Below are 57,671 nucleotides of genomic sequence, written 5' to 3'. Positions count from 1 at the left end.
ACAGTTCCATTTGCTGTAATTTTTGAATTGCCTGTAGTTGTCATGTTTTTAACGAGTATTGGACTATTGACGGCGGAATTTCTAATGAAAATAAGAAGGTACGCTTACGTAGCATTGATTATCATTGCATCATGTATATCACCGCCTGATTTTTTATCACATAGTTTAGTAGCGGTACCGCTTATTTGTATTTATGAAATTAGTATCGTTTTATCAAAGATTGTTAGTAAGCGAAAAAAGAAAAGAGATGAAGAAATACAGTCGAAAAGTGCCTCGTTATAAAGGCACTTTTTTTATTTAGTTGTTATACTATAGCTATAAACGTATACAATATAAAGAAGAAAAAAATTATAGAATCTCCAAAATTTAGACAAACTTTGCGCTTTACTAAGTTTATACTAAAATCAGTAAGCGATATACGGATAACGAGATTCCTGTCTTATCGGATATGTAGGACGGAGGATGGATTAGGTGGAGATGAATAGAGTATAAATCTTCTAACCAAAAGGACTACAGGGATTGACTAAGAGTACTTTTGTATTCATAGAAGTCTCCACTTTAAACAACGTGTTACAGCGTAAAGTTGAGGAAGTTCAAAAATCCAATGAAAAAGAGGATTGATATTGTGATTACGAAAAGTTTTTATTTCACTCATTCAACAGGGGATTGTATTAAAATATTCGAAATCCCTGTCCTACAGGCACAGCATCCATTATCGTTTCTAATTCAGTCTCGTCTTCAATTATTTATTGCAAAAATTCAAAAACAAAAGCACCCAAGATTTTCGTATTCTTTCCGTGAATATTTGCAAAATTGTTTGAAGTGGAATGATTATTTAAATGTATATAAAACAAATACCCTTGAAAAAAATGCATGATACGGAGTATGGACAGGGTTAGTAAACTCTGTCTTTTTCATTTTAGGTATAAAAATATAATTAATTTGGTGAAATTTGTTCGAAATTGTTGAAAGCACAGGGAATGCTAGTATAATAACAAGGAGAGCGTATTGGAAAGGGAAGAATATAATATGCAAAAAATTAAAATTGTAACAGATTCAACTGCAGATTTATCACAAGAGGTAATTGATAAGTATGGCATTCATGTGCTACCACTATCAATCTCTGTAAATGGACAAACATATTTAGATCGTGTTGATTTACAACCTGATGAATTTATTGAAGAAATGATCAAATCAGAGGAATTACCAAAAACATCACAACCGGCAATGGGTACATTTGTAGAAATGTATGACAAGTTAGGTGAAGATGGAAGTGAAGTACTTTCCATTCATATGACAAGTGGAATGAGTGGTACTGTGGCAACTGCCAATAGTGCTGCATCAATGACCGATACAAAAGTAACAGTTGTTGATTCTCAATTTATTACACATGCTTTAGCATATCAAGTAATAGAAGCTGCGAAAATGGCAAATGAAGGACGCTCACTAGAAGAAATTTTAAAACGTGTAGATGAAGTGAGAAAGAATACTCGTTTATATGTAGTAGTAGATACATTAGAAAACTTAGTGAAGGGTGGGCGTATCGGTAAAGGAAAAGCGTTTATCGGTTCATTGCTTAATATAAAACCAATTGCTAGCCTTGAAGATGGTGTTTATAGCCCTGTAACGAAAGTGCGTAGCCAAGGTCAAATTGTAAAAACATTAGCTAAGTTATTTGAGGAAGATACAGCTGGAAAAGTTGTAAAAGCTGTAGCAATTCCACATGCAAAAGCAATTCCTTTAGCTGAAAATGTAAAAGCGGCTGTTGAAAAAGTAAGTGGATTTGCTCAATCAGAAATTTTCTTTACAACGCCTATTATTAGTACTCATACAGGCCCGGGTGCAATCGGATTTATGTATTTAGCAGAGTAATAAAAAAGCTACTTGAAATATATTTTCAAGTAGCTTTTTTATGTGAATAGAAAGTAAGAAATAAGAAGCGTTATACAGGCACTGCCGCTAATGATATAGCGAGTCTGTAAATATTCATTCATAGAAAACACCCACTGATTAAAGTTTCACTTTATGATTTTCTATAGTATATGTTAGATATAGAAAATAAGTAGTTACGTTATACGTGTAATGTTTCAATTTTTTCATTTACTTGCTTACCGTTTGTTGCACTAGTATAAGTAAAAGTTTGGCCTACAAAGAGTACATGCAGTTGTTCCCACGGTAACATACGTAAATTCCAATTATTTCGAAGCCTTATTACTGCCTCGCGAGGTGTTTCATCAGCGAGGGCAAAAGCTCCGTAATGCATCGGTATAAAGTGTGTAGCGTTTAAATCTAAATAAGCTTGCACTGCCTCTTCAGGTGAAACATGAGATACTTTCATAAACCATTCTGGTTCATAAGCGCCAATTGGCATAAGGGCAATATCAATTGAAAAGCGTTTGCCAATTTCTTTGAAACCTTGGAAGTAACCACTGTCACCACAAAAATAAATGGTTTCTTTCGTTGTTTCATTATTAATAATCCATCCACCCCAGTGAGATGTATTCATATCAAATAATGATCTTCTCGTCCAGTGCTGAGCAGGTACGAAGTGAAAGGAAACATCATTAATGATTGTATTTTCCCACCAATTATATTCTTCTACATGAGTAAATTTTTTGCGAGTAAATAATTTTTTCAGTCCAATAGGTACAAGGTATAAAATATCATCATTTAGCTGGCGAAGCGTTGAAAAATCTAAATGATCATAATGACCGTGCGAAATGAGGACAATATCAATTTTAGGTAGTTCTTGTATTGAAAGACCAGGTTCAGTAAGTCTTGGAACTAATTTTAATTTAGTAGCCCATACTGGATCTGTTAATATATTTAGCCCATTCGTTTGAATAAGAAATGAGGAATGACCAATCCAAGTTACAGTCGTCTTTTCAAAGTTGTTTTGTAGGAATTTACTTTGTTTAACAGGTGATTGTTCTACTAAAAAAGAAAAATCCTTTTTATTTTGTTTTCGTTCTTTTCGCCAACGTATAAAGGAACGAATTGATTTTTTTGTGCTCACATTATCCATGTTTTCATAACGTTTTGTCATGAACATCACCTCATTTAAAATCGTTGTAATTGTATTGTACCGAAATGTTGTTAAGGAATACAGTGTTTAACATGGATGAATGTTTAAGGAATTGTTAAAAAATAGGGGGATGCGTTTACAAAAGTAACAATAAAATTAGTTTTGCACCTTTTATTTAGAGAAATAATAGTAAAAAAATATATTTTGTCTAGTAATTCGCTTGAAATTAAGAAGTAACATACATAAATTCGTACGATTTCGTGAACAAATGTAGTAAACAATTTTCTCGTAGTGTTAACTTTTGTTATGATAAACATAACCTATTTAAATTTAGGATAGAGAAAAGAGGTTTATAAATGAAGCGTTATCAAAAAGTAATTGGTCTTATGGTTGTATTTTGTCTCTTTGTACTTGCTGGATGTAGTGGATCAGGTTCAAAGCTTCGTAAACCATTGAATTGGGATTTAGAAACTTTCCAATTTACAAATCAAGATGGAAAGTCATTTGGTACAAAAGATTTAAAAGGGAAAGTTTGGGTTGCAGATTTTATGTTCACAAATTGCCAAACAGTTTGTCCGCCAATGACTGCTAATATGGCAAAACTGCAAAAGATGGCAAAAGAAGAGAAATTAGACGTTCAGTTTGTTTCGTTTAGTGTAGATCCAGACCTTGATAAGCCTGAGAATCTGAAGGCTTTCATTCAAAAGTTTACAGAGGATACTAGTAACTGGAATTTATTAACGGGTTATTCGTTAGAAGATATTACAAAGTTTTCAAAAGATAATTTCCAATCACTTGTAGATAAACCGGAAAATGGTCAAGTTATGCATGGTACATCATTTTATTTAATTGATCAAAACGGAAAAGTAATGAAAAAGTATAGTGGTATTAGTAATACACCGTACGAAGACATTATACGTGATATGAAGCGATTAGCGGATTAAAAAGAAGGGTGCACAGCACCCTTCTTTTTTTACATTAGTCGATGGATAAAATGTCATGTTGTTGCGGAAGTTTTGGTGCCCGAATTTCTAACACGCCGTTTTGATACGAAGCTTTCGCTGCTTTTTTATTAATTGAGTACGGTAATTTAATCAATCTTGATGCTTCTGAAATGGAACGTTCTCGGCGATAATAGTTATGAGATGTTTCTTCATCTGCTTCTTCTAGTATCTCTTCTTTTACAGAGACCTTTAAGTATTCAGTTTGTATTTCAATTTGAATTTGTTCTTTTTGGATACCCGGCAGTTCAGCTGTAACTACAAGCTCTTCACCAACTTCATATAAATCTACAGGGAATGTTAATAAACGGTTTCCTTTTTGGAAAAAATGATTTAAATCAGCGATTACATTGCGAAGTGGTGTTTGCTCGAAGAAATCATCAATTTGTTTTAAATAATTGCGAACCGGTGGGCGAGAAGAGTCTTTTTTTTCTTCACTCATGGAATTCCCTCCTAGAAATCAATTTGCAATATCATATGACAAAAGCGGAGAAAGGTGATTGCCTAGTTTTCATGTTTTCATAAAAAATTGTTAAAAATGTGAAATGGAGTGATTTTTTTATAGTTTTTGGTCGCCATATTCAATTGATTATGCTAGTATAAATAGGGTTGATATAGTAGTATATAGACAGAATGAAAACTGAAAGAGGGTAAGAAGTATGTGTGGTTTTGTAGGATGTTTATGTGAAAACCCTAGAGAGTTTTCAGAAACAGAAAAACATCAATTTGAAAATATGAACACGATGATTTTCCACCGCGGTCCAGATGACGAAGGATATTTTCGTGATGAACATGTACAATTTGGCTTCCGCCGTTTAAGCATCATTGACTTAGAGGCAGGACATCAGCCGCTAACTTATGAAAATGATCGATATGTAATTATTTTTAATGGTGAAATTTACAACTATGTAGAATTACGTGAAATGTTACTTGAAAAAGGTGCAACGTTTGCAACACAATCTGATACAGAAGTTATCATTGCATTGTATGCACATATGAAAGAAAAATGTGTAGACTATCTTCGTGGTATGTTTGCATTTATGATTTGGGATCGTGAAGAGAAGAAACTTTTCGGTGCACGTGACCACTTCGGTATAAAACCTTTATACATCGCACAACAAGGTGATACTACATTCTTCGCATCTGAGAAGAAAAGTATTATGCATGTGATGGAAGATAAAGGCGTTAATCCAACGTCACTACAGCATTACTTTACGTACCAATATGGTCCAGAGCCAGAAACATTAACAATTGATGTTAATAAAATCGAGCCTGGTCATTATTTCGTAAAAGAAGTCGGTAAAGAGATGGAAATCCATCGCTACTGGAAACCTTATTTCAATGCTTCAAGTGCAACGAAAGAGGAGCATATCCAAGCAATTCGTGATGTGTTATATGATTCAGTAAAAGTGCATATGCGCAGTGATGTACCAGTAGGTTCATTCTTATCTGGTGGTATCGATTCATCTATTATCGCTTCTATCGCAAGAGAAATGAATCCAAACCTATTAACATTCTCTATTGGTTTTGAGCAACGTGGTTTCAGTGAAGTTGATGTTGCCAAAGAAACTGCTGAGAAATTAGGCGTTAAAAACCATAACGTATTCATTTCAGCGAAAGAGTTTATGGATGAGTTCCCAAAAATCATTTGGCATATGGATGATCCTTTAGCAGATCCAGCAGCTGTACCATTGTACTTCGTGGCAAAAGAAGCACGTAAGCATGTAACAGTTGTTCTTTCAGGTGAAGGTGCAGACGAGCTATTTGGTGGTTATAACATTTATCGTGAGCCAAACTCACTAAAAATGTTCTCTTACATTCCTAGCCCAGGTAAGAGCGTTCTAAAAGCATTAAGTGGTGCTCTTAAAGAAGGATTTAAAGGAAAAAGCTTCTTAGAGCGTGGATGTACGCCAATTGAAGAGCGTTACTATGGAAACGCGAAAATCTTCCGTGAAGAAGAGAAAGCTGAATTAATGAAGTATTACGATGAAAGTGTTAACTATATGGATATCACGAAACCATTGTATAACGAAATTAAAGATTATGATGATGTAAGTAAAATGCAGTACATTGACATGTTCACATGGTTACGCGGTGACATTTTATTAAAAGCTGATAAAATGACAATGGCAAACTCATTAGAACTTCGTGTACCGTTCTTAGATAAAGAAGTATTTGATGTTGCATCTAAAATTCCAACTGAATTAAAGATTGCTAACGGAACTACGAAAGCTATTTTACGTGAAGCAGCACGCGGAATTGTTCCAGATCACGTATTAGATCGTAAAAAACTTGGATTCCCAGTACCAATTCGTCACTGGTTAAAAGACGAAATGCATGATTGGGCTATCAATATTATAAACGAGAGTAAAACAGAGCATTTAATCGACAAACAGTACGTATTAAACTTACTGGAAGCACATTGTGCAGATAAAGGCGATTATAGCCGTAAAATTTGGACTGTACTTGCGTTTATGGTATGGCATCAAATTTATGTTGAGCATAAATACGATACGAATAAGTTCCACGAAGAAACGAAACGTGCGTATAGCTTAGTTTAATTAGAAAAACCTTAAGATCGCATATGATCTTAAGGTTTTTTTCATAAATAGAACGAATTATTGATACAATAATAGTAAAAGGATGGACAACATATGATTATGTTTGAAAAAGTAAATGTAGAAAATGAAAACGTTGTTAAAGAAATGTTTCGCTCACATAGTTTAAGTGAGAATCAGGTACAGTATTGTGTGAAAGTTGATGATACATATATTGGTGTAATAGATTATCGTGTTCAAGAGGAGAGTGCGGTTTTATCTCAGTTAATTATTCACTTTGATTATCAAAGTTATGGTTATGGAACAAATACGTATTTTACATTTGAAACGATGATGAAAGAAAGAAATGTGAAAGAGATAAAAGTAATACAAACGGAATTAACGGAACAAGCTAAATCTTTCATAGAGAGCTTTGGTTTTAATGAAGAAGATGGAATATATGTGAAGAAAATATAACGATGCGTAGTTACGCGGGATAAATATAAGGCAGGTGGATATATGACGATGACTTCTGGTCTTGTATTAATTGGAGGGTGTTTTGTAGTAGCAGAGCTAATCCATATGTTCATTCGAAAAAGAATGAATAAGAAGAAAAAGCCGTATGAATTACAATATGCCCCTGTTTTTTTTCTTTTGTTTAGTATGCTTATTACATTACAAAACATAACGAACTTTCCGCCGCTTTTAAATATTTTTGTAAAGTTCGGTTTGCTGTATAGTAGCGCTGGAATAGCTTTTTTATTTCTTTTATTTTGCATACGTTATATTCACTATCAATCGTATATATTTATTTTAAATTGGTTAAAGCAAAATGATAGAAACCGCCTTACATAAGGCGGTTTTTTATTTGTAATTGTAATGGTTTTGTATGTAAAGCTCAAATTTTCATTAGAATTTATTAAAATGATTGGATGATTTAATATATTATCTATTATTAGTACGTGGTACTATATATTCTTAACATATAACGTAAGTAGGTGTATAAATTTGAAATGTTAATCAACTAGTTTATCTTAAGTGCTGACAAATAGTAGAAGGGAATTTTTTAGGAGGTATCGTTTTTGTATGTTTAATATTGATATGTTATTTCTTGAATGGATAACAAGTTTGGAGGGAAGTGTACTGACAACATTTTTTAAACTTGTATCTAGTATTGCAAATGAAACGTTATATTTAATTATTATTTCAATTTTATATTGGTGTGTTTCTAAAAGAAAAGCATTTCATATGATTGTTATGCTTTGTTTCTCTGGTTATATAGGGATAGTGCTAAAAGAATTCATGAAAATACCACGGCCGTATATATACGACGGAATTCAAACTTTATATGAAAAATCCGCCGTAGGCTATTCTTTTCCAAGTACACACGTTCAGTTAGCGACAACATTTTGGAGCTCATTCATGATTTTATGTAAAAAGAGAAGCATTTGGATCATTGGAATTATTTTTATTATATTGGTTGCTACTTCGCGTCTATATTTACGTGTACATTGGCTCAGTGATGTAATAGGTGCCATTTTATTTAGTATCATAGTTATTTATATATATACGAAAGTAATAGTGGGATTAAGTGATAGGAAATTTATATTATTACAAAGAATTGTATTGGCTGTTACACTTATTATGTATTTCATGACAGATCAAATAGATAATCTTAAATTGCTAGGAGTTTTAACAGGTTCTACGATTGGTATACTGTTAGAAAATCATTTCATTAAAATGAATGAAAATAATGATATTAAAATGCAAGTGGTAAAAACATTATTAGGCCTTAGTGTCATGATAATAATGCAGCTTATACTAAAGAAAGTAATACCTGATATGTATTATTTACGTTATGCATTGACTGGAATTACAATTACTTTCTTATGTCCGTTTATTTTTCATATGTTATGGTTTAAAAATATGGATAAAAAATAAGTAATAGTTTGAATAAAAATGAGATCTAAATTATATATATTGAAAAAGTTTTCTGATATATCTATTGACAATGTATGAGATATACATTACTCTTTAAAATGTAAATGATAATCAATTTCAACTAGGAGGACTTATGACACGTACTAAAAATATGCTTATACTTTGCGTTATGTTATTAACGATTATAATCGCAGGGTGCGGTAAAGAAGAGAAGAAAGAAAAAGATACATCAGCTAACGCTAAAGATTCATATACGATAAAACATGCAATGGGCGAAACGACAGTGAATGGTACGCCAAAAAGAGTTGTTGTTTTAACAAATGAGGGTGCTGAGGCACTTTTAACTGTTGGAGTAACGCCAGTTGGAACGACAAAACCACGAGCTGGTGATGAATGGTATCCTCATTTAGCAAAAGAGTTAAAAGATACGAAAGTAGTAGGAACTGAGCGTGACATTAATTTAGAGGCAGTAATGAAGCTTAAGCCGGATTTAATTATTGGAAATAAAATGCGTCACGAAAAAATATATGAGCAGTTAAAAGAAATCGCGCCAACAGTATATGCTGAAACATTGCGCGGTGATTGGAAAGAAAACTTTACGCTTTATACAAAAGCTGTAAATAAAGAAAAAGAAGGACAAAATGCTCTTAATGATTATAAAAAGCGTATTGCAGGAATAAAAGAACAATTAGGTGATAAAATTAACTCTAAAGTTTCCATTATTCGCTTCGTCCCAGGTGATGTTCGTATTTATCAAAAAAATTCATTCTCAGGCGTTGTATTAAATGATATTGGATTTAAACGACCACCACTACAAGATAAAGATGAATTTGCGATAAAAGGAATTACAAAAGAACAAATTCCAAATATGGACGGGGACTATGTATTCTATTTCACATCTGATAAAGATGCGGATAAGAATAATGAAGGAAACACGTTAGCGAAAGAATGGACAGAAGATCCGCTCTTTAAACAGTTACAGGCTTCTAAAGATAATAAAGTATTCCAAGTAGATGAAGTGATTTGGAATACAGCAGGTGGTATTGTAGCTGCAAACCTTATGTTAGATGATATTGAAAAATATTTTCTGAAGTAAAGGAATGGCCCGGTACATCACTTTAAATGGGTGATGTGCTTTTTTATTTGTAAAAATACAGAAAATTCCTTCTTTTGAGTGTTAATAAGTTGTACAATTAAACCAATCATGGAATAAAGGAGTGGGAATAAATGGAAGTTATTCATAAAGATTGGATTTTGTTTAATGGAAGAATTGTAAATACGAAGGAAGAACAGCCGATGATTCCATTAGAGGAGAGAGGCTTTCAATTTGGTGATGGTATATATGAGGTATTCAGACTATATGATGGGAAGCCACATTTATTAGATTTACATTTGGAACGATTCTTTAATTCTATGGAAGAAATAAAACTAATTCCACCTTTTACTAAGGAAGAATTAGTGGAAGAGTTACATGAAATGATTGAAAAAAATCAATTTCAAGAAGATGGGAATGTATATTTGCAAATATCAAGAGGTGCTCAAGCACGTAATCATGTATATGAGTCAAATATGCAACCAACATATTTTGCAAATATTGTTTCGTTTCCAAGGCCAATTGCTGCTATGGAAAGAGGAATAAAAGTTACTGTAGAAGAGGATATACGCTGGAAGTTTTGCCATATAAAATCTTTAAACCTGCTACCTAATATTATGATTAAAAATAAAATAAACGAACAAGGCTATCAAGAAGCGATATTAGTACGAGATGGAATTGTAACGGAAGGGTGTCATTCAAATTTCTTTATGGTGAAAAATAATAAATTGATTACACATCCGGCTGACAATTTCATTCTACACGGCATTACCCGTCATTACGTTATTACATTAGCGAAAGAGTTACATATTGAAGTAGAAGAACGAGAATTTTCACTACAAGAAGTATATGAAGCTGATGAGTGCTTCTTCACAGCGACACCACTTGAAATATTCCCAGTCGTTCAAATAGGTGATGAGCAGTTTGGAACCGGAGAAAGAGGACCGATTACAAAGAAACTTCAAGTTGCATATGAAGAAAGTATTAGTTTGTTTAAAGTTACGAACTAATATTGAAGAAAAAAGCTGGTACTCCTCCAGCTTTTTTTCATGATATAATTCAAGCATAGGACAAGTTTTGAAAACGCTGTAAAAAGGGGATTTAATGTATGAATTATGAAGATTTTAAAGAAGTAATTCACGGTAGACGAAGTGTTAGAAAGTTTACAGAACAAGAAGTAGCCACTAGTGATATAAAAGAAATTATTGATTGTGCTCGTTATGCACCGAGTGATACGAACTCACAAACGTGGGAATTCTTGGTCATTATGAACCGAGAGAAAATTAAAGAAGTTGAGCAAATGACATGGGATGCATTACATAAACTTGCGGCAAAAGCGGCAGAAAACGGAGAAGAGAAAGCAGGGAAATTACTTACACGTTCTTTCGGACCATATGCAACAGCTTTCTCCGAGGCGCCAGTATTAATCGTATGTTTGGCAACACCATATGAATCAAAGTTTCGCGAAAAGATATTTGATCCAATCGCTTTTGTACCAGATTCAGTTTGGGAAGAAGAAGGAATTAAGAGTAGCTGTTTAGCGGCACAAAACTTAATGTTGGCTGCACATGCGAAGGGGCTTGGTACTTGTCCAATGACAGGACCGGTATTGTTAGCTCAAGATGAACTACGACAATATTTACAAATTGAGCCTGAAAAACAAATAAATATGGTTATTTCACTTGGTTTTCCGAAAGATAAGCCGAAGAAACTTCCAAGAAAAGAAGTAGATGAGATTACAACATTTGTTTTTTAAAGCCGGAAATAAAAAGACATTGAATGAACAATGTCTTTTTATTTTGGAAAGGTATGTAATTCATTTGTTGGGCTAAAATGATAGATAAGAGGGAATTACTATTTATTTCATAAAAAAAATTAATGTTCTATTAAGGAAAGTATGATACATTAATCGTGAGCAATATTCTATTTGTTCATGAAAGTGTTGAAAATAGTCTTAAAATTTAAAAGTTATTTTTGTATAATAAATTATAATGAAATGACAGGGGGGATGAATTTTGAAAAAATTCATAATCACTGGATTGTCTGTATTGTTATTAGCCGGTTGCGGTACTCCACAAGAAAAAGAGGATGCGCAATCAAAGCAGGAAGAACGAGTTGTAAACGCAAGTAATGAGAATATAGTTGTATTTCCTGAAGGTGCAGTGCCAGTGGGTGAAGGAAAAGTAAAAGTTATTACACCGGATGGTACTTCTGAAAATGGCAATATACCAACTGTATTCATCAAAAAGGATACTTTAATTCAACATGTTGAATTAGAGCTTTCTAATTTTCAAAATGATAAAGAAACATTTATATTTGTAGATCAATTGTATGCAGATAAACATCAAGTAACTAGTACAACACAGACAACAGTACAATTAAAAGAAAAGACGCTTGAGACAGGTAGTCATACGATTACTGCAGTTCAGTATGAAAACAATGATCCAAAAGGAAAGGTTATTAGTTTAAATCAAGCAACATTCGAAACAAAACCTGCGTCATAAGAAGAATAAAAAGTACATTACTCAAAAAGTAGTGTGCTTTTTTGTTTATACTAGAGGATGTAATAGTGAATAACTTGTTTCGTTTTCTAATACGATTAAGTAGGAAGAAATCACTTGTTTCTACTATGGCAGAGAAAGAGGCTGAAGATGTGAGTTGGTGTATTCGTATCGTCTTGATTATTTTAACGATGTCAGTCATTTGGTTTACGATCCAAGAGGTGACTCAAATTACGCTTGACTATCAAATTCACGACTTGCTAATAGGAGCTATTTGTTTTACCATTGTTTATCTATTATATGATAAACTCGGATTAAGGTAAGTTTTACATGAAAAATATAGGTATTTCATTTGAAATGTCGAATAGTACATACGATGTCGTAATAACAAATTTTCTATTGTTTACTGTGAAACAGAAGAAGGGGAGATAGTAGTTATGAAACGAGCGCTTATTAATATTGATTATACATATGATTTTGTAGCTGAAAAAGGTGCTTTAACATGCGGGAAACCAGGACAAGAAATTGAGAAGGAAATTGTCCATATAACGAAGCAATATATTGAAAATGGAGATTACGTAGTCTTTGCGATTGATAAACATGAAGAAAACGATGTATATCATCCAGAATCAAAGTTATTCCCGCCTCATAACATAGCTGGTACAAATGGAAGAGATTTGTTTGGTGAGTTACAAGAGGTATACGAAACATATAAAAATGCTGAGAATGTATATTACATGGATAAAACACGATATAGTGCATTTGCTGGAACAGACTTAGAGATGAAGTTAAGAGAAAGAGGAATAGAAGAAGTTCATCTTGTAGGTGTTTGTACTGATATTTGTGTTCTTCATACAGCAGTAGACGCTTATAATAAAGGATTTAAAATTGTTGTTTTTGAAAAGGCGGTTGCATCTTTTAATGCGAAAGGACATGAATTTGCACTTGGACATTTTAAGTCATGCTTACATGCAGAAGTCAAGTGAAAAAAGAGGCCTTTAAAAAGGTCTCTTTTACATTTAAATTGAGACGAGGTTTCGCTCAATTAGTTTTTTTATGAACGGACTAATATTTTCGGGTAACGCATTTAAATCAAAAAACTGTACATGTAATGATTCAAACCCATCAGCTTTTAATGTGCCGCCTGTAATGTCATTGCAAAGATATGCGATTGTGATAGGATAAAATTCATCTCCGTTCGGTAATTTCACAAAAAATTCTTTTCCGGAAAATACGCTTATTAATTGTAAGGTTCCTATTTCAATCCCTGTTTCTTCAAGCACTTCTCGTCTTCCGGCTTCTTCTGTTGATTCACCAAGTTCAACAAATCCACCAGGGACACCCCAAATACCACTTCGCCTTTGTTGTAGTAATATTTGTCCTTGTTCATTGAAAACAGCTACAGCAACGCCAGCTAAATTGAGTGGTCTTGATCCGATAACTTCTCTTAGCTCTTCGATATATCCCATTGTTAGTAACCTCCGAGAGTCAAAATGTTTTTAAATGAACTATTCGGCGTTGTGTTAATATTTCCCTTTTTGTATAGGGAAGTGTTGCGATTTTAAAAAAACTTTATTTAATAAAATTTCAATTGTCAGCTCCCCTTAGGTGATGAAAAAGGGTATATTTATAGAAGAATGTGTAACAAGTTTTAAGGAAATCAAAAATTAAACAATAAACGAGTTTTTTATGAAATTTTCATTAGTTAAGGAAGTGGATGGATGAGTGTATTAACGTATACTGAAGAATTTTTTAATTATGTAAGAGAGTTTTTACTTTTAAGATTTTTACTATTTGCTTTAGTTTTAATCATTATCTCTTTTGTAATCAACCGCATTATTGATTGGTTTTTTAGGAAATCAAGCTTTTTTGATGAAGAGGTAGAGCAAACAATTCAAAGTGTGATTCGATCTATTTTTAGATATATCATTATCATCAGTCTAATCATTTATTTAATTAGTCAATTTGTAGATATAAAAAGTATTATTGCAGGTGCAGGGATAGCGGGAGTTGTTATCGGTTTTGCTGCACAACAGATGTTAAAAGATGTTATATTAGGCTTTGCACGATTAGCGGACAAAGAGTTTCGTGTTGGCGATTTTGTTACTTTTAACGGAACAAACTCAGGAACAATTGAGGAAATTAGTATTCGTTTTATGCAAATTCGTGAATGGTCAGGAAAACTTCTTACGATACCACACGGAGAGATTAGAACGATACAAAATTTTAATAAAGGGTGGATGCGCGTAATTGAACGGATTACAGTAAGTTATCAGGAGGATCCTACAAGAGTTAAGGAATTGTTAGAAGAAGTTTGTGTTAATTGTAATGAAAAATTGGCCCCTAGTCTTTATAAAGTAGAAGATGAGGCTGTTGAACCGTTTAAATATGTTGGTGTTACAGATTTAAATCCGAATCTTAAATACGTTGGATATGAATTTTGTATTACAGGTTTAATAAAGCCAGAAGATTATTTTGAAACTTCTAGACAAGTAAGGTTTGAATTAATGTCTATGTTCCATAAGAATCAAGTGCAAATGCCAGCAGCAAATATGGTCGTTACTACTGAAAGCTTGCAGCATTCCCATAGTGGACAATCTTTATCGGACAGCTAAAGTAGAACAGTTTGTTAACAAAAATTTTGCTTCTAACATTGGAGAGAATAACAATAATAAAATGATTGGTATAAAGAAAGGACTGAAGAAATTCGGTTCTTTTTTGTTTGTAGAATTTAGAAATTTCTTAATGTTATAATGATAGATGGTGATGAAAATGAATTTTGAAGAAAAAGAGATGCATCGTTTAGAAGCATTAAAAGCAATTGCTGAATTATTAAATGAAGCAACAGACTTACAAGACATGTTAGAAAAAGTGTTACATACATTGTTACAAGTTATGAATTTACAAACAGGGTGGATATTCTTTATTGATGAAAGTGGAAAGTACCGTATGCTTGTAGACCAAAACTTACCGCCAGCTCTTACGTGGCAAGAGAAGAAGCCGATGTGTGAAGGAGACTGCTGGTGTGTAGAGCGTTTTGTGAATGGCAGATTGGAAAAAGCGACAAATATTATTGAATGTAAGCGAATAGAGGATGCGATTGAATGTAATTGGGGAGAGACCGAAGATGTTACGCATCATGCGACAATTCCGCTAAGGTCTGGATCAGAAAAGTTTGGTCTATTAAATGTGGCCTCGCCTCAAAAAACACATTTTTCAGAGGAAGAATTAGCATTATTAGAATCGATTGCATTTCAAATAGGAACGACAATACAACGTATTCAGTTAGTGGAAAAAGAACGTAAATACGTAGTTGTAGCAGAACGAAATCGATTAGCTCGTGATTTACATGATTCAGTAAAACAATTGTTATTTTCTATTATGCTAACAGCAAAAGGTACTCTAAATATGACGCAAGATAGAGACTTGCAAGACATGTTGAGTTATATTGGAGAATTATCACAGGAAGCATTACAAGAAATGACACTTTTAATTTGGCAATTAAGACCGGAAGGATTAGAGAAAGGTTTAGCAGAGGCGATAAAAAATTATGGGAAGTTGTTAGGGGTTCGCGTGGAAGTTCGAATTGATGGAATGGTTTCAATTGGAGATGAAATAGAAGAAGTTTTATGGCGTATTAGCCAGGAAGCTATACATAATTGTAAAAAACACGCTTCATGTGAAAAGGTAAATGTTCTTTTAAAAATAGAAAATAATCAGTTGTATTTTTACATAGAGGATAACGGAATAGGATTTATACAAGATCACGTAAGAGAATCAGCGCTCGGTTTAAAAAGTATGAAGGAACGTATTCAGTTAATGAGGGGATCATTTCAAATAAAAACAGAGCTGAAAAAGGGTACGAAAATTGAAATTCAATTGCCAGTTTGAAGGGGAGAAGAAGGTTGAAGATAAAATTACTATTAGTTGAGGATCATCATATCGTTCGAAGAGGACTTGTATTCTTTTTGAAAACGAGAGAAGAATTTGAAATAGTTGGGGAAGCGGAAAATGGTGAAGAGGCATTAACATTCGTCCGAGCGGAAAGACCAGATGTAGTATTAATGGATTTATCAATGCCGAAGATGGATGGTATTGAAGCAACAAAACGGATAAAACAATATGATGAAACAATAAAGATACTTATATTAAGCAGTTTTTCAGAGCAAGATTATGTATTACCAGCGCTGGAAGCTGGAGCAGATGGTTATCAATTAAAAGAAGTACAACCTGAGCAACTTGTAGCTTCAATTATTGCAGTACATGAAGGGAATGCGAATTTTCATCCGAAAGTAACACCAGCACTATTAGGACGATCAGCAGTTAAGAAAGAAAAAGAAAACCCTTTTTCCATGTTAACAAAAAGAGAGCAAGAAGTACTTCGTGAAATTGCGAAAGGGCGAAGTAATAAAGAAATTGCAGCAGAGCTTCATATTACAGAACAAACTGTGAAAACACACGTTTCAAATGTTTTAGCTAAATTGGAAGTCGATGATCGTACGCAAGCTGCATTATATGCGGTGAAACATGAGGGGAATCGTAAGTATGAATAATGGAGTACCATGTTATGGAAGAATATATAGAGTTAGCCCGCTATTTGCGGGCTAACAATCAGTGAGAGATGTACAAAACTCGCACTGATTTACATTACAAATCATAGTGATGCCAAATAAAGGTTTTTCTTCTTTCAATAATTAGGTACAATAAAGTGAAACTTGAATCAGTGGGAGCCACCCCAACTGATTATTAGTCTGTACCAACTGGATTTTTACGGGATTAAGCTAAGATGGAAGGAGAAGATACGCTATGCCGGGTACAAGAAGTGGGATTGGAAAGATTCAGGCTTCGTTAAACGGTTTATCACCGAAATTGCGAAGTATTGCCGAACATATATTGAAACATCCACAAGATGTTGTACATAAATCTATTACAGAATTAGCTGAAGTTACGAATAGTTCTGAAGCTACGATATTTCGCTTATGTAAGCACCTTGGATTTCAAGGGTTTCAAGATTTAAAGATTACATTAGCTCGTGAAATTGTACATACTCCTATGCAAAATATTCATGAAGAAGTATCGGCAGAAGATAGTATGGTAACCGTTGCTAAAAAAGTTTTTCATTCGCATATTACAGGACTGCAAGATACATTGCATTTGTTAAATGATACAGCGCTAGAGCAAGCTGTAAAAGTATTGCAAGATACAAGCCGTATGGAGTTTTATGGAAATGGTGGTTCTGGTATTATTGCGATGGATGCATATCATAAATTTATGAGAACGGGTATTTCTTGTATTGCTCATACAGATTCACATTTTCAAATTATGGGTGCGGGTTTACTTACGAAAGGAGCAGTGGTTATTGCAATTTCTCATTCTGGTAGCAATAAAGGGTTACTCGAAGCGTTAGAAGTAGCGAAAGCAAGGGGAGCTCGCATTATTGCAATTACGAGCTATCAGAAATCAGCATTAAGTCAACTTGCTGATATTACATTATATACTTCAACACGTGAGACGGAATTCCGCACAGAAGCCAGTTCATCAAGATTAGCACAGTTAAGTTTATTAGATACTTTATACGTTGGGTTATCTTTACAACGCCAAGAAGAAACGTTGCAAAATTTACAAAGTATACGTGAAACAATTTCGATGAAACGAATATAAAAAGTCCTTCAGATGAAGGGCTTTTTATATTGGTCAATACTCTTTTATTAAAATTTGATGATTATAGTTTCCTGTTTTAAAAAATCTGTATTAATGGAGCCTTATATTCCCGTGTAGAGTTCTCATAAACTATACATCGATGCAAATTCAGTTTTTTCTTCAAATAAACATTTGGTTAATAATTCAAATATTGTTCAATATTTAACAAAAGGCTTTTAAAATTCCATGTTATGATGAACGTGTAATGATGATTGAACATTTAAATTTGGTGCAATAATTGGCCAAAACAGTGCAGGTAGAAGTTGTGAGATGAACTCATTAAAATTCTAAAACACTAAAGGGGAGATCACATATGAAAGCAGTAGTGGTTAATAAAAATAGTAAAGCAAACATTGAAGTTATTGAAAAGGAATTACGTCCGTTACACTCAGGTGAAGCGCTAGTAGATGTAGAGTATTGTGGAGTTTGTCATACTGATTTACACGTTGCAAATCATGATTTCGGAAACACAGATGGCCGCATTCTTGGTCATGAGGGTGTAGGTATTGTTACGAAAATTGCTGATGATGTTACTTCACTAAAGGTAGGTGACCGTGTAAGTATTGCATGGATGTTCCAATCTTGTGGACGTTGTGAATATTGCGTAACTGGTAGAGAAACATTTTGCCGTGAAGTTAAAAATGCTGGTTATTCAGTAGATGGTGGTATGGCTGAACAATGTATTGTTACAGCAGATTATGCGGTGAAAGTACCAGAAGGATTAGATCCTGCTCAAGCATCATCAATCACATGTGCGGGCGTAACTACATATAAAGCGATAAAAGTATCACATATTAAACCTGGTCAACCTATCGTCATCTATGGTTGTGGTGGATTGGGTAACCTAGCTATCCAATATGCAAAAAACGTATTTGGTGCAAAGGTAATTGCAGTAGATATTAATGACGACAAATTAGCCTTAGCAAAAGAGGTTGGCGCTGATATGACTATCAATCCAATTTCTCAAGGTCCTGCTGATAAGATTGTTCAAGATGAGTTTGGTGGTGCTTATGCTGCTGTAGTAACAGCCGTTTCTAAAGTAGCATTCAATTCAGCAGTTGATGCAGTACGTGCTTGTGGTAAAGTTGTTGCAGTAGGTTTACCAGTAGAAACTATGGATTTAAACATTCCGCGCCTTGTATTAGATGGAATTGAAGTAGTTGGTTCATTAGTCGGTACTCGTAAGGACTTAGAGGAAGCATTTATGTTCGGTGCAGAAGGAAAAGTAGTGCCGGTTGTTCGAACTTGCTCTCTAGATAAAGTACAAAATGTATTCGAAGAAATGGAACAAGGTAGAATTCAAGGACGTATGGTAATCGATTTTAAACAACATAATTGTGATTGTAAATAATCTACTTTAAATATAAAAAGCATGAGTCTAGCTAAAGATATGTAATAAAGTTAGACGGCATAAAAAAACTGATCCCTGCATTCAACAGGGATCAGTTTTTTTATCAATGCCGATTCATGAGAGATGATTAAAGGTTCACTTTGTCTGCAAACGAAAAAGAATCTTTACTATTAACAAATTTCTTATGATCTGGAACGGTTTGAATTGCAATAATTTGCGAATCTCTTGCTTTCAGTGCATCTTGAATCCCGATTGTCATAAGCTTAATAAATAGAATTGTAATAAAGAATGAAACGAGAGTATAAAAAATAATCCACCATGAAAGATTCATTTCATAACGATTTAATCCAATAAGGCCAGCCCAATCATTAGATAGAGAAACAGGCTTGAGCACTCCGTCATAGAGTTCTCGCATTTGAATCCCGCCAATTACGATATCAAGCAACGCTAAATGGATAACGAGTATGAGTGCTTGGACGATATGTTCCATAAATAACACAAATAAGCGATCAAGTAATAAGACTCGTAAGTGTTTTTTGATAATATGAAAACGGCTAGCCCCTAGCAATTGGGAACTTAAAATGTAATCTTGTTTCATAAATTCATCAACCTCTGAGGATATATATAAAGAAAGTGTAGGCAGAGCGACGAAAATAAGTACGAGTACTTGATAAAACGCAAATGAAACATTTGGATCTAATCTATCAGCATTTGATACGATTACAATATTAACGGGTGTGATGAGTATAAATGCGATAAATAAAGTAGGAATGTAATAAAAAACTTCTGAACATGACTGGAAAAATCTCTTGAATTTTGGAGCATATAAACTTAAAAGGATTCCTATACATGTTCCGAATAAAATTCGAAAGAAGCTAATTGCCACTGCTAATAAAATGGTGAACTTTGCTCCTTCTATAATTTGTAAGAAAACAGACTCTCCAAAACGATCCGATCCAAAAGGCGGTATTAATGATGGTGGAAAGGGAGCCTTTCCAAGCAATTCGTTATTGCCATTGTAAAGTAACTGGGGAGCTTTTGGGATGGTATCTTTAAAGAACCAACTATAAATAAAACTAGCTGAAACAAGTATGAATAAATAAGTAAAGCCGATTAAAAAGCGTTTTGATTTCCAAATAGATTTCATAAACCTGCTCCTTTCAATTGCTTTTGCCATCTATTCATCATAAGAGAGATTATTTGAAAAATGGCATAAAACGGTAAAATAATCATGACAAGTATGATAAATGCAGCTGGAGGTGAAATAAACGCCTTTTTAAATAAAAATTGAATAATGCCTTGCATATTAAAAACGAATTCTAAAATGAATAAGTTAGACAGTAAGAAAACAAAAATCGTTTTTAAATGGTGGAAGAAGTGGATAGATATATTTTTGAATAAATGAATGCGTAGTATATAACTTGATGAAAGGCCTTTACCATATGCAACCTCTACGTAATGTTTTCCATGTTCTTCTTTTATGTATAACACCATCATTCGAAACATTTGTAATGTAGGTAAAACAGATAAAGATAAAATAGGGAGTAAATAAGCTCGATTTTCATTATAGGAAATAATGGTGAAAGGAGCTTCTCCGAATTTCTGAAGTACCCATATGAAAAATATTTGCAAACAAATCATCATCATCATATCAGGGACAGCTTCTAATATGAACACAATTCGGTTTATCCATTTTTTTATATAATCTTTTGCTAAAAAATAAAAAAATGCCATGCTAGATGATAAAAAGAGCGCAAGCAAAAAGGCTAAAAATAATATAGTAAATGAATATAGATAAGGTTCTAAAACAGTTGGAAATAATGGTGTTGTTTTTAAATGACCATACTTTGGGTCTGATCCTATAACCAACAATGATTCAGGAGAGAAAACCTGTTTTAACATAGTAACGATCTGGTCAAAAAAATAAATGGGTTGAAAGGTAAATCCTTGTTGAGTGATAAATAAATAAGGTAAATTTAATAATAGTAACAGTGATAAAAGAATGGATGAAAGCTTAATTGTGAATTGAGATATTTTATGTAACATTAAATCCCTCCGACATCTTTTTACAACATTATACAATAAAGTTCATATTAATGTTTTATTTTTCTGAAAAATATAAATACTATTAGGTTTTATAGTATGAGCGTATATTTACAAAGTAAAAAATGATAGTAGGGACCTGAGCTCTATGTCCAGCGAGATAAAAGGACTCTATATGTGTTGTTAATGAAGGGAAAAGAGTATGTTGTGAAACGAATATAATACAACTTTACCACACGGAAAATCTAAATTTAGTATGTAAGTGAAATGGAATGAGGGGATTTGTTTTTGGTTATGAAAAAAATTTTCTTTTTAAAACTTGATTAAAGAAAAAATATTTTATATACTAATTCATGTAAACGGTTTACTAAATCGTATTTTGCTAGAAACGAAGGGAAGAGTGGCATGGAAACAAGGGGGAGAGTAATCGGGATTGATATCGGTACCACAAGTACAAAAACGGTTGTGTTCACAGAAAAAGGAAAAGTCGTTGCATCACATGCAGTTGATTATCCAATTATTCAACCGAAAGTCGGATGGGCTGAGCAAGATCCTGATGTAATATGTGCTGCTGTATACAAAACTGTAAGCGTTGCCATCAGAAAAGGTAACGTGTTACCAGAAGATATTTCTTCAATCGGTATTAGTACAGCAATGCACGCATTAATTGCAGTAGATGAAACTGGTGCGCCATTAACGCGTTCTATCATTTGGGCAGATAATCGAAGTACGAAACAATCGGAAAAATTATTACAACATATGAATGGGCATGACATTTATAGACGAACGGGTACACCGATTCATCCGATGTCGCCGCTTTCGAAATTATTGTGGATGAAAGAGGAAGAGCCGGAATTATATGCGAGCGCTTATAAATTTATTTCCATTAAAGAGTATGTTGTGTATCAATTGTTTTCACGTTACGTAGTGGATTATTCAATAGCATCAGCTACTGGGTTATTTAATTTAGAAACATTAAACTGGGATGAAGATGTTTTAACGATGTTACATATGTCGCCAGAACAATTATCAAAACCTGTGCCAACTACATATATTTTATCCGGTATGAAACCGGAATTAGCACAGAAGATGGGTATTCGTGAAGATACTCCAGTTGTTATTGGTGCAAGTGATGGTGTTCTTGCGAATGTAGGAGTTGGGGCAATATCGCCTGGCTCAGCTGCAATTACAATTGGTACAAGTGGTGCAGTTCGAACAATTTCATCAAGTGTTAATACAGATGAAAAAGGAAGAACATTTTGTTATGCATTAACAGACGAGCACTGGGTGATCGGCGGACCAACGAATAACGGTGGAATTTTACTGAGATGGTTACGTGATGAATTTGGTAGTCCGGAACAAGAAGTAGCAAGGAAGCTTGGAATTGATCCGTATGATTTGTTAATTAAATATGCGGAAAGTGTACCGGCTGGAGCAGGTGGATTGCTATTTTTACCGTTTCTATCTGGAGAGCGTGCACCTTATTGGAATGCAAATGCTCGTGGTACATTCTTTGGAATAAACCTTCAGCATAAACGAGAACATTTTATACGCGCAGTCATGGAAGGTGTTTGTATGAGCGTATATTCTGTTGCACTCGCAATCAGGGATTGTACAGGACCACTTACGGAAATACGCGTTTCAGGAGGTTTTGCGAAATCTGCATTTTGGAGACAAATGTTATCCGATATGATGGGAAAAGACTTGCTTGTTCCTGAAAGTCATGAAGCATCTGCGCTTGGGGCAGCGGCAGTTGCTTTATATGCTGTAGGGAAAATTGATTCTCTTGAAGAGGTAAAGGATTGGATTGATATTGTTCATCATCATGTACCGAATAAAGAAAATACGGCTATATACTTAGAAATGTTTTATATGTATGAACGACTTTACAATCGCTTGAAAGAAGAATTTGATTGTATAGCTGCTTTCCAACGTAAACAATAGGGGGATTGGGAGAAATGGTAGTTGGAATCGTACTAGCGGCAGTTGTCATACTACTTTTACTTATTACGGTAGTAAAATGGCATCCATTTGTCGCGTTAATATTAACAGCAATTGGTGTAGGATTAGCAATGGGAATGCCATTGATTGGAACTTCACCAAAAGATCCAGGGATTATCGATTCTATTAAACTAGGGCTTGGTAATACGTTAGGGTTTTTAGCAATAGTTTTAGCATTAGGAACGATGCTTGGAAAAATGATGGCCGAATCTGGCGGTGCTGAACGAATTGCTAACACATTAATTGGTCGTTTTGGGAAGAAACGTGTTCACTGGGCAATGATGTTCGTAGCATTTTTAGTAGGAATTCCGGTGTTTTTCCAAGTTGGATTTGTACTACTAATCCCATTAGTATTTACAATTGCGTTAGAAACAGGGGTATCACTTATTACAATCGGTATACCACTAGTAGCAGGACTATCCGTTGTACACGGACTCGTGCCGCCACATCCAGCAGCGATGGCAGCGGTAGGTATTTTTAAAGCAGATGTAGGGAAAACAATTTTATATGCATTAATTGTCGGACTTCCAACTGCAATCATTTCAGGTCCGCTTTACGGGAAATGGATCGGTGCTCGTATACATAAAGAAGTACCATTAGATATAGCGGAGCAATTTATTGAAAGAGATAAGAAGAAGGAACTTCCTAGTTTCGGAAATACATTGTTTACTATTTTACTTCCAGTATTTCTTATGCTAGGTGCATCGATTGCAGAAGTAGCGCTAAACAAAACAAGTCAACTTGCACAAGTATTGCACTTTATTGGAGATCCAATAGTCGCGCTATTAATTGCAACGATATACTCTTTCTTTAGTCTTGGTTATGCGAAAGGTTTCACAAAAGATAAAGTATTACAATTTACAAATGATTGTTTAGGACCTATTGCGAACATACTGTTAGTTATCGGTGCAGGCGGAGCATTTAATAAAGTGTTATTAGATTCTGGAATTGGAACGACAATCGCAGAAATGGCGAAAGAATCTCATATTTCACCGATATTATTAGGTTGGGGAATTGCGGCACTTATCCGAATTGCGACTGGATCTGCTACAGTTTCTATGATGACAGCAGCTGGAATTGTAGCGCCGATTGCAGTAAGTACACCAGGTGTAAATGTTGAACTACTAGCACTTGCAACAGGTGCGGGGTCATTAATTTTATCACATGTAAATGATTCTGGATTTTGGATGATTAAAGAATATTTTGGAATGACTGTGAAAGAAACATTATTAACATGGACTGCAATGGAGACGATATTATCTGTTGTAGCACTTGGACTAATTTCGTTATTAAATATATTTGTATAGAATGGGAGATTGATTAATATGAAACTAGGTTTAATTGGATTAGGAAAAATGGGATTCCCATTAGCAGAACATTTATATGAAGACAAGCATGAAGTCGTTGTATACGACGTTAATAAAGAACTTGTTGAAAAAGCAGGGGCTTTAGGGATTACTGCTCGTCATACATTAAAAGAAATGATTGCTGAACTAGAAGCCCCTCGTACAATTTGGGTAATGGTACCTGCGGGAGAAGTTGTTGAGTCAGTATTAAAAGATGTATATCCATTATTAGAGGAAGGCGATATCGTTATTGAAGGCGGAAATTCATTCTATAAAGATACGTTACGCCGTGCTGAAGAAGCGAAAAGCTTTGGTTTACATTACGTAGATATCGGTACATCAGGCGGTGTAGACGGAGCTAGATACGGTGCTTGTTTAATGGTTGGTGGAGAAAAAGAAATTTACGATCAATTAGAACCTTTATTTAAAGATTTAGCAGTAGAGAATGGGTATTCTTATGCAGGCCGCGTTGGAAGTGGTCATTTCTTAAAAATGGTTCATAACGGTATTGAGTACGGTATGATGCAAGCAATCGCTGAAGGATTTGAAGTGTTGGATAAAAGTGATTTTGATTTCAATTATGAAGATGTTGCAAAAGTATGGGCAAACGGATCAGTTATCCGCGGTTGGTTAATGGACTTAACTGAAAAGGCATTTGCAGATGATCCAAAACTAGATGGCATTAAAGGTGTGATGAACTCTTCAGGAGAAGGGAAATGGACTGTGGAAACGGCACTTGAACTTCAGGCGGCAGCACCGGTAATCGCAATGTCATTATTTATGCGCTATCGTTCTCAAGAAGATGATACATTCCACGGAAAAGTAGTTTCAGCGTTACGTAATCAGTTCGGTGGACATGAAGTTGTAAAAAAATAAAGATGTTTTGAAAAGAAACTTGTGCATAAGCGCAAGTTTCTTTTTTAGTGTAAGGAAACTCTAATTTAAAAATACCAATCAACCATCGTTTTTTTATCACATATGATAGCTTCAACATGTATTGATTGAACAACGTGTTCTATATTTTCGTCTTTCGCTAATAAAAAGTTGTAAAGGAATCAAATACACTCATGAATGCATAATCCATGTTTTCATCAGTAATAATGAACTCACTACAGATAAGGTCCCAAATATTTAAGGGGGGAGTATCATTTGCCTGGATTTGTCATCTAGCCAAATGTAATCCAAGAAAATAAAACCTCCTCGTAAACTGTAGAATATACTGATTTTTCTGTTAAGTTATATATATTCATTTTGTACTGATTGTATCAAAAATATAGTGAAGCATGAAAGATGTCCCAACATAAAAATAAGAATAAATAAAATGAAGTTTTCATAAATAGTAAAAGGATGATTATGTCATCAGTGTAGCTATGAAGTGGTGTTACATATGAAAAGAGCGTGTTAATAAAATATGAGGTGGTTAAATGAGTAATGAGCAAGTGAAGAATGTAGGGGAAGAAAAAAAGTTATGTCTTTGTATGATTGTTAAAAACGAGTCTAGAATTATGGAAAGATGTTTAAATGCAACAAAATCAATTGTAGATTTTGTTTCTATTTGTGATACGGGATCAACTGATCATACACCTGAAATTATTGAAAATTGGTGTAAAGAAAATGATATCCCTGGAACAGTTCATCATGAACCATTCCAAAACTTTGGTTATAACAGAAGTTTAGCAGTTTCATTAGCACAAAAAACATATCCAGAAGCAGATTATTTATTAATATTAGATGCAGATATGATATTAGAAGTGGATCCCGAGTTTGATAAGACTAGTTTAACAGAAGACCATTATCTTACATTGCAATATGATATTCATATTAAGTATTGGCTCACACGCCTTTTGAAAGCTTCTTTACCATGGAAATCTGTTGGTGTTACTCATGAGTATTGGGATATAGATCGTTCCAAAGTTGGTGCGAATTACAATACGAGAGTAGCAAGGTTAGACACGCTTGTCGTTAACGACCCTGGGGATGGTGGTAGTAAAGCTGATAAATTTGAGAGAGATGAGAGATTGTTGTTAGAAGGGATTAATGATCCAGAAACAACGCCTGATTTGCATATAAGATATTTATTTTATTTAGCCCAAACTTATTTTCATTTAAGTCAATTTGAAGACTCGATTAAATGGTACAAAAAAAGAGTGGAAGCAGGGGGATGGGTTGAAGAAGTTTTCTATTCATTATTGCGAATAGGATTTTGTTATGAACAATTAGCAAACCGTTCAGCAAATAAACAACATGAAGTAACAGAAGCGGATGAAAAAGAAAATGCTAAGACGCAAGAAGAGCAATATACAGCATTAGCTATTCTTTATTTTCAAAAAGCGTGGGAATATAGACCAACCCGGGCTGAGCCATTATATCAACTTGCAAGAATGTATCGATTAAAATCTCAAAATAATATTGCTTTAATGTATGCCCTGCAAGGGAAGGAAGTTCCTTTTCCGAATAATGATCTTCTATTTGTAGATTATCATGTGTATGATTACTTATTTGACTATGAGATTTCTATAAGTGCTTTTTATATACCACATAAAAAACATTTAGGTGCAGTGTCACAAAAAAAATTGGAATCGAAAAAAGAAGAGTTACCGTTGCATATAGCAAATATGGTAGAAAGTAATGCGAAATTTTATTAAATACAATTTCGGTTAAAGGAGTAGTGGAGTAATAATGGAATTAATACGATGGGCGCTAGAACTAGGGGAATCTGTGCATGGGAATACGTATGAAGAATTGATGCCACTACTAGATTATTATTATGATCGTGATCATTTAAAAGCGTATTGTATCGCAAATCTTCTTTTAGACATGGACGTAGCAGATGAGCATCGGCAAAGAATTGAATTAAGAAGATGCATTGCTGCTTATTATGCTGGATTATATAAAGTAGCAAAAAAACATGCAAATGAGCTTTTACTTAAACACCCGGATGTGGATTTATATAAAAATAATTTAAGGCTAATGGAAGCTTATTTGAATAAAGAATATGATTATTGTCTTTTTATATGCCCAAAGACGTATGGTAGTTTCATAGATGTTGCGCGAGCTTTGAAATGGCGATTGGAGCAGGAGGGAAATACAGCAATTATATCAGAAACAATACTAGAAAATGTGAAAAATACAATTGTTTTTGGAGCGCATACATATGCACATAACCCGAATCTACTTCCGAAAAATGCAATTATTTATAATTTAGAACAATTATATGAAGGAAGCCCTTATGCGCACCCACTTTATTTAATGTTATTAAAAGATAAGAAAATTTGGGATTATAGTAAACAAAATATAGAGTGGTTAAAACAAAAAGGGGTAGGAAAAGAAATAAGCCATGTAGGAATGAACTATGCGCCAACTTTGGAAATAAAAAAAGATGCATTTGAAGATGAGATCACTGAAGACATCGATATACTGTTTATAGGTGCTCTTAATCCGAGGCGGCAAGCTATTTTGGATCAATTAAAAGCAGTTGCCCCGAATTTAAATATTGTTTTTAAAAATAATGCGTGGGGAATTGTTAGAAATGAGCTGATTGCTAGGTCTAAAATTATATTAAATATTCATTTTTACTTATCAGGCATTCTTGAAACACCTCGAGTTTCTTATGCAGTGGCAAATAAGAAATTTATTATTTCGGAAAATAGTAATCAAGAGGACGAGATAGAGTGGCCAGGAATTGTGTTTACTCCGTACGAAAAAATAATAGAAAATATTATGAAATATGTAGCCTTACCAGAAGAACGTATCAAATTAGCAGAAAAAGCGTATACCCATTTTGAAGCGAAAGGAAGCATAGGTATACTGAGCCATAAAGAGGTGGAAAAGTAATTGTGAAGAACTCATACTTTCGTATGGGTTCTTTTTTACGTCTATCATACTATTTTATCAAGCTAGTTACCTCTTTATATTGTGTTTTGTGTAGAAATTTCTGATAATATATAAGTATAACTTGAAAATAAAGGGGAGAAATAATTATGAAACTAGTCGTTATTAACGGTACACCAAGAAAATTTGGTAGAACTCGTGTGGTTGCAAAATATATTGCTGATCAATTTGAAGGGGAGTTATACGATTTAGCAGTAAAGGAACTGCCTTTATATAATGGGGAAGAATCACAACGTGAATTAGAAGCGGTAAAAAAATTAAAGGCATTAGTGAAAACTGCAGACGGTGTAGTACTATGTACACCAGAATATCATAATGCAATGAGCGGAGCGCTGAAAAATTCGTTAGATTACTTAAGTAGTAGTGAATTTGTTCATAAACCTGTCGCATTACTTGCAGTGGCTGGAGGCGGTAAAGGTGGAATTAACGCATTAAACAGTATGCGCATTGTAGCTAGAGGGGTATACGCAAATGCAATCCCAAAACAAGTTGTGCTTGATGGACTTCATGTACAAGATGGTGAACTGGGAGAAGATGCAAAACCATTAATTCATGATTTAGTTAAAGAATTAAAAGCGTATATGGGCGTATATAAAGAGGTGAAAAAACAACTAGGAGTGGAGTGATATGCCATCTCTGTATAAAGATTCACGCTTGTATTTCATTCTAGGGGCCAATAGTCTATCAGCTATTGGTTCCGGAATTGTTATGATAACGATTCCGTGGTTGTTAATTAAAGAGAGTGGAGGAGAGACAACGTTTGGTTATGTTTCCATCATCGCAACTCTTATTATGTTTTTATTAACACCTTTTATCGGGCAAAGTATTGATCGTTTTTCAAGAAAATCTTTATTACTATGTAATGAAGGTATTGGGATAATCGTTATAGGAATGATGGCTATATGGGGATTTACTGGGCAACCTTATCATTCTATTCACTATATTCTTATATATATAGCTGGATCATTTTACTATTTATTATTTTATCCTACCATATTCGCTTTCAACCAAGAGATATTTCAAGCAGAACATTATAAAAGTTTAAGTGGAACAATGGAAATACAAGGACAGTTAACGCAAGTTATTTCAGGGGCGGCTGCTAGCTTCCTAATTGAAATCATTTCTTTAAAATGGATCTTGTTAGTAGATATGTTAACTTTTGCAGGAGCATTCGTCCTTTTCTTATGTATACCGTACGTAAAGAAAAAGGAAGTGAAAAAGAAAGTAACATTTAAGAAGCAATTGTTCGAAGGGATTCACTTTATGCAAAAGCGTCCGAAGTTCTTTTGGTTTTTACTTGCGACTTATATGCCGTTTATCGGTGTTATGATGGCAAATTATTTAATCCCGGTATATATTTCAGATATATTAAAAGCCAGTGCCTCAGTATACGCAATAGAAGGTATGATGTATGGTGTCGGAGCGGTTCTGGCGGGAATAAGTATTCCAATTATGATGAAATATGTCAAAATAGAAATTTCAATCGTCATGACTATGTTCCTATATGTAATTTCAATTACCGTAATGATTATTGAACCTTCCGTAATGTTGTTATATGGACTTGCAATTTTTCATGCAATTGGAAATGCAGGTACAAGAGTGGCGAGAAATGTATTAATGATGGAGGAAATTCCAAACGAAGTAATGGGAAGAGTGGACAGCTTATTTCGTTTAATTGGTACAGGAATTCGAATTGTATTATTAATGCTGTTTACAGCTGGTGTATCTAAAACTGGGGTAATGCTCCCTTTTTACGTATTAAGCTGCATATTGATCTTATCATTAGGAATCGCTATTTATTATGTACTTTCACAACGTAAAGTAGGGACGAACGTTGCCAATAAATCAATCGTATAAAGTGAAACTTTAATCAGTGGGGGGGTGTTCATCCGCCACTGATTATCAGCCCTCACCAATCTGGCTGCCCGCAAATAGTGGGATAAAAAGTACTTTTGCCTTCCAATCTTTTTCTATATAATAAAAAGAAAGGGAGTGAAAACTTATTTATGAACAAATGGATCTTGCTTATAATCTTATTATTACCACCACTATACATTCTTTATATGACGTTTCGAATGAAGCAGGTTGCACGTGAAAAATTGAGCCCTCACTCTCCATACGTTCTTATATTAGGCGCAAAGTTATTTGGAGATAGACCGTCTTTATCTCTTCAAAACCGTTTGGATGTAGCACTGGAATATTTAGTTTCTCATCCTGAAGTGAAAGTAATTGTTTCAGGTGGTCAAGGAGAAGATGAAGATATACCGGAAGCTCATAGTATGAGAAATTATTTAATGGTACATGGTGTAGATGAGAGTCGTATTTTAATAGAAGATCAATCTACAAATACGTATGAAAATTTAAAGTTTAGTATGGATTTATATGATGTGAAACATGCGGTAGTTGTAAGTAATACGTATCATTTGTATAGAACGAAAATAATTGCAAAGCGTTTAGGAATAAAGATGGAGGTACTAGCTGCTGAAACGCCAATGCGCTCTAAGAGAAAAATGTATGTGCGCGAATATGCCGCTATTATGAAAACAATATTATTAGACCGTTAGAGCTCAAATGTGAGCTCTTTTTTTGTAGAATAATGCGTATCATTTGAAATGAATTCCATATTCCATCAAAATAAAGGAAACAACGATAAAGGAGTTGTATTTGTGATTCAGTTTAATCAAGTGTCAAAATCATATGAAGATGGCACAAAAGCAGTGGATTCATTGCATTTAGAAATTAAAAAGGGAGAGTTTTTTGTCCTTATTGGCCCGAGTGGTTGCGGGAAAACAACGACAATGAAGATGATTAATCGTTTAATTGAAACGACTGAAGGCTCAATTTTAATCGATGGAAAAGATATTCAACAATACAATATTAATGAATTACGCTGGGATATAGGGTACGTGTTGCAACAAATCGCTTTGTTCCCGCATATGACAATTGCAGAAAATATTGCAGTTGTTCCTGAAATGAGAAAGTGGAGCAAAGAAAAAACAAAAGCCCGTGTCGATGAATTGTTACAGATGGTTGGGCTAGATCCAGACGTATATCGCGATCGTATGCCTGATGAATTATCAGGGGGTCAAAAACAGCGCGTTGGTGTTGTACGGGCATTAGCCGCAAATCCGAAAATCGTTCTTATGGACGAACCATTTAGTGCGTTAGATCCATTAAGTAGGGAGCAGCTTCAGAAGGATATTGTACAATTGCAAAAAAAGATTCAAAAAACAATTGTATTCGTAACACATGATATGCAAGAAGCATTATCGCTTGGAGATCGTATTTGTATTATGAAAGAAGGAAAAGTTGTTCAATTAGATACACCAGAAGGAATTATACATAATCCGAAAAATGAATTTGTAGAAGAGTTCATTGGAAATCGTGGACGACCTTGGTATGAAGGGAAAAGTATAGAAGATGTATTGCCACTTGATGAAAGTATGCGGGTAGAAGATGGGGATGCGCTATCATTACATTCTCCTTTACAAGAAGCATTAGTTCGTGTACGAGCTGACGAAGTCGTTCCAGTTGAAGAAAATGGTCAATATGTTGGAGTTTTAACAAGTCGTCATATTGTCAATTACATTGTTGAACAAATGAAGGAAAGAGGCTAAACAGTGACTGATTTTATACAAACGTTCCAAGAACGAAAAATAGAATTACTAACTGCATTAAGTGAGCATTTACAAATATCGCTTATTTCACTATTTTTTGCAGTAATTATTGCGGTGCCGCTTGGCATTTTATTAACGAGAAAAGAACGGATGGCAGAGTTTATTATAGGAACTTCTGCAGTAATGCAAACAGTGCCATCACTTGCATTACTCGGACTATTAATTCCGTTAGTAGGAATTGGAAAGCTTCCGGCCATTATCGCATTAGTTGTGTATGCACTATTACCTATTTTACGCAATACATATACAGGAATAAGGGAGTTAGATGAATCTTTAATTGAAGCAGCGAGAGCTATGGGGATGAATAGCTGGAGAAGACTGTGGAAAATAGAACTACCACTAGCGCTTCCGATTATTATGGCCGGTATTCGTACGGCGATGGTATTAATTGTTGGAACGGCTACATTAGCAGCTCTTATAGGTGCTGGTGGGCTCGGTAAACTCATTTTACTTGGTATCGATCGAAATGATCATGCACTTATCATTTTAGGGGCCGTACCAGCCGCGTTACTCGCTTTATTCTTTGATATAGTACTTCGCGTGCTAGAGAGTCCCAAACGCTCTTCTAAGCGCGTTATATTGACGATATGCATCGCTCTTGTAATGGTCGTCTCTCCATTTCTTTGGAATACACAAAAGAAAGATATTGTTATTGCCGGCAAACTTGGATCAGAACCTGAAATTTTAATTCAAATGTATAAGCAACTTATTGAACAAGACACAGATTTACACGTAGAATTAAAACCAGGTCTTGGAAAAACTGCATTTGTATTTGAAGCGTTGAAATCAGGAGAAGTAGATATATACCCTGAGTTTTCGGGAACAGCTTTATCTACTTTCGTGAAAGAAGAGCCAAAAAGCACAAATCGGGATGAAGTATATGAGCAGGCTCGCATTGGAATGGAAAAGAAATATAATATGGTTATGTTGAAGCCGATGGAGTATAACAATACATACGCACTAGCTATGCCGAAAAAAATAGCAGATCAAAATAATATAAATACAATTTCTGATTTAGGAAATATTGCACAGGATGCGAAAGTAGGATTCACATTAGAATTTGCTGATCGTGAAGACGGTTATAAAGGAATGCAAAAATTATATAACTATAAGTTTTCAAATGTGAAAACGATGGAACCGAAACTACGTTATAGTGCAATTCAATCAGGAGATGTTAACGTAATCGATGCATATTCAACAGATAGTGAACTTGAGCAATACGGACTGAAAGTACTAAAAGATGATAAAGGGTTATTCCCGCCGTACCAAGGTGCACCATTATTAAGAAAAGAGACATTAGAGAAATATCCTGAACTTGAAAAAGTATTAAATACATTGTCTGGGAAGATTACAGATGAAGAAATGCGAAAAATGAATTATGAAGTAAATGTGAATGGAAAAAGTAGTGAAGAAGTTGCGAAACAATTTTTACAAAAAGAGAATTTACTTCGTTAATTTTACAAGAAATATACAAATTTATATATGTGAAATGACCGTTCATTACAAAATGAACGGTTTTTTTTGTGCATACTTATACATTTTTTCAAAAAAGTATTCCATTTTTCTTCATTTTCTTTTAGAATAAGTAATGTTTTCCTGAAAAAATATAAGAGAAACGTCTATTAGAGAAAAAGGTGACTTTAATAGTTGAACGAACATAACACCTAGAATGACAGATGGGGTGGTACAAATAGAAAAGAAGTTAGGTTTTTTTCCATTAATTGCATTAGTAGTCGGAACAATGGTCGGTGGCGGTGTTTTTAGTTTACCGCATGATTTAGCAGTAGGAGCAAATAGTGGCTCTATAATAATTGGTTGGTGTATTACAGCGATGGGAATGATTCCACTCGCGCTCGTATATCAAACGTTAGCAAGACAAAAACCGGAGCTTGAGGGCGGAATTTATAGTTATGCACGTGCTGGTTTCGGAGAATATATCGGATTTAACAGTGCTTGGGGATATTGGCTAGCAGGAATTTTAGGAAACGTTGCAACAATCATGTTACTGTTTAGTACATTAGGTTATTTCTTCCCCATTTTTAAAGGCGGAAATAATGTTGCATCTATCGTTGGAGCATCACTTTTATTATGGACACTTCATTTTCTAATTCTATTTGGAATTCGTGAAGCATCTATTATGAATGTTATTGCAACGATAGGGAAATTGGTTCCAATCGTATTATTTATTGTTGTAATGGTAACAGCGTTTCGCTGGGATACATTTACACATGATTTTTGGGGAGAAGGAACAATCTCAGTTTCCTCTATACTTGGTCAAGTGAAAAATACAATGCTTGTAACTCTTTGGGTTTTCATTGGGGTTGAAGGAGCGGTTGTATTATCTGGTAGAGCGAAAAATAGCCAAGATGTTGGTAAAGCGACAGTACTTGGACTTATTTTAGTAATGTCTATTTATATTTTAATTTCTGTCTTGTCAATGGGAGCGATGACAAGAGGAGAGCTTTCCGTGTTAGAAACCCCGTCAATGGGACATGTATTAGAACATGTTGTTGGGACGTGGGGCGCAGTTGCGATTAACATCGGGTTAGTTGCTTCACTTGTAGGTACATTAATAGGCTGGTTTTTACTTGTTTCTGAAATTTCCCACGTAGCAGGAAAAGATGGCGTGTTTCCGAAAGTCTTTACGAAAACAAATAAAAAACAAACGCCACATATGGCATTATGGATCTCAAACGGCGTTGCCCAAATTATATTTATAATCGTTCTGTTTTCAGAATCAACATATCAAATTATGTATTTCATTGCTTCAACATCAATTTTAGTACCATATTTATTATCAGCGTTATTCCAATTCAAATTAGTTATTACAAACGAACTAAAAGATGCAAAAGTAAAAAACGGCTCGTTAGCTTTAATTGCTTCTACTTATTCTGTATGGCTTCTATATGCAGCGGGTTTGAAAAATTTATTGCTTGTTTCAATTGTATATGGAATCGGGATTATTGTTTACATGTATGCAAGAAAAGAAAAAGGAAATCGTTGTTTTAGAGGTATTGAGAGATATGTAATGTGGGCAATTGTTATTGCAGCAATCACATCACTTTATATGTTATTGACTGGAAATATAAAAATGTAAAAGTCCTTTTAAATAAAGGGCTTTTTTCTTTGTCTAGAGAATATTTAATTCATAAGATATTCAGGAGGGATGAAAATGGAAGAAAAAGAACAGTTAACCAGAATTGTTGATTTAGCGAGTGAAGTAAGGAAAGTATTAGTGCAAGAATCCTTTTTTAATCATCATCCTGAACTACGAGGAGTGATTGAAAATTTAGCGAGTGCTGTAGAGAATTTGGCGGAATTACAGCAAAATAAAGATGAAAACGCTGAAGATCGTTTACGTTATGTACTTGCTAAAATGAAAATTGCTCATAATGCCATTTTACAAGAGAAAAACGCATTTCCATCTCATTAATATACGTTTTCATTTTGAACCTGGCGGATAACGTCAGGTTTTTTGTTTCTAGTTTTTCTTTTCTTTCATACACTAAGAATAGTATGAAAAAAAGAAGGTGATGAAGGTGAAATTACATAAAGCTCTTCAACCAAGTTTTATAAAACGAATGTACTATATGAGGTTTATCGGAAAGTTTACAAAAGCAGAGAGAGAGAAGAATGGAGAGAATTTCTTTGTACAATGCCTATCGCCAATACCATTTACGTTACAAGAGCAACTAAAAAATGAACCTTATGTATTTGAAGGTTTATGTAGTAATAAAAAGAATGAAAAAGTCTTTGCGGAATTAAAGAAAAGAAAGTTAGAAAAGCAATTGGTTATGTTTCGTCTCTATTATGAAAGAGGAAATATATACGCGGAGTTAATTTGTACAGAAGAACCGCGAGAAATGGCAAACGGCTATAAAATGATTCCAGTACCTAAAGTTTCCGATTACAAAAAAGGAGAGTCTTTAGAAAGAAAACTTAGTAATGGTTATTTGTCATTTCTAATGCCAAAATATCCGAAAGACTTTGAACCACCCGAATTATTGTGGCACGATGGAAGGTTATATGGAAATATATCTTTAAAGTCATCATCAATTAGTTCAATCGCATATTTTGAACAGCAGCGGGAATGTAAGTATATAGACTTTAATGACTGGATGAAACATGTGGAAATAGCGGTAGAAGATCAATTATATTTTGTAAGTAATCATGTGTATGAGCAATTAAAAAAACGAATGACTGAAGAAGGTAAGCTTGTAGAAGTAGAGGAAATAAAAGTGCAAAAGGATGAATGGGAATGGGATGAGCGTGAATCCGTCTTTTTACAGTATGTAAAAAATTTTGTACGTAATAAAGGGCTATATTTGGATGAAACGGACATTTATAATTTCCATATAAGTGCGAAAACAAATATGTTGACGATTCTAGGTGGTATACCAGGCGCTGGGAAATCCCGTTTTGTGCAAGCTTATGCAGAAGCACTTGGATTACAGTATGGGGAAGAATTGGTTTGGATTCCGATTTCACCATCGTACCAAGAACCACATGATTTACTTGGTTACCTTCACCCGAATGGTACTTTTATTGAAAGTGAAACAAAATTAGTTAGGGCGTTAATGAAGGCAAAAGAAAATCAAAACCAGCTGTATATAATCGTTTTTGATGAAATGAATATGTCACATATTGAGCATTGGTTTACTCCATTTCTATCTGTGCTTCAACTTGAAAAGCAAAATCGTATTTTAAATTTATATGAAGGTGTACAAGAAAAAGAAAATCCAATTCCACCATCAATTGAAATTGGAGAAAATATTATATTTGTAGGTACTATAAATTTTGATGAAACAACGAAAGAGCTCTCAGATCGATTATTAGATCGGACGAATTTAATAACGTTACAAAAGATTCCGTTTTGTGAAATGTGTATGGAACAAGAGAAAGTTGTATTACAATCTCCTCTGAAAGTAACCGCAGGAGAATTTCGTATAAATTGGATCAGGAATAAAACGATGATCGAGGTGTTTTCTGGGGAAGAGTTAGAACTGTTAGATAAGTTACATGCTGTATTGTCATCACACGATGCGTCAAAGGGAATTTCTTTTCGATGTGCAAACGCAATTGCTTCTTATTTGCAAAATATACCGTTCCAAAATAACCATTCCTATATGATCAGTAGAGAAGAGGGATTGGATTTACAAATCAAGCAACGTATATTGACGAAAATAAGAGGGACTGAAATGATGGTTGGACCTTTACTTTCTGAAGAAGTAAAAAGGGGAGCGACATTAGTACCTCTTTTGCAATCTTCACTTGCAAACAGAGTATCTACATTTGAACACTCTTTAGCATATATAAGAGAAAAGCGTAGAGAACTGGAGTTGTATGGCTATGCAAAATGAAGTACGATATGAAACAGAAATCGTTGATACGAAAGAAACACTCCCTTTTGTATTAAAATTAATCATTGGATCTGAGGCGAAAGGGGAATATATTTTATTAAATCGTCTTTGTACATCTACTACGGCATTAGTTCAATGTATTTATAAAGTACAAGAATTAAAACCAATCAGATTGCATTACCATTATGAAAGTCCAATGAATATTACTTTTATATGGAATAAAGTATATGAGGGGCAGAAAAATATAAAAGAGTCAAAGTATGAAATAAATGAAAAAAAACAAAAGGTATTAATATATGAACATGGAAAAACGGAATTCTTTTATCCATGGCGTTGTGGATTATATCATTTTGAAGTGAATATAGAAGATAGAACGTATTATGGCGCTTTTCAAATCGTTCCCAAAAATTTTTTTGATGATCAATTTGAAATGATTCAAAACTATGTAAAGTCAATTTTGAATGAGTTGATTTTAGATAGAGGCTATTATAAAAAGACTTTCTCTGCGCTTAGTGATATTGAAGATTCTTCGTATTTAGTGTTACTTAGAAAGTTGCCGCAAAAAATGAAAAAGATAAAGCAAATTTTTAAGAAAATAGAATCGAGTTCAAAGTTTATACATGAATATAAATGGGAAGAAAAAGAGCGGAAATCAACGAGAAAAGGGGCCATAGTGGCGGAAAGAAAACCGTATGCAAAATATTATAATCGTAAGTGTATAGAACAAAAAAATAGTAAGGAAAATGCTTTTCTTAAATTTAAAGCGATGCAATTTAATCTCTATTTATTTGAAGCTGAAAGTTTTTTGCGTCAAACAATTGAAATATTAGAAAGAGCAAAAAAGAAGAAATCAGAAGAATTTCAAGCTGTAAAAACGATTATACAAACAATTGAGCGTAATGGATCAGTGACCGATAGAGAGAAACAAAAATATAAAAATATACATTTACTAAAAGAGGCGGATTTACGAAAGAGTTCTATGAAGATACAAGAATATAAAATATTATCACATTTTGTACATGGAAGTGTACAATACTTTCAAACTTTAATGCATTCGCCATTTTGGAGAGAAGTTGCTGAAACGGGTAACATAAACTCACATAATTTACCGATACCACATCAACAATTACTACAGCATTTAGATTTATTTCCACAATATATAGATCAATCTCCATCTTTACTATTTGTTTATAAACCCACATTTTTAGTGTATGAATATTACGCTTTTTTTATCGTTATTTCCATGTTAGAGCAAATTGGTTTTGAGGCTAGAAATTCCATTCGTGAACAAATACAAGAACATTTTTATGTAGATGGATTACAGGATGGAACGACAGTAGTTTTACACCGAGATGATATTAGAGTACATGTCGCATTTAATGATTTAATTGAAACGCATCCTCTTATTGCATTAAGTAAAGGGAGTAATTTTTATAATGGAGAAGACACGAAGAAGCCAGATATTCGTTTAGACTGTTATGTAAAGGAAGAAGGGAAATATGTATATCAATCTTCTATTATTATTGAAGTGAAGTATAGCCCCATGTACAATATTTTTCAGCACGTTGGAAATACGAAAGCAACTGAGCAAATGTATAAGTACTGGTCTATAAAATATGTAGAAGAACAGAATGGCAAGCGAGTCTATTATAGAAGGGCCATTTATGAAGTCATTTGTGTATATCCAGGAAGTCATATGCATAGTAAAAAAATTGAGTCTGGATGTGGTGTGTTCTTGCAATTATATCCGTATAAAACGAAACAAGGGGAAGAGAAATTAGCTGGAAAACATGGAATGGTACAAATTTTTGAGAAGTGGTTAAAAAGCATGAAGAAGTAAAAAAAATCCTTTTTTATAAAGGATTTTTTTAGATTAAGAAGAATTATATGCGGTATGGAAAGAAGTTTCATACGATTTGAATTTGAAAGTAATATAAATATGTTGTTAGAAGAACGGTACATGAGGAATAAAAGACGATTAAGATGGAATTTAATTCGTTTTACAGAATATAATAAGTCATAAATATTTTTAGTTGCATACGAAGATTTGTTCTTATATGATAGATAGTGAAAGCGTTATCAAAAACAGAGCGGCGATGGGAAAGGCGGGTAAATATGTTCCAGCGTGTTCAAACAAAGGAAGAACATTTTTGGTTCGAGCAACTATGGGGAGATTTTTGTGAAGAAAGAAACTTAATGTTCGTAGAACGTAATTTAAATCCATCACGATTTTTATTAATAGAAGATGAACATCATATTGGTACAGTAGAATGTATTAAGTATACGGTACCAGAGCAATCGAATTCTGAGTTTTTCTATCCGTTTTCTAAAAATGATCTAGTGAAAGATTTGAAAAATGTGTATGAAATAGGCAAGTTAAGTATTGCGAAAACGTCTCGTGGGAGAGGACACTTCAAAAGACTAACCGCTATTTTATTTATGCATGCATTAGAAACGAAAGCAGAATGGTATATTGCAGCAGTTACAAAAAGAATGTATATGTATTTGTTAACACTCGGTTTCCCAATTGAACCGATAGATAATCCATTTCAGTTTCATGATACTTTACAAGGTGTACCAGTACGAATTCATGCTCGAAAAGGGGCTACACATTTGTATTCTTTAAAAGAATTTCGAGATGTGATTCAAGGGAATGCACATGCACAGGCATTAATCGCAGAATACAGTAAGAATATTATGTTAACCAAATAAAACGAAATGAATATGTATAATAAAGAGAATACTAATTTAAAATGAAATCATTCTTCATGAAAAAGACCCTTATTATTTTAATAAGGGTCTAAAAATTATAATCCAAATATACTAAAAATCATTTTGCGGCGCTTCGGTTTCTTTTCACGTTCATATGTTGGTTTTGTATCGGGAGTAATATATAGTGGTTCTTCTTTCTTGAGGTCAGCTTCTAGCTTTTGAATTCGCTCTAACATTTCCTCCATTTCACGGCGATGTTGTAAAAGTTGGTACGTAACTACATCATTTGCCTTATCTTGCATTTGTTCTTCCATTCGATCTAGCCTTCTCGTAATTGTGCTTAATTGAGCGGATAATTGCTCAAAATCATGCGATGATATGTTTTGAACAATTGTATTTACTTGAGTTTTTAATTCTTCAACATCGTTTGACGATGTTTTTGGAGTAGGGTGAGAATTTTGAGACTGCTCTATTTGTGAAAGATGGTATTCTAACATTTGGTCTAAATTATCTTGTGTAAAAATAAAGTGACCATATTTATTTTTTTCTATCGTAAGATTTAATTGTTGTGCAATCCGGACAACAGCCTTTGGGCTAACACCTAATTTTTTTGCGATAAATGGTGTTTTATATTCCAAAATAATCCCTCCTATATATATCCTGTTGAATGATTTCGATCTATGAAGTAAGTTCCCTTCTAGTGTGACAAAAGAAGTGTGGAATCGGCAAAGAAAGTGTTTTTTCACGAAATGAAGCTGTGAAGAATATATCGTGTATATAAAAATATTTTATCCTAAAATTTAGAACAATTTGACTGATGGAAATGAATTAGATTATCATAATGATAAATATCTTTTTTATGTATGCATATAATATATAAAAAGGTGGTTGCTAATGTAGAATTTTGTTAGAGTATTAGAATACTTACTTCACTTGAATAAAATTAAGTAGGAGGTGGCTTCCTTGCTTACAATGTAAGTAAGGAAAAGTATTTGGACATATATAGTATAAGTATAGTGATTGTTTTAATTGCCTTAACGGCATTTTTCGTTGCAGCAGAATTTGCAATTGTTAAAGTGCGAAGTTCACGAATTGACTATTTAATTGCAGAAGGAAATAATCGCGCAACACCTGTCAAAACAGTCATTACAAACTTAGACGAATATTTATCTGCTTGTCAGCTAGGAATAACAGTTACAGCTCTGGGGATTGGGTGGTTTGGTAAACCTGCGTTAAAGCAAATGTTTGACACGCTTTTTGTAAATTTGAACATTTCTTCCCAACTAGCAGACATTTTTGCTGTAATTTTAGTGTTTTTGTTTATTACATTTTTACATGTTGTAATAGGGGAATTGGCCCCAAAAACATTTGCGATTCAAAAAGCTGAACAAGTGAGTTTATTTGTTGCTAAACCGTTAATTTTCTTTTATCGTATGGCGTTTCCATTTATTTGGCTATTAAATGGATCAGCCCGAATGATTACGAAGTTGCTAGGGCTGAAACCACCGAAAGGGCACGATGAGGTTCATTCAGAAGAAGAATTACGGTTATTAGTTTCAGAAAGTTACAAAAATGGAGAGATTAATCAATCTGAATATAAATATGTAAATAAAATCTTTGAATTTGATGATCGTATAGCAAAAGAAATAATGGTACCCCGAACTGAGATGCATATTATTAGTAAAGAAATGCCTGCTGAAGAAGCTTTGCAAAAAATGTCCCGGGAAAAATATACGAGATATCCAGTTGTTGATGGCGACAAAGATCACGTAATAGGTTTTGTAAACTTTAAAGATATTTTCACAGATTTTGTGCAGCATAAGGCGGTAAGTAATAAGAAAGTAGAGCAATATATGAGGCCGATTATTTTAGTTATCGACTCTATCCCAATACACGACTTGTTTTTAAAAATGCAAAAAGAAAGAACACATATTGCTATATTGATAGATGAATATGGTGGTACGTCTGGACTTGTTACTGTTGAAGACATTTTAGAAGAAATAGTTGGAGATATTCAAGATGAGTTTGATACAGATGAACAGCCAGAAATTCAACAAGTTAGTGAAACGAAAACGATATTAGAGGGAAAAGTGCTCGTTAGTGAAGTGAATACGTTGTTAGGATTAACGATCGATGATAATGGTGTTGATACAATAGGTGGATGGATTTTAACGAAGAATATAGAAATTGCTGAAGAGGATTTCATTGAAATTGAAAATTATAAGTTTTGCGTGAAAGAATTAGATGGACACTATATAAAGAGACTAGAAGTTACAAAAAGTGTAGAATCAATTGTTGTATTAGAAGATGAAAAACAAATTTCATTACAAGAACAAATTAGTTCGTAGGCTCTGCTATTTGGCAGAGTTTTTTTGAGCATAATGTTTTTGGCAGAATAAGGGCTATGATACAATGACATAAGTCATACCTTTCACTAGGTGAAGTATTGTTGTATATATGGAAGGGGAAAACTTATGAAAAAACATTTATATATAAATGGAGATTGGAAGTCTGTAAACACGTATAAACCATTATACGCACCATATTCTGAAGAAACATTAGCGGAAATTGCACAAGGAACGGAAGAAGATATACAAGAGGCTGTTACTGCTGCAAAAAATGCAATGAAAGAAATGAATACATTATCTGCATATGATCGTGCGACTATTTTAGAGAAGGTTGCACAAAAAATGGATGAAAGAAGAGAAGAGTTTGCACAGATTATTGCAAAAGAGGCTGCAAAACCAATTCGTGCTGCGAGGGGAGAAGTAGATCGTACCGTTCAGACATACAAATTTGCAGCGGAAGAAGCGAAGCGTATATACGGCGAGACACTGCCACTGGATGCAGCACCTGGTGCAGATGGGCGTATTGCATACACAATGCGAAAACCGATTGGGGTTATAGGAGCTATTACACCATTTAATTTCCCGTTAAATTTAGTGGCACATAAAGTCGGCCCTGCAATTGCTGCTGGAAATACAGTGGTGTTAAAACCAGCTGATCAAACGCCATTATCGTCTTACGCATTAGTTGAACTATTTGAAGAGGCAGGATTGCCAAAAGGAGCTTTAAATATTATTTCTGGTCCTGGTGCAACTGTAGGTGAGGCGATAGTTACAAGTGATGATGTTGCTTCCATTACTTTTACAGGAAGTCCGAAAGTTGGAATTGGAATTAAGGCAAAGGCTGGGTTAAAGCGAGTTACGTTAGAACTAGGATCGAATGCTGCTGTTATTATTGATGAAGATGTAGAATTAACAGATGAATTAATTGAACGCGTAAAATGGGGAGCATTTGTTAATAATGGACAAGTTTGTATTTCGATACAACGTGTTTTTGTACATGAAAAGAGAATGGATGAATTTCTTTCAAAGCTAAAGAAAGCAATGGAAACAGTTGTTGTTGGGGATCCATTGCTTGAGGAAACGGATGTATCGGCTTTAATTTCGAAAAAAGATGTAGAGCGAATAGAAATGTGGGTGCAAGAAGCGATTAAGGAAGGTGCAGCTGTTTTATATGGTGGCAAGAAACATGATGCAAGGATATTTGAACCAACTGTATTAACAAATGTTCCAGAGTATGTATCTGTACAGTGCCAAGAAGTATTTGGTCCACTTATGACAGTAAATACATTTGAAGAATTTGATGAAGCGATAGAGCAAGTAAATCATTCACGTTACGGTCTACAAGCAGGCGTATTTACAAATAATTTATTTAAAGCTATGCGTGCAATTGATGAGCTTGAAGTTGGCGGTGTCATGATAAATGATATTCCAACGTTCAGGGTAGATCATATGCCTTATGGTGGTGTGAAAGAAAGCGGCACGGGGCGTGAAGGAATTAAATATGCAATAGAAGAAATGACAGAAATGAAATTAGTATGTATTAAAAAATAAAGTAAATAGGACTTAAACAATAAAAAAACGAGTAGGGAATGTTTACGATTCCATACTCGTTTTTTTATTGTTTGTTTTACGTTTCTCAGAATGAATTCATTTAATCAAGTGTACCTTTTACTTCATTTCTTGTTTGAAAATAGCATCTTCTACATAAATTTGTTCTTTGTCAACAGCAGTGCTATGAGATAATACTAAACCAATTGGTGTTTCTGTACCTTTATTTTGAACAATTGTAAAAGGAACATTTTTTTCATTTGCTAATTTAATGTATTTAGATAAATGTGGGTAAGCAATGCCACCATTTAGGAATATTTGTAATGATTGAGAAGAGCGCATGCTACTAGCTACTTCAGAATATACATTACTTTGCATTACTTGACCGATAGTTAAAGCGATTTCTACACGCTCACGTAATGTAGTTAAATACATATTACGTTCTTCTGGTTTGTTCTGCTTTTGGCCGTAAATGCCTTCTTGGAGATAATCTTCCACATTTTTATTTACCATATTTTTCACACCTTTCATTTTCTATTGTACGAAAGAATGAAGCAGGATGCAAAAAAAGTCTCATCGAATGTAAAAAACTTTGAGTGAAAGGAAGGAAAATGGAATGTATCAATCTAAACAATTAATAAAGACATTAAAAATTTTATCAACACATATTAACAAAATGTGACAATAATCTATTAACGAATCGTGATTTTTGTGTTAATATTCAAAATATAAAGGGTGTTCGTCGCATGGAAATGGAGGGAATGGAGGTTTTTCCAATCGATAAGGATATTAAAGAAGTATTTTGTTCGCACTTGAAAAACAACAGGCACCAATTCGTTGAGAACTGGAAAAACAAAATGATAATTTCCGATAAAGATCCATTTAAACTAGAAGCATTTCAAAATGGGGAGGATTTATTAGAGTTAATTATCGAACTTACTATGGAAGAAAAAGATATAGATTATCTTCAGCCATTATGCGAGAAAATTGCTATTGAACGTGCAGGAGCAGATGCGAATATTGGAGATTTTGTTTATAATGCAAACGTGGGAAGAAATGAGCTTTTCGAAGCGATGTGTGAATTAGATGTTAGCGCACGTGAATTGAAACCAATTATGGCTCAAATACATACTTGTTTTGACAAATTAATTTATTATACTGTTTTAAAATACTCGGAAATAATATCAAGAAATTTAGAGGAAAAACAGCAATATATTAACGAAACACATAAAGAAAGGCTGACGATTTTAGGGCAAATGTCAGCTAGTTTTGTACATGAATTTCGTAACCCACTTACTTCCATTATGGGATTTGTCAAATTATTAAAGGCCGATCATCCTAGTTTATCGTATTTAGATATTATTTCGCATGAATTAGACCAATTAAATTTTCGTATTTCACAATTTTTACTCGTATCGAAAAAAGAAATGTGGACTGAATCAGAACGATTTTGGCTTAATGATTTGTTTCAAGATATTATACAGTTCTTATATCCGAGTTTGGTCAATGCAAATGTATCAATTGAAAAGAATTTGCCGTATCCAATTCCACTTGTTGGTTATCGGAGTGAAGTGAGACAAGTAGTTTTAAATATATTAATGAATTCAATTGACGCTCTTGAATCAATGAAAGAAGAAAGAAAAATTATCATTGATGTATTTGAAGAAGATCAATCGATTCGAATTGTAATAAAAAATAATGGACCAATGATTCCAGCTGAAAATGTAGAAACGATTTTTGAACCATTTGTAACTACTAAAAAATTAGGAACTGGTATTGGGTTATTTGTATGTAAACAAATTGTAGAAAAACATAATGGGTCCATCATGTGTCGTTCAGATAACGATTGGACAGAATTTCAAATTGCATTTCAAAAATAAACAGTCTACACCAAATAAATGGTGTAGACTGTTTTAATTCGTAAGTATAACGGCTTCTAATTTAGGATCTTTCGTTGAATAACCTAAAAGTGAAATTGTATAAATGATATTCGGTTCGACTTTGAAATCCGGAATAGTTAGCAAGACCCTTGGATTATCTGCGAGTGAAACTTCAATATCTGCTGTACCTGGGCTAACTTCTAAAAAATCTGTTATTTGTTTAAAGAGTACATTTTCAAATAAATGATCTCCACCTTTTAAACTTACATTTATAACAGGGGTATCTGGAGAAAAATGTACAAACCGTATTTTGGCTTGGCCTGCTGGTAAATGAGTATTATCAAGCATAGGTTGTAATTGTAGATAATTATCACTATTTATTGCAGCAAAAGTATAAGAGTGATTTCCCATTATCGGTACTAAAGCTGAAAAGACGGCAGTTTCATTTCCTACAGGGACAATATCTATACGGTATTTACCTTGCACTAATGTTAAATAGGGACTAAATTGTTTAAAAGAAATATTTTTAATAACCTTTTGTCCGTTTACTAAAATATCAACTGCAGGTGTATTTGAAGCTGAGTGAAAAAACCTTATGTGTGACGGTAAAGCAGCTTCTTGTGAATCTCTTTTTTCATATGCCTGTACAAGTTTCGTAAGCGCATCATAATATTTCATATATAGTTCTACATATTTTTTCGGATTATGAAATTGATAGTAACGAGCGAGCTGTTCGTATCGTGCAGCTTCTTGTCCATATTTTTCGATTTCAGATTGAGACATGAACATTCCTCCTTTGTCATCATTAAAACTATATGCTTAGCAAGAACGGGGTTATGCGAAAAAATTGTTTTTTAAAGGAGGAAAGTTGAAAGTGAATAAAAAGTATTGCTTAGGGATAAGTGTAGTTAGGCGAACGAGCGTTATATATTTCTAGAGGAAACAGCAATTGATCATCCTTATTGGGTGATGATGTAACGATTACAATGTGTATTTCAAAATAAAAAACCTTAAGAACGTATCAATTAACATATCGAAAACATGTCCCAAAATCCTTAGGAAACTAGAGGATTTTTTAAATTATGGGCAAATACACATACAAAGTGATAATTGTCCTACATAAATTATAAAGGAAAGGTAGTTTGAAAATGAGGAAAGGAATAGAAGCTTGGGATGGAGATATCCCGACAGGAATTGTGAATGGAGTTATGGACGATTTTGTGCTTTAGGCTGTAGGATGAATTTTGAATTTGTAACATTCTTTTTTCTATTTATGTTGGAAAGTGACAGTATTAACCGATAAAAGAGCGTCGTACCGAACTGATTAATGTGGTTAATCGGTTCTTTTTTTATTGTTAAAACAATGGAGAATGTATGTGAAATATAGATTACTATAAAAATAATTGCTATGCATTTAGTAGGATTAATTGTCGAGAATTGTTTGAAAATATGCAATGTAAAGTAAGATATTAGGAAGGAGTTTAAAGGGAGTTTCGTCGAAGTTTACACAATGTCGGCATTTGAGGGAAGCTGGCATTATGTTAAAAAATATTTAGTGAAGCGTTAATTTTATATAAGGGAGGGTGTTTGAGCATAGATAAGGGTTGGTCTTCGTTCTAAGTTCCGAATTTTCTGTTTTTGAAATAATATTTAGCACTCATTTGTATATTTTATAATAGTTTTTTGATAAATTCACTGCTTTCGCAGAGGGTTCTTTTTTATGAAAGAAACGTCAATTTTCTTCATATATATATACAAATTGGAGAAATGGGGGAGCGCTATGCGCGATTACTTAATTAAACCACTTGTTGGTCAGCCGTATCCAATGATTTCACATGGAAAAGGTGTGTATTTGTATGACCAAAATGGAAATAAATATTTTGATGGCTCGTCAGGGGCGATTACGGCAGGTATTGGACATGGCGTAAAGGAGATTGCGGACGTTATCAAAAAGCAAGCAGAGGAGATTGCTTTCGTTTATAGATCACAGTTTACGAGTGAACCAGCTGAAAAATTAGCGGAAAAATTAAGCGATTTAAGTGTAGGAGATTTGAACTGGAGCTTTTTTGTGAATAGCGGTACGGAAGCAAATGAAACGGCTATGAAAATTGCAATTCAGCATTTTCAAGAGCGAGGTATTCAAGGGAAGCATAAAATTTTGTCACGATGGATGAGTTATCACGGTATTACGATGGGAGCCTTATCAATGTCTGGGCATCCACTGCGCAGACAACGCTTCGTGTCAATTTTAGAAGATTATCCAACTATTCCAGCACCATATTGTTTTAGATGTCCAGTGCAAAAGGTATATCCAACTTGTCAGCTTGCTTGTGCGACAGAACTAGAAAGATCAATTGAAAGAATTGGAGCAGAACATATCGCAGCTTTTATCGCTGAACCGATTATTGGAGCAGCTGGAGGCGCAGTCGTTCCGCCGAAAGAATATTATAAAGTTATTAAAGATATTTGTAGTCATTACGATATTTTATTTATTGCAGATGAAGTAATGACTGGGCTTGGTCGTACTGGCGCATGGTTTGCGATGGAGCATTGGGGTGTAGAACCGGATATTATGACACTTGGTAAAGGTTTAGGAGCTGGATACACACCGATGGCAGCGACGGTTGTAAGTGACCGAGTAATGGAGCCGATTTTACGAGGATCACGTTCTGTTATGAGTGGGCATACGTTAAGTGCAAATCCATTATCTGCAGCAACAGCTCTAGCTGTTATTGAATATATGGAGAAACATAATCTACCTGAAAACACAGCGGAAAAGGGAGAGTATTTAATAAAAGGATTGCAGAAAGTTCAGCAACAATCGACAATCATTGCTGATGTACGCGGGAAAGGGTTGCTGATCGGAGTAGAATTGCAATCGTTTACAAAGGCGTCGGAACTTATTTCGGTTGCAGCTAAAAATGGTCTTCTTTTATACCAAGCTGTTTCAGGGCAGGCAGGAAAAGAAGATAGTGCACTGCTTGTGGCACCGCCAATGACAACTACATATTCCGAGTTAGATGAATTACTTTCAATTTTTGCAAAAAGTGTAGAAGAAATGATGCAAAAAGGAGGGCATAGTATCGCATGACAACTATTACGAATACATTCGATAAATTAAAAGAGATAGAGGAAGTAATTTCTTTGTTCCACGATGATATGACATTAATGTTTGGAGGATTTGGGGGGATTGGATCCCCTCCATCTTTAATACAGGCGATTTTAGAAAAAGGAGTTACAAATTTAAATTTAATAGGAAATGATACGGGATTTCCTGATGTAGGGATTGGTCGTCTCGTTACGAATGAAAGGGTAAAATCATTAATTACTTCTCATATTGGTTCAAATCCAAATGCAGGACGACAACTAAACGAAGGAAGATTACAAATTGAGTTTTCTCCTCAAGGAACATTAGCAGAGCGTATTCGCGCTGGTGGTGTAGGACTTGGAGGTGTATTAGTTGATGTAGGTGTTGATACGATTGTAGAAGAAGGAAAACGTACAGTTGAAATGAATGACAAGACATATTTAGTTGAAACAGCATTAACTGCTGAGGTTGCGATTGTATATGCGAAAAAAGCGGATCCGTTCGGTAATCTTGTGTTTGATAAGAGCGCCCGTAACATGAATCCTCACGTTGCTATGGCCGGGGATATAACGATTGTAGAAGCAGAAGAAATTGTTCCACTCGGAAGTTTAGATCCAGAAGAAATTGTTGTCCCAGGAGTATTTGTAAATTATATCGTACCATCGGAAGGAGTGAATTGGAAATGGGTATGGGCGTAGAAGTGAGAGGTAAAATTGCTAGACGTGCAGCGAAAGAAATACAAAATGGTATGATTGTAAATTTAGGTATTGGTATACCATCGCTTGTACCGAATCATCTTCCTAACGATATAAACGTTATGTTTCATGCGGAAAATGGAATTGTAGGTATGGGACCTACGCCAAGCAAAGGAAATGAAGACGAAAACTTATGTAACGCAGCAGGTTTGCCAACTTCCCTTATTACTGGAGCGAGTTATTTTGATAGCTGCACAGCGTTTGGGATGATTCGAAAAGGTTTACTAGATATTACGATTCTTGGTTCATTACAAGTGAGTGAGAATGGTGATTTAGCTAACTGGATCGTTCCAGGAAAACGCGTTCCTGGTATTGGGGGAGCGATGGATTTGGCACAAAAAGCAAAGCGGGTCGTTGTTGTAATGAATCATGTCGATAAATACGGAAATGCAAAAATTGTTTCGGAGTGTACGTTACCATTAACTTCAAAGAAATGTGTAGATTTAATAATTACGGATATGGCAGTTATGGAAGTGACGCCGAGTGGACTTATTTTACAAGAATTAATGAGCCCGTACACAGTGGAAGATATAAAAAAACATACAGAAGCGGAGTTTGAAATTGGCTCTAACTTACTAGTAATTGAATGAGGGGAGATGTAATATATGGAGCAATTAAAAAAACAAGTTTGTGATTATATTGAGAGTCATGAAGAGGAAAGCGTAAAGTTTTTAAAACGATTAATTCAAGAAAAGAGCGTATCTGGTGATGAAAGTGGTGCGCAGGCAATTGTAATTGAAAAATTACGTGAGCTAGGTTTAGATCTTGATATTTGGGAGCCTTCATTTTCTAAAATGAAAGATCATCCTTATTTTGTATCACCGCGTACAAATTTTTCAGATAGCCCCAACATTGTAGCAACCCTTAAAGGGAGCGGCGACGGGAAATCTATGATATTAAACGGGCATATAGATGTTGTACCAGAAGGAGATGTGAATCAGTGGGACCATCACCCTTATAGTGGTGAGAAAATAGGAAATCGTATATATGGTCGTGGAACAACGGATATGAAAGGCGGCAATGTCGCACTTATGCTTGCGATGGAAGCAATTATTGAATCTCGTATTGAATTAAAAGGAGATATTTATTTTCAAAGTGTAATAGAAGAAGAAAGCGGCGGGGCAGGAACATTAGCGACTATATTACGAGGATATAAAGCGGATGGTGTTATTATTCCAGAACCAACAAATATGAAGTTTTTCCCGAAACAACAAGGATCCATGTGGTTTCGTCTACATGTGAAAGGGAAAGCAGCACACGGTGGAACGCGTTATGAAGGAGTAAGTGCAATTGAAAAAAGTATGTTTGTTGTAGAGCATTTGAGAAAATTGGAAGTGAAGAGAAATGACCGAATTACAGACCCATTATTCAAGGGAATCCCGATTCCAATTCCAATTAATATTGGGAAAATAGAAGGCGGGAGCTGGCCAAGTTCTGTTCCAGATTCGTTAATTTTAGAAGGAAGATGCGGTATTGCGCCGAATGAGACTATAGAGGCAGCAAAAGAAGAGTTTGAGAATTGGATCGCTGAATTAAATGATGTGGACAATTGGTTTGTTGAAAATCCAGTAGAAGTAGAATGGTTTGGTGCGAGATGGGTTCCTGGTGAACTAGAAGAAAATCATGAGTTAATTACAACACTCGGGCATAACTTTGTTGAAATCGAAGGGAACAAACCAATTATTGAAGCATCTCCGTGGGGGACTGATGGAGGTTTATTTACACAAATCGCAGGTGTACCAACGATAGTATTTGGCCCAGGAGAAACGAAAGTAGCACATTATCCAAACGAATATATAGAAGTTGATAAAATGATAGCTGCCGCAAAAATTATTGCATGTACATTACTAGATTGGTGTGAGGTGAAAAAATGAAATACTATGAATCTTTTAGAGAGCAGACGAACGGTTATACAGTAGAAGGCGTTTTGGACTATTTTAATAAACGTATTCGAGTAGATCACTACACAGGAAATATTGAGAGGATTATCCAAACAATTGATGAATTAGCAGAGAAACATTCTTTCACTAAATGTATTGTTAAAGGAAAGGGAGAGCATGTTTCAACATGGCTCTCTTTCGGTTTTTTATTAGAAGCAACGATACCACATTATTTTCAAGGTCATGATGCATACTTCTTCGTGAAATTTAATAATGATGAAAGACGAAATAGTATTCATTGGGCTGAGGAAGATACCATTTTAAGCGGTGTAAAAGAAAAAGAAGTAAAGGAAAAAATAGTCCCTGAGAAATTTTTATTAAGAAAAGCGACAGAAGAGGATGCAGAAGAATTAGCAGCTGTATTTGGAAAAGTATTTGAAGTTTATCCTACTCCTTTAAACGAAGCGAGTTATGTAAAACAAACGATGAAAGAAGACGATACAATTTACTATGTATATGAATTTGATGGGGAAATAATTAGTACAGCATCTGCAGAAATGAATATAAAAGAAGGAAATGCAGAATTAACGAATTGTGCTACTTTACCCGAATATCGTAAACATGGATTTATGAAAAGTTTATTAATTAAGTTAGAAGAAGAACTGCAAGAAAAATCGATTTTCTGCTCCTATACAATTGCTCGATCGCTTTCTTTCGGAATGAATGCGGCCTTTCATCAGTTAGGTTATACGTATACAGGAAGACTGGCGAACAATTGCTACATTTTCGATAAGCTGGAAGATATGAATATATGGGTGAAAGATTTGTCTAAGTAGTACGGTATAAAAAATAGAACGGAATCGTCATGCTTATAATCGCATATAGGTATGCCGAAAATCTGGCATGTGATTGCTGGATTTTCGGCAAAAGGGGGGATGACATTGCTAGCAGTTTCGACACAAGAAGTCATTGAAGCGATTTTGGGCAGTATTGATGAGGCTATACACGCAGTAGATGAAAATGGTATTACAATTTTCTATAATACTGTAGCTGCAAAACACGATGGATCAAAAATTGAAAAAGTGTTAGGTAAACATTTGTTAGAAGCGTTTCCATCTTTATCTAGGGAAACAAGTACGTTGATGAAAGTGTTAGATACAAAAAAACCAATCGTTCATCAAGTTCAGCATTATCAAAATTTAAATGGGGAAGACATTTGTACAGTAAATACGACGTTACCTATTTTTATAGATGGAAATATTGCTGGAGCTGTAGAAATTGCAAAGGATTATTCCACCGTTCAAAAACTTACGGATACAATTGTAGATTTGCAATCAAAAATAAAGCGGTCATCTAGAAAAAAACCAATCAAAAAGCATTTTGCGTTTGAGACGATTGTGACGAACGATGCTCGGTTTAAACAGACGAAAGAATTAGCACAAAAAGTAGCGCCAACTGATGCAAATGTTTTAATATATGGGGAAACAGGAACAGGTAAAGAATTATTTGTACAAGCGATTCATGAAGCTTCTAAACGGAAGAACAAGCCATTTATTGCACAAAACTGCGCAGCTTTGCCAGAGTCGCTATTAGAAAGTTTATTGTTTGGAACGACGAAAGGTAGCTATACTGGGGCAATTGAACGAGCGGGATTATTTGAACTTGTAGATGGTGGGACATTGTTTTTAGACGAACTGAATTCAATGCCTCTCGATTTACAAGCGAAAATGCTACGTGTATTAGAAGATGGTGTTATTCGTCGAATTGGTGATAATAAGACGAGAAAAGTAGATGTTCGCGTTATTACTGCAATGAATCAGCCCCCAGAAGTATGTTTAAGAGAGAATAAAATTCGTACTGATTTATATTACCGATTAAATGTCTTTTCATTATATATTCCGCCGCTACGTGAAAGAACTGAGGATGTATTATTATTAGCGTCTTATTTTTTGAACGAATATAATAAAAGTTATAAAAAAGGTGTACTTCAAATGGATAAGGGAGCAAAAGAAAGACTACAAGCTTATCAATGGCCTGGCAATGTTCGGGAGCTAAAACATACAATTGAACATGCTGTCATAATTGCAGAAGGGGATACACTAACAGCCAATTGTTTACCGCGTACGTTTCGAAAAGAGAATCTGCCAAAGAAGAAGAGCATATTGCCACTTAGAGAAGCACTTCGTCAAACGGAAAAGGAATTAATAGATCAAGCGTTAATTGAAACGGAAGGGAATATATTACAAGCTGCAAAAATGTTAGGTATCCCTCGCCAAACGCTGCAATATAAACTGAGTAAGTACGACAAAACCGCCGAATAATTGGCGGTTTTTGTGTGTTTGCACCAATAAAAGAGCGTTTACATATATAAAAAGTAATGAATATGATAGTATGTATGGATTTCAAACAGTGCTTACAAATATTTTTTCGCTTATGTAATAGCGTTCTCCGTACATTTACTTATCAATAATGTAAAGTTGGCATAACTATTGCTTATATAAAGGATGAGCGTATAAAAAGGGGGAATAGCAATGTTACATGATGTATACAAACCAAATCGTCACTGGAAGGATATCGAGTTGTGGAAGGATGTTACTGAAGAACAATGGAATGACTGGGTTTGGCAATTAACGAATACGATCAAAACTTTGGATGACTTAAAGAAAGTGATTAATTTAATACCTGAAGAAGAAGAAGGCGTTAAAATTTCAACAAAAACGATCCCGTTAAATATTACACCGTACTATGCTTGGCTAATGAATCCTGATGACCCACGCTGTCCGATTCGGATGCAATCTGTACCGATCTCGGAAGAGTTATATAAAACAAAATATGATTTAGAAGATCCGCTTCATGAAGATGAAGATTCACCAGTTCCAGGTCTAACACATCGTTATCCAGACCGCGTATTATTCTTAGTAACGAATCAATGTTCTATGTATTGTCGTTACTGTACACGCCGTCGTTTTAGTGGACAAATTGGAATGGGTGTGCCGAAGAAACAATTAGATGATGCAATTGGTTACATTCGTGATACACCACAAGTACGAGATGTATTAATTTCTGGTGGTGACGGTCTTCTTATTAACGATAAAATTTTAGAATATGTATTAAAAAATTTAAGAGAGATTCCGCATGTCGAGATTATTCGTATCGGAACGAGAGCGCCGGTAGTATTCCCGCAGCGTATTACAGAAAACTTATGTAACATTATTAAAAAATACCATCCAGTATGGCTGAATACACATTTCAATACTTCTATTGAAATTACAGAAGAGTCGAAAAAAGCATGTGAAATGCTAGCGAATGCTGGTGTTCCAATCGGAAACCAAGCAGTAATTTTAGCTGGTATTAACGACAGCGTTCCAATTATGAAAAAACTTATGCATGACTTAGTAAAAATCCGTGTACGTCCATACTACATTTATCAATGTGACTTATCTGAAGGTATTGGTCATTTCCGTGCACCAGTATCTAAAGGTCTTGAAATTATTGAAGGTTTACGCGGTCATACATCTGGTTATGCGGTTCCAACATTCGTTGTTGATGCACCAGGAGGAGGCGGGAAAATTGCGCTTCAACCAAACTATTTAATCTCGCAAAGTGCAGATAAAGTTGTGCTTCGTAACTTTGAAGGTGTTATTACAACGTATCCAGAGCCAGAGAGCTATATCCCAGGAAGAGCAGAAGGGTACTTCAAAGAAATCTATCCAAACTACGAAGAAAAGCGTTCAGATGTTGGTATCGCAGGTCTTATGAGTGATAAGAAATTTAACCTTGTTCCAGACGACTTACAGCGTATGAGCCGCCGTAAAGACTATGAAGATAATGACACTCATGCATCACTAAAAGATAAACGTGATAAGCGCGATCAACTTAAAGATAAAAAGTATCAATCGCAAATGGCTAAATTAGAAGAAAACGACAAAAAAAATGAGGGTGATGCAGTATGAATTGTATGTGGTGTGACAGTACAGAAGCGAAAGAAAGCTTGAATACTGTATATTGGGAATTGCCAGATGGTACGAAAGCCATTGAAATCCAAGAGACACCATGCATTTCTTGTTCCTCATGCGGTATGGACTATCAAGCAGATCAAACAGTGAAAGAAATAGAAGATCAATTGTTCCTAATTTATACGAAAGATTTACCAAAACAACTAACGTATGAAGAATTAATGGGAAGACCACGTCTATTAAAAAGAAATTATTTCGACTTTTAACCAGCTTTTATGCTGGTTTTTTTCTTTTTTGCCTTGTATAATGTATCCAAGTTAGAAAGGTAGGGAATATTTTTGAAAAAGACATTTTACCACTATATGATGAAGCATCGTGCAGCTTTATTTAGTAATGAAGTATCGAATTTAGCAGAAGCAATGTATGATGATTTAAGCTTTCCGAAGCAATCTGAAGATTATGATGAAATTAGTTCATACTTAGAGTTAAGTGGAATGCTAGAAAGTATGTCTATATTTGATGAAGCTTGGGATTTATACATACAAGAGAGATAAGAAAGAACTATATGAAATTTTTGACGTGAAGCTAGTCTATTTGCTAGCTTTTTTTACGTTGTAAATAATTTTTTTATACGGTGATATTTTTTATTAAAAAATTTATGAATATACGCTTCTGTGATAAGCGTTTTTATGTAGGTTGCATATACTGTTATCAAAATCACGACGTCAAAAAAAGGAGAGATATAGATGGCAAGAAAAAAGCAACCTAAATATAACGTAGGGGACATAGTCGTGATTACGCTATATGGAACCGTTGGTAAAATCACAAATATGAAGATTTTAGATGGAGTTTACGTATACGAAGTCAATAATCACGATGGGTTTTACGTAGAGCAAACATTGCAGCACGTTTCAGAGCAAGATATGAAAAAAGGTGAAACTGAGTGGATTGAATTAAATTATAATTTCACATTTGGTGATCTAGTGCAAGTAACAGGATATGATAAAGATGTGTTTCGAATTGTTGGTTTTCGTACAGAAGTATGGAGATATAAAAATGACGCATGGGAAGATACCATATATGAATTGTCACGAATTACGGATGGTGAATGGTTAGAAGCAGATGAGTCGGATTTAACGTTACTTGCCAATGCTCAAACCGCAAATGCAATTTTGAAGAAAATGAAACAAGATAAAGCTGGTATGAATAAATTAGATTTAGGAAAATTAAAGTCAATTAACAACTCAAAAAAAGTGAGTGTTAAGACAAATCGTCAAGAAATCATTGATGGATTACTTGATATTTATAACGATTATCAATTGTTATTCGATATATTTAAAGATGAAGAATACAAAATTGTTATGGATGTTGTTCATAATTATTTAGTTAAATTGACAGAGAAAAAATAGTTAACTAGAAAGAGAGAATGAATTGAACAACAACATATGCAGTATAAGGTATGCCTACAATTATTAAAAAAATAAAAAGCCATTTAATAAGAGAGTCTGCCCATTGATCTTCATGCATGAACTCTTCTTTTGTTTGCCCTACTTCTTGCTTTTCCTCATATTGGTATTCCATAATTAAATCCCCCTTTTTGATAGCTTGTACTACCATCGTATGAACCTCGTCCTAAAGATATGACCTATAAAAAAATAAAAACTATTTTTCTAATCTCATATACATATTTTTGAGATTTTTTCATAAAACAGAAATAAAGGAGTGATGCTCATGAAGGAAATTGAAGTCGTAATTGATACGGAAGAGATTGCGGAGTTTTTTTATGAGCAACTAATTGAAAGAGGATACGTCCCAAAACGAGAAGAAATTGAAGATCTCGCAGATATTACATTCGAGTATTTATTAGAGAAATGTATGATTGATGAAGTGTTTGATGAAGAGGATGAGTGAAAGTAACGGCGGGCTTAACTCGTCGTTTTTTACTCTTTACAAACTTGTCACAAATATAGTCGGAAATTATTGGTATAATTAAAAGAAAATTTTACTCAAGAGGTGAAGGGATGTTCAAGAAAATTA

At 34.3% G+C, this 57,671-nt stretch carries 58 protein-coding genes and 1 pseudogene (2 of these 59 cut by a window edge); 49 read left to right on the top strand and 10 right to left on the bottom strand.

Going from position 1 to position 57,671, the window contains the following annotated elements:
* The 3 genes from tatC to ACTFOB_RS03280 all read left to right on the top strand — a co-directional run.
* Positions 1 to 282, top strand: partial view of a twin-arginine translocase subunit TatC gene (gene tatC / locus ACTFOB_RS03290; RefSeq protein ID WP_440024474.1) — the 3' portion only. It extends 462 nt beyond the left edge of the window; only the last 282 of its 744 coding nucleotides appear in the window; its start codon lies off the left edge, out of view; the stop codon is at positions 280 to 282.
* A 343-nt stretch (positions 283 to 625) separates the two neighbouring features.
* Positions 626 to 877: a DUF2535 family protein gene (locus ACTFOB_RS03285; protein WP_000629012.1), complete on the top strand. Its 252-nt coding sequence runs from the start codon at positions 626 to 628 to the stop codon at positions 875 to 877.
* A gap of 152 nt (positions 878 to 1,029) precedes the next feature.
* The gene (locus ACTFOB_RS03280) at positions 1,030 to 1,872 is read left to right on the top strand and encodes a DegV family protein (RefSeq protein ID WP_440024472.1); all 843 of its coding nucleotides are present in this window, start codon (positions 1,030 to 1,032) and stop codon (positions 1,870 to 1,872) included.
* Between the two features lie 199 nt (positions 1,873 to 2,071).
* Here ACTFOB_RS03280 and ACTFOB_RS03275 read toward each other — a convergent pair whose 3' ends face one another.
* Positions 2,072 to 3,046, bottom strand: a complete 975-nt coding sequence (locus ACTFOB_RS03275; protein ID WP_440024470.1) for an MBL fold metallo-hydrolase — start codon at positions 3,044 to 3,046, stop codon at positions 2,072 to 2,074.
* 335 nt (positions 3,047 to 3,381) lie between these two features.
* Between ACTFOB_RS03275 and ACTFOB_RS03270 the strand changes: the two genes are divergently transcribed.
* Entirely contained in the window at positions 3,382 to 3,969 is a 588-nt protein-coding gene (locus ACTFOB_RS03270) for an SCO family protein (protein WP_440024468.1), read from the top strand.
* 34 nt (positions 3,970 to 4,003) lie between these two features.
* On the opposite strand, the gene ACTFOB_RS03265 is transcribed toward ACTFOB_RS03270, so the two are convergent.
* Positions 4,004 to 4,468 carry an Hsp20/alpha crystallin family protein gene (locus ACTFOB_RS03265; RefSeq protein WP_001288089.1) on the bottom strand — a complete coding sequence of 155 codons (465 nt, stop codon included), beginning with the start codon at positions 4,466 to 4,468 and terminating at the stop codon, positions 4,004 to 4,006.
* Between the two features lie 217 nt (positions 4,469 to 4,685).
* On the opposite strand from ACTFOB_RS03265, the gene asnB reads away from it, so the two are divergent.
* The 10 genes from asnB to ACTFOB_RS03215 all read left to right on the top strand — a co-directional run bounded on the left by asnB (position 4,686) and on the right by ACTFOB_RS03215 (position 13,084).
* Entirely contained in the window at positions 4,686 to 6,587 is a 1,902-nt protein-coding gene (asnB, locus tag ACTFOB_RS03260) for an asparagine synthase (glutamine-hydrolyzing) (RefSeq protein WP_151630568.1), read from the top strand.
* Positions 6,588 to 6,680: 93 nt separating this feature from the next.
* Positions 6,681 to 7,040 (top strand): GNAT family N-acetyltransferase, encoded by a 360-nt coding sequence (locus ACTFOB_RS03255; RefSeq protein WP_151630567.1) that lies wholly within the window; start codon positions 6,681 to 6,683, stop codon positions 7,038 to 7,040.
* A 48-nt stretch (positions 7,041 to 7,088) separates the two neighbouring features.
* Entirely contained in the window at positions 7,089 to 7,418 is a 330-nt protein-coding gene (locus tag ACTFOB_RS03250) for a hypothetical protein (protein ID WP_440024795.1), read from the top strand.
* 231 nt (positions 7,419 to 7,649) lie between these two features.
* The gene (locus ACTFOB_RS03245; protein WP_440024466.1) at positions 7,650 to 8,504 is read left to right on the top strand and encodes a phosphatase PAP2 family protein; all 855 of its coding nucleotides are present in this window, start codon (positions 7,650 to 7,652) and stop codon (positions 8,502 to 8,504) included.
* Positions 8,505 to 8,637: 133 nt separating this feature from the next.
* A complete protein-coding gene (locus tag ACTFOB_RS03240; protein ID WP_440024465.1) occupies positions 8,638 to 9,600 on the top strand; it encodes an ABC transporter substrate-binding protein in 963 nt (320 codons plus the stop codon).
* A gap of 131 nt (positions 9,601 to 9,731) precedes the next feature.
* Positions 9,732 to 10,607 carry a D-amino-acid transaminase gene (gene dat, locus ACTFOB_RS03235; RefSeq protein ID WP_440024464.1) on the top strand — a complete coding sequence of 292 codons (876 nt, stop codon included), beginning with the start codon at positions 9,732 to 9,734 and terminating at the stop codon, positions 10,605 to 10,607.
* Positions 10,608 to 10,705: 98 nt separating this feature from the next.
* A complete protein-coding gene (locus tag ACTFOB_RS03230; protein ID WP_440024462.1) occupies positions 10,706 to 11,353 on the top strand; it encodes a nitroreductase family protein in 648 nt (215 codons plus the stop codon).
* A gap of 259 nt (positions 11,354 to 11,612) precedes the next feature.
* Entirely contained in the window at positions 11,613 to 12,101 is a 489-nt protein-coding gene (locus ACTFOB_RS03225) for a hypothetical protein (protein ID WP_151630563.1), read from the top strand.
* 65 nt (positions 12,102 to 12,166) lie between these two features.
* Positions 12,167 to 12,421 (top strand): hypothetical protein, encoded by a 255-nt coding sequence (locus tag ACTFOB_RS03220; protein WP_440024460.1) that lies wholly within the window; start codon positions 12,167 to 12,169, stop codon positions 12,419 to 12,421.
* A gap of 114 nt (positions 12,422 to 12,535) precedes the next feature.
* The gene (locus ACTFOB_RS03215) at positions 12,536 to 13,084 is read left to right on the top strand and encodes a cysteine hydrolase family protein (RefSeq protein ID WP_440024459.1); all 549 of its coding nucleotides are present in this window, start codon (positions 12,536 to 12,538) and stop codon (positions 13,082 to 13,084) included.
* A 33-nt stretch (positions 13,085 to 13,117) separates the two neighbouring features.
* Here the strand turns inward: ACTFOB_RS03215 and ACTFOB_RS03210 are convergent, their stop codons facing one another.
* Positions 13,118 to 13,567: an NUDIX hydrolase gene (locus ACTFOB_RS03210; protein WP_440024457.1), complete on the bottom strand. Its 450-nt coding sequence runs from the start codon at positions 13,565 to 13,567 to the stop codon at positions 13,118 to 13,120.
* A 252-nt stretch (positions 13,568 to 13,819) separates the two neighbouring features.
* On the opposite strand from ACTFOB_RS03210, the gene ACTFOB_RS03205 reads away from it, so the two are divergent.
* The 5 genes from ACTFOB_RS03205 (at position 13,820) to adhP (ending at position 19,149) form a co-directional block, all read left to right on the top strand.
* Positions 13,820 to 14,713, top strand: a complete 894-nt coding sequence (locus tag ACTFOB_RS03205) for a mechanosensitive ion channel family protein (RefSeq protein WP_151630559.1) — start codon at positions 13,820 to 13,822, stop codon at positions 14,711 to 14,713.
* Positions 14,714 to 14,891: 178 nt separating this feature from the next.
* On the top strand, positions 14,892 to 15,989 hold the full coding sequence (locus ACTFOB_RS03200; RefSeq protein ID WP_440024793.1) for a sensor histidine kinase: 1,098 nt from the start codon (positions 14,892 to 14,894) through the stop codon (positions 15,987 to 15,989).
* Between the two features lie 14 nt (positions 15,990 to 16,003).
* Complete coding sequence (locus tag ACTFOB_RS03195; protein WP_440024456.1) at positions 16,004 to 16,651, top strand: response regulator; 648 nt, start codon at positions 16,004 to 16,006, stop codon at positions 16,649 to 16,651.
* A gap of 253 nt (positions 16,652 to 16,904) precedes the next feature.
* The gene (locus tag ACTFOB_RS03190; protein WP_440024454.1) at positions 16,905 to 17,759 is read left to right on the top strand and encodes a MurR/RpiR family transcriptional regulator; all 855 of its coding nucleotides are present in this window, start codon (positions 16,905 to 16,907) and stop codon (positions 17,757 to 17,759) included.
* Between the two features lie 352 nt (positions 17,760 to 18,111).
* Positions 18,112 to 19,149, top strand: coding sequence for an alcohol dehydrogenase AdhP (adhP, locus tag ACTFOB_RS03185; RefSeq protein ID WP_440024451.1), 1,038 nt, complete (start codon positions 18,112 to 18,114; stop codon positions 19,147 to 19,149).
* Positions 19,150 to 19,276: 127 nt separating this feature from the next.
* Here the strand turns inward: adhP and ACTFOB_RS03180 are convergent, their stop codons facing one another.
* Together ACTFOB_RS03180 and ACTFOB_RS03175 are read right to left on the bottom strand one after the other, a co-directional pair.
* Positions 19,277 to 20,296 (bottom strand): ABC transporter permease, encoded by a 1,020-nt coding sequence (locus tag ACTFOB_RS03180; protein ID WP_440024450.1) that lies wholly within the window; start codon positions 20,294 to 20,296, stop codon positions 19,277 to 19,279.
* Positions 20,293 to 21,195 carry an ABC transporter permease subunit gene (locus ACTFOB_RS03175; protein ID WP_440024449.1) on the bottom strand — a complete coding sequence of 301 codons (903 nt, stop codon included), beginning with the start codon at positions 21,193 to 21,195 and terminating at the stop codon, positions 20,293 to 20,295. The genes ACTFOB_RS03180 and ACTFOB_RS03175 overlap by 4 nt, the downstream gene beginning before the upstream one ends.
* A 402-nt stretch (positions 21,196 to 21,597) precedes the next feature.
* Between ACTFOB_RS03175 and gntK the strand changes: the two genes are divergently transcribed.
* From gntK to gnd, 3 genes are read left to right on the top strand one after another with little or no spacing between them, the layout of a single operon-like run.
* Positions 21,598 to 23,136 carry a gluconokinase gene (gene gntK, locus ACTFOB_RS03170; RefSeq protein WP_440024448.1) on the top strand — a complete coding sequence of 513 codons (1,539 nt, stop codon included), beginning with the start codon at positions 21,598 to 21,600 and terminating at the stop codon, positions 23,134 to 23,136.
* 14 nt (positions 23,137 to 23,150) lie between these two features.
* On the top strand, positions 23,151 to 24,500 hold the full coding sequence (locus ACTFOB_RS03165) for a GntP family permease (RefSeq protein WP_440024447.1): 1,350 nt from the start codon (positions 23,151 to 23,153) through the stop codon (positions 24,498 to 24,500).
* 18 nt (positions 24,501 to 24,518) lie between these two features.
* Positions 24,519 to 25,415 (top strand): phosphogluconate dehydrogenase (NAD(+)-dependent, decarboxylating), encoded by an 897-nt coding sequence (gene gnd, locus ACTFOB_RS03160; RefSeq protein ID WP_440024446.1) that lies wholly within the window; start codon positions 24,519 to 24,521, stop codon positions 25,413 to 25,415.
* A gap of 65 nt (positions 25,416 to 25,480) precedes the next feature.
* Here the strand turns inward: gnd and ACTFOB_RS03155 are convergent.
* Positions 25,481 to 25,698, bottom strand: a pseudogene (locus ACTFOB_RS03155) (DUF2711 family protein); the annotation flags it as partial.
* Between the two features lie 265 nt (positions 25,699 to 25,963).
* On the opposite strand from ACTFOB_RS03155, the gene ACTFOB_RS03150 reads away from it, so the two are divergent.
* The 12 genes from ACTFOB_RS03150 (at position 25,964) to ACTFOB_RS03095 (ending at position 40,179) form a co-directional block, all read left to right on the top strand.
* Entirely contained in the window at positions 25,964 to 27,184 is a 1,221-nt protein-coding gene (locus tag ACTFOB_RS03150; protein WP_440024445.1) for a tetratricopeptide repeat-containing glycosyltransferase, read from the top strand.
* 34 nt (positions 27,185 to 27,218) lie between these two features.
* Positions 27,219 to 28,373, top strand: a complete 1,155-nt coding sequence (locus ACTFOB_RS03145; RefSeq protein ID WP_440024443.1) for a glycosyltransferase family 1 protein — start codon at positions 27,219 to 27,221, stop codon at positions 28,371 to 28,373.
* A gap of 146 nt (positions 28,374 to 28,519) precedes the next feature.
* Positions 28,520 to 29,056 (top strand): NADPH-dependent FMN reductase, encoded by a 537-nt coding sequence (locus ACTFOB_RS03140; RefSeq protein ID WP_440024442.1) that lies wholly within the window; start codon positions 28,520 to 28,522, stop codon positions 29,054 to 29,056.
* Between the two features lies 1 nt (position 29,057).
* Complete coding sequence (locus ACTFOB_RS03135; RefSeq protein ID WP_440024440.1) at positions 29,058 to 30,287, top strand: MFS transporter; 1,230 nt, start codon at positions 29,058 to 29,060, stop codon at positions 30,285 to 30,287.
* Positions 30,288 to 30,436: 149 nt separating this feature from the next.
* Entirely contained in the window at positions 30,437 to 30,994 is a 558-nt protein-coding gene (locus ACTFOB_RS03130) for a YdcF family protein (protein WP_440024439.1), read from the top strand.
* A 102-nt stretch (positions 30,995 to 31,096) separates the two neighbouring features.
* Positions 31,097 to 32,047, top strand: coding sequence for an ABC transporter ATP-binding protein (locus ACTFOB_RS03125; RefSeq protein ID WP_151630546.1), 951 nt, complete (start codon positions 31,097 to 31,099; stop codon positions 32,045 to 32,047).
* A gap of 3 nt (positions 32,048 to 32,050) precedes the next feature.
* The gene (locus ACTFOB_RS03120; protein WP_440024437.1) at positions 32,051 to 33,562 is read left to right on the top strand and encodes an ABC transporter permease/substrate-binding protein; all 1,512 of its coding nucleotides are present in this window, start codon (positions 32,051 to 32,053) and stop codon (positions 33,560 to 33,562) included.
* A gap of 214 nt (positions 33,563 to 33,776) precedes the next feature.
* On the top strand, positions 33,777 to 35,204 hold the full coding sequence (locus ACTFOB_RS03115; protein WP_440024436.1) for a basic amino acid/polyamine antiporter: 1,428 nt from the start codon (positions 33,777 to 33,779) through the stop codon (positions 35,202 to 35,204).
* Between the two features lie 75 nt (positions 35,205 to 35,279).
* Positions 35,280 to 35,540: a LemA domain protein gene (locus ACTFOB_RS03110; RefSeq protein ID WP_151630543.1), complete on the top strand. Its 261-nt coding sequence runs from the start codon at positions 35,280 to 35,282 to the stop codon at positions 35,538 to 35,540.
* A 106-nt stretch (positions 35,541 to 35,646) separates the two neighbouring features.
* Positions 35,647 to 37,467 (top strand): AAA family ATPase, encoded by a 1,821-nt coding sequence (locus tag ACTFOB_RS03105; protein WP_440024435.1) that lies wholly within the window; start codon positions 35,647 to 35,649, stop codon positions 37,465 to 37,467.
* Complete coding sequence (locus ACTFOB_RS03100) at positions 37,457 to 39,307, top strand: hypothetical protein (RefSeq protein ID WP_440024792.1); 1,851 nt, start codon at positions 37,457 to 37,459, stop codon at positions 39,305 to 39,307. The genes ACTFOB_RS03105 and ACTFOB_RS03100 overlap by 11 nt, the downstream gene beginning before the upstream one ends.
* Before the next feature lie 275 nt (positions 39,308 to 39,582).
* Positions 39,583 to 40,179 (top strand): hypothetical protein, encoded by a 597-nt coding sequence (locus ACTFOB_RS03095; RefSeq protein ID WP_016088027.1) that lies wholly within the window; start codon positions 39,583 to 39,585, stop codon positions 40,177 to 40,179.
* Between the two features lie 95 nt (positions 40,180 to 40,274).
* Here the strand turns inward: ACTFOB_RS03095 and racA are convergent, their stop codons facing one another.
* Complete coding sequence (gene racA, locus ACTFOB_RS03090) at positions 40,275 to 40,817, bottom strand: chromosome-anchoring protein RacA (protein WP_151630540.1); 543 nt, start codon at positions 40,815 to 40,817, stop codon at positions 40,275 to 40,277.
* Between the two features lie 354 nt (positions 40,818 to 41,171).
* Between racA and ACTFOB_RS03085 the strand changes: the two genes are divergently transcribed.
* On the top strand, positions 41,172 to 42,527 hold the full coding sequence (locus tag ACTFOB_RS03085; RefSeq protein ID WP_440024433.1) for a hemolysin family protein: 1,356 nt from the start codon (positions 41,172 to 41,174) through the stop codon (positions 42,525 to 42,527).
* A gap of 126 nt (positions 42,528 to 42,653) precedes the next feature.
* Positions 42,654 to 44,078: an aldehyde dehydrogenase family protein gene (locus ACTFOB_RS03080; protein ID WP_440024431.1), complete on the top strand. Its 1,425-nt coding sequence runs from the start codon at positions 42,654 to 42,656 to the stop codon at positions 44,076 to 44,078.
* A 117-nt stretch (positions 44,079 to 44,195) separates the two neighbouring features.
* On the opposite strand, the gene ACTFOB_RS03075 is transcribed toward ACTFOB_RS03080, so the two are convergent.
* Positions 44,196 to 44,588, bottom strand: a complete 393-nt coding sequence (locus tag ACTFOB_RS03075; protein ID WP_000247572.1) for a YueI family protein — start codon at positions 44,586 to 44,588, stop codon at positions 44,196 to 44,198.
* 233 nt (positions 44,589 to 44,821) lie between these two features.
* Between ACTFOB_RS03075 and ACTFOB_RS03070 the strand changes: the two genes are divergently transcribed.
* The gene (locus ACTFOB_RS03070) at positions 44,822 to 45,955 is read left to right on the top strand and encodes a BA2291 family sporulation histidine kinase (RefSeq protein ID WP_413226533.1); all 1,134 of its coding nucleotides are present in this window, start codon (positions 44,822 to 44,824) and stop codon (positions 45,953 to 45,955) included.
* 33 nt (positions 45,956 to 45,988) lie between these two features.
* Here the strand turns inward: ACTFOB_RS03070 and ACTFOB_RS03065 are convergent, their stop codons facing one another.
* A complete protein-coding gene (locus ACTFOB_RS03065; protein WP_440024429.1) occupies positions 45,989 to 46,738 on the bottom strand; it encodes a DUF4397 domain-containing protein in 750 nt (249 codons plus the stop codon).
* 997 nt (positions 46,739 to 47,735) lie between these two features.
* On the opposite strand from ACTFOB_RS03065, the gene ACTFOB_RS03060 reads away from it, so the two are divergent.
* The 10 genes from ACTFOB_RS03060 to ACTFOB_RS03015 all read left to right on the top strand — a co-directional run bounded on the left by ACTFOB_RS03060 (position 47,736) and on the right by ACTFOB_RS03015 (position 57,043).
* The gene (locus ACTFOB_RS03060; protein WP_440024427.1) at positions 47,736 to 49,046 is read left to right on the top strand and encodes an aspartate aminotransferase family protein; all 1,311 of its coding nucleotides are present in this window, start codon (positions 47,736 to 47,738) and stop codon (positions 49,044 to 49,046) included.
* Entirely contained in the window at positions 49,043 to 49,741 is a 699-nt protein-coding gene (gene atoD / locus ACTFOB_RS03055; protein ID WP_046959335.1) for an acetate CoA-transferase subunit alpha, read from the top strand. Before ACTFOB_RS03060 ends, atoD begins: the two co-directional genes overlap by 4 nt.
* Positions 49,726 to 50,388 carry a CoA transferase subunit B gene (locus ACTFOB_RS03050; RefSeq protein ID WP_440024425.1) on the top strand — a complete coding sequence of 221 codons (663 nt, stop codon included), beginning with the start codon at positions 49,726 to 49,728 and terminating at the stop codon, positions 50,386 to 50,388. Before atoD ends, ACTFOB_RS03050 begins: the two co-directional genes overlap by 16 nt.
* Before the next feature lie 15 nt (positions 50,389 to 50,403).
* Complete coding sequence (locus tag ACTFOB_RS03045; RefSeq protein WP_440024424.1) at positions 50,404 to 51,672, top strand: peptidase; 1,269 nt, start codon at positions 50,404 to 50,406, stop codon at positions 51,670 to 51,672.
* A complete protein-coding gene (gene ablB, locus ACTFOB_RS03040; RefSeq protein ID WP_440024422.1) occupies positions 51,669 to 52,514 on the top strand; it encodes a putative beta-lysine N-acetyltransferase in 846 nt (281 codons plus the stop codon). Before ACTFOB_RS03045 ends, ablB begins: the two co-directional genes overlap by 4 nt.
* Positions 52,515 to 52,613: 99 nt before the next feature.
* Entirely contained in the window at positions 52,614 to 53,999 is a 1,386-nt protein-coding gene (gene rocR / locus ACTFOB_RS03035) for an arginine utilization transcriptional regulator RocR (RefSeq protein WP_440024790.1), read from the top strand.
* Between the two features lie 210 nt (positions 54,000 to 54,209).
* Positions 54,210 to 55,631 carry a lysine 2,3-aminomutase gene (gene ablA / locus ACTFOB_RS03030; RefSeq protein WP_000902132.1) on the top strand — a complete coding sequence of 474 codons (1,422 nt, stop codon included), beginning with the start codon at positions 54,210 to 54,212 and terminating at the stop codon, positions 55,629 to 55,631.
* Positions 55,628 to 55,900: a YokU family protein gene (locus ACTFOB_RS03025; protein WP_000995761.1), complete on the top strand. Its 273-nt coding sequence runs from the start codon at positions 55,628 to 55,630 to the stop codon at positions 55,898 to 55,900. The genes ablA and ACTFOB_RS03025 overlap by 4 nt, the downstream gene beginning before the upstream one ends.
* A 72-nt stretch (positions 55,901 to 55,972) precedes the next feature.
* A complete protein-coding gene (locus tag ACTFOB_RS03020) occupies positions 55,973 to 56,188 on the top strand; it encodes a YozE family protein (protein ID WP_440024421.1) in 216 nt (71 codons plus the stop codon).
* A gap of 192 nt (positions 56,189 to 56,380) precedes the next feature.
* Positions 56,381 to 57,043 carry a hypothetical protein gene (locus ACTFOB_RS03015; RefSeq protein ID WP_151630531.1) on the top strand — a complete coding sequence of 221 codons (663 nt, stop codon included), beginning with the start codon at positions 56,381 to 56,383 and terminating at the stop codon, positions 57,041 to 57,043.
* 4 nt (positions 57,044 to 57,047) lie between these two features.
* Here ACTFOB_RS03015 and ACTFOB_RS03010 read toward each other — a convergent pair whose 3' ends face one another.
* Positions 57,048 to 57,215, bottom strand: a complete 168-nt coding sequence (locus tag ACTFOB_RS03010; RefSeq protein WP_087956367.1) for a DUF3930 family protein — start codon at positions 57,213 to 57,215, stop codon at positions 57,048 to 57,050.
* A 150-nt stretch (positions 57,216 to 57,365) separates the two neighbouring features.
* On the opposite strand from ACTFOB_RS03010, the gene ACTFOB_RS03005 reads away from it, so the two are divergent.
* Positions 57,366 to 57,545, top strand: coding sequence for a YozD family protein (locus ACTFOB_RS03005; protein ID WP_000658451.1), 180 nt, complete (start codon positions 57,366 to 57,368; stop codon positions 57,543 to 57,545).
* Between the two features lie 110 nt (positions 57,546 to 57,655).
* Positions 57,656 to 57,671: the beginning of a hypothetical protein gene (locus tag ACTFOB_RS03000; RefSeq protein ID WP_000473373.1), read on the top strand. It continues 167 nt past the right edge of the window; only the first 16 of its 183 coding nucleotides appear in the window; it begins with the start codon at positions 57,656 to 57,658; its stop codon lies off the right edge, out of view.

It is taken from the genome of Bacillus cereus group sp. MYBK79-1 (assembly GCF_051915365.1).
Taxonomy (GTDB): Bacteria; Bacillota; Bacilli; order Bacillales; family Bacillaceae_G; genus Bacillus_A.
The sequence above is the reverse complement of the archived record's forward strand: the minus strand, read 5'-3'. Positions and strand labels throughout refer to the sequence as shown.

What these genes read in the sequence shown, in the direction of transcription:
- atoD (WP_046959335.1), top strand. Translation starts at nt 49,043, where the DNA reads ATGACAACTATTACGAATACATTCGATAAATTAAAAGAGATAGAGGAA.
- ACTFOB_RS03270 (WP_440024468.1), top strand. Translation starts at nt 3,382, where the DNA reads ATGAAGCGTTATCAAAAAGTAATTGGTCTTATGGTTGTATTTTGTCTC.
- ACTFOB_RS03210 (WP_440024457.1), bottom strand. Translation starts at nt 13,567, where the DNA reads ATGGGATATATCGAAGAGCTAAGAGAAGTTATCGGATCAAGACCACTC.
- ACTFOB_RS03045 (WP_440024424.1), top strand. Translation starts at nt 50,404, where the DNA reads ATGGAGCAATTAAAAAAACAAGTTTGTGATTATATTGAGAGTCATGAA.
- adhP (WP_440024451.1), top strand. Translation starts at nt 18,112, where the DNA reads ATGAAAGCAGTAGTGGTTAATAAAAATAGTAAAGCAAACATTGAAGTT.
- asnB (WP_151630568.1), top strand. Translation starts at nt 4,686, where the DNA reads ATGTGTGGTTTTGTAGGATGTTTATGTGAAAACCCTAGAGAGTTTTCA.
- ACTFOB_RS03130 (WP_440024439.1), top strand. Translation starts at nt 30,437, where the DNA reads ATGAACAAATGGATCTTGCTTATAATCTTATTATTACCACCACTATAC.
- ACTFOB_RS03280 (WP_440024472.1), top strand. Translation starts at nt 1,030, where the DNA reads ATGCAAAAAATTAAAATTGTAACAGATTCAACTGCAGATTTATCACAA.
- ACTFOB_RS03205 (WP_151630559.1), top strand. Translation starts at nt 13,820, where the DNA reads ATGAGTGTATTAACGTATACTGAAGAATTTTTTAATTATGTAAGAGAG.
- dat (WP_440024464.1), top strand. Translation starts at nt 9,732, where the DNA reads ATGGAAGTTATTCATAAAGATTGGATTTTGTTTAATGGAAGAATTGTA.
- gnd (WP_440024446.1), top strand. Translation starts at nt 24,519, where the DNA reads ATGAAACTAGGTTTAATTGGATTAGGAAAAATGGGATTCCCATTAGCA.
- ACTFOB_RS03200 (WP_440024793.1), top strand. Translation starts at nt 14,892, where the DNA reads ATGCATCGTTTAGAAGCATTAAAAGCAATTGCTGAATTATTAAATGAA.
- ACTFOB_RS03180 (WP_440024450.1), bottom strand. Translation starts at nt 20,296, where the DNA reads ATGAAATCTATTTGGAAATCAAAACGCTTTTTAATCGGCTTTACTTAT.
- ACTFOB_RS03010 (WP_087956367.1), bottom strand. Translation starts at nt 57,215, where the DNA reads ATGGAATACCAATATGAGGAAAAGCAAGAAGTAGGGCAAACAAAAGAA.
- ACTFOB_RS03215 (WP_440024459.1), top strand. Translation starts at nt 12,536, where the DNA reads ATGAAACGAGCGCTTATTAATATTGATTATACATATGATTTTGTAGCT.
- ACTFOB_RS03135 (WP_440024440.1), top strand. Translation starts at nt 29,058, where the DNA reads ATGCCATCTCTGTATAAAGATTCACGCTTGTATTTCATTCTAGGGGCC.
- ACTFOB_RS03050 (WP_440024425.1), top strand. Translation starts at nt 49,726, where the DNA reads ATGGGTATGGGCGTAGAAGTGAGAGGTAAAATTGCTAGACGTGCAGCG.
- ACTFOB_RS03240 (WP_440024465.1), top strand. Translation starts at nt 8,638, where the DNA reads ATGACACGTACTAAAAATATGCTTATACTTTGCGTTATGTTATTAACG.
- ACTFOB_RS03080 (WP_440024431.1), top strand. Translation starts at nt 42,654, where the DNA reads ATGAAAAAACATTTATATATAAATGGAGATTGGAAGTCTGTAAACACG.
- ACTFOB_RS03245 (WP_440024466.1), top strand. Translation starts at nt 7,650, where the DNA reads ATGTTTAATATTGATATGTTATTTCTTGAATGGATAACAAGTTTGGAG.
- ACTFOB_RS03065 (WP_440024429.1), bottom strand. Translation starts at nt 46,738, where the DNA reads ATGTCTCAATCTGAAATCGAAAAATATGGACAAGAAGCTGCACGATAC.
- ACTFOB_RS03070 (WP_413226533.1), top strand. Translation starts at nt 44,822, where the DNA reads ATGGAAATGGAGGGAATGGAGGTTTTTCCAATCGATAAGGATATTAAA.
- ablA (WP_000902132.1), top strand. Translation starts at nt 54,210, where the DNA reads ATGTTACATGATGTATACAAACCAAATCGTCACTGGAAGGATATCGAG.
- ACTFOB_RS03005 (WP_000658451.1), top strand. Translation starts at nt 57,366, where the DNA reads ATGAAGGAAATTGAAGTCGTAATTGATACGGAAGAGATTGCGGAGTTT.
- ablB (WP_440024422.1), top strand. Translation starts at nt 51,669, where the DNA reads ATGAAATACTATGAATCTTTTAGAGAGCAGACGAACGGTTATACAGTA.
- gntK (WP_440024448.1), top strand. Translation starts at nt 21,598, where the DNA reads ATGGAAACAAGGGGGAGAGTAATCGGGATTGATATCGGTACCACAAGT.
- ACTFOB_RS03150 (WP_440024445.1), top strand. Translation starts at nt 25,964, where the DNA reads ATGAGTAATGAGCAAGTGAAGAATGTAGGGGAAGAAAAAAAGTTATGT.
- ACTFOB_RS03275 (WP_440024470.1), bottom strand. Translation starts at nt 3,046, where the DNA reads ATGACAAAACGTTATGAAAACATGGATAATGTGAGCACAAAAAAATCA.
- ACTFOB_RS03190 (WP_440024454.1), top strand. Translation starts at nt 16,905, where the DNA reads ATGCCGGGTACAAGAAGTGGGATTGGAAAGATTCAGGCTTCGTTAAAC.
- ACTFOB_RS03175 (WP_440024449.1), bottom strand. Translation starts at nt 21,195, where the DNA reads ATGTTACATAAAATATCTCAATTCACAATTAAGCTTTCATCCATTCTT.
- ACTFOB_RS03145 (WP_440024443.1), top strand. Translation starts at nt 27,219, where the DNA reads ATGGAATTAATACGATGGGCGCTAGAACTAGGGGAATCTGTGCATGGG.
- ACTFOB_RS03265 (WP_001288089.1), bottom strand. Translation starts at nt 4,468, where the DNA reads ATGAGTGAAGAAAAAAAAGACTCTTCTCGCCCACCGGTTCGCAATTAT.
- ACTFOB_RS03060 (WP_440024427.1), top strand. Translation starts at nt 47,736, where the DNA reads ATGCGCGATTACTTAATTAAACCACTTGTTGGTCAGCCGTATCCAATG.
- ACTFOB_RS03075 (WP_000247572.1), bottom strand. Translation starts at nt 44,588, where the DNA reads ATGGTAAATAAAAATGTGGAAGATTATCTCCAAGAAGGCATTTACGGC.
- ACTFOB_RS03165 (WP_440024447.1), top strand. Translation starts at nt 23,151, where the DNA reads ATGGTAGTTGGAATCGTACTAGCGGCAGTTGTCATACTACTTTTACTT.
- rocR (WP_440024790.1), top strand. Translation starts at nt 52,614, where the DNA reads ATGACATTGCTAGCAGTTTCGACACAAGAAGTCATTGAAGCGATTTTG.
- ACTFOB_RS03115 (WP_440024436.1), top strand. Translation starts at nt 33,777, where the DNA reads ATGACAGATGGGGTGGTACAAATAGAAAAGAAGTTAGGTTTTTTTCCA.
- ACTFOB_RS03015 (WP_151630531.1), top strand. Translation starts at nt 56,381, where the DNA reads ATGGCAAGAAAAAAGCAACCTAAATATAACGTAGGGGACATAGTCGTG.
- ACTFOB_RS03100 (WP_440024792.1), top strand. Translation starts at nt 37,457, where the DNA reads ATGCAAAATGAAGTACGATATGAAACAGAAATCGTTGATACGAAAGAA.
- ACTFOB_RS03250 (WP_440024795.1), top strand. Translation starts at nt 7,089, where the DNA reads ATGACTTCTGGTCTTGTATTAATTGGAGGGTGTTTTGTAGTAGCAGAG.
- ACTFOB_RS03095 (WP_016088027.1), top strand. Translation starts at nt 39,583, where the DNA reads ATGTTCCAGCGTGTTCAAACAAAGGAAGAACATTTTTGGTTCGAGCAA.
- ACTFOB_RS03230 (WP_440024462.1), top strand. Translation starts at nt 10,706, where the DNA reads ATGAATTATGAAGATTTTAAAGAAGTAATTCACGGTAGACGAAGTGTT.
- ACTFOB_RS03255 (WP_151630567.1), top strand. Translation starts at nt 6,681, where the DNA reads ATGATTATGTTTGAAAAAGTAAATGTAGAAAATGAAAACGTTGTTAAA.
- ACTFOB_RS03025 (WP_000995761.1), top strand. Translation starts at nt 55,628, where the DNA reads ATGAATTGTATGTGGTGTGACAGTACAGAAGCGAAAGAAAGCTTGAAT.
- ACTFOB_RS03110 (WP_151630543.1), top strand. Translation starts at nt 35,280, where the DNA reads ATGGAAGAAAAAGAACAGTTAACCAGAATTGTTGATTTAGCGAGTGAA.
- ACTFOB_RS03140 (WP_440024442.1), top strand. Translation starts at nt 28,520, where the DNA reads ATGAAACTAGTCGTTATTAACGGTACACCAAGAAAATTTGGTAGAACT.